General features: G+C 67.6%; 53 protein-coding genes and 2 tRNA genes (2 of these 55 only partly in view). 39 read left to right on the forward strand and 16 right to left on the reverse strand.

Annotated features, from left to right (window positions below):
- The 7 genes from HLH48_RS02495 to HLH48_RS02525 all read left to right on the forward strand — a co-directional run.
- A protein-coding gene (locus tag HLH48_RS02495; RefSeq protein WP_182995916.1) for a PrkA family serine protein kinase crosses the window boundary here: on the forward strand, positions 1-448 show its final stretch. 1,499 nt of this gene lie to the left of the window's left edge; only the last 448 of its 1,947 coding nucleotides appear in the window; the start codon falls outside the window, past its left edge; it ends in the stop codon at positions 446-448.
- Between the two features lie 19 nt (positions 449-467).
- Complete coding sequence (locus tag HLH48_RS02500) at positions 468-1,775, forward strand: YeaH/YhbH family protein (RefSeq protein ID WP_182995917.1); 1,308 nt, start codon at positions 468-470, stop codon at positions 1,773-1,775.
- Positions 1,775-3,334: a SpoVR family protein gene (locus HLH48_RS02505; protein ID WP_182995918.1), complete on the forward strand. Its 1,560-nt coding sequence runs from the start codon at positions 1,775-1,777 to the stop codon at positions 3,332-3,334. The genes HLH48_RS02500 and HLH48_RS02505 overlap by 1 nt, the downstream gene beginning before the upstream one ends.
- A 163-nt stretch (positions 3,335-3,497) precedes the next feature.
- Positions 3,498-4,697, forward strand: a complete 1,200-nt coding sequence (locus tag HLH48_RS02510; protein ID WP_182995919.1) for an amine dehydrogenase large subunit — start codon at positions 3,498-3,500, stop codon at positions 4,695-4,697.
- Positions 4,698-4,732: 35 nt separating this feature from the next.
- The gene (mauA, locus tag HLH48_RS02515) at positions 4,733-5,311 is read left to right on the forward strand and encodes a methylamine dehydrogenase (amicyanin) small subunit (RefSeq protein WP_182995920.1); all 579 of its coding nucleotides are present in this window, start codon (positions 4,733-4,735) and stop codon (positions 5,309-5,311) included.
- Complete coding sequence (locus HLH48_RS02520) at positions 5,308-5,763, forward strand: c-type cytochrome (RefSeq protein ID WP_182995921.1); 456 nt, start codon at positions 5,308-5,310, stop codon at positions 5,761-5,763. Before mauA ends, HLH48_RS02520 begins: the two co-directional genes overlap by 4 nt.
- Positions 5,741-6,229, forward strand: coding sequence for a cystathionine beta-lyase (locus HLH48_RS02525; protein WP_182995922.1), 489 nt, complete (start codon positions 5,741-5,743; stop codon positions 6,227-6,229). Before HLH48_RS02520 ends, HLH48_RS02525 begins: the two co-directional genes overlap by 23 nt.
- Positions 6,230-6,244: 15 nt before the next feature.
- On the opposite strand, the gene HLH48_RS02530 is transcribed toward HLH48_RS02525, so the two are convergent.
- Positions 6,245-6,841, reverse strand: a complete 597-nt coding sequence (locus HLH48_RS02530) for a nucleoside 2-deoxyribosyltransferase (protein WP_182995923.1) — start codon at positions 6,839-6,841, stop codon at positions 6,245-6,247.
- A gap of 117 nt (positions 6,842-6,958) precedes the next feature.
- Between HLH48_RS02530 and guaB the strand changes: the two genes are divergently transcribed.
- From guaB to HLH48_RS02545, 3 genes are all read left to right on the forward strand, one after another.
- On the forward strand, positions 6,959-8,461 hold the full coding sequence (gene guaB, locus HLH48_RS02535) for an IMP dehydrogenase (RefSeq protein ID WP_182995924.1): 1,503 nt from the start codon (positions 6,959-6,961) through the stop codon (positions 8,459-8,461).
- A 38-nt stretch (positions 8,462-8,499) separates the two neighbouring features.
- Entirely contained in the window at positions 8,500-9,792 is a 1,293-nt protein-coding gene (locus HLH48_RS02540; protein WP_182995925.1) for an RsmB/NOP family class I SAM-dependent RNA methyltransferase, read from the forward strand.
- Positions 9,793-9,892: 100 nt separating this feature from the next.
- Positions 9,893-11,731 (forward strand): cation:proton antiporter, encoded by a 1,839-nt coding sequence (locus HLH48_RS02545; protein WP_182995926.1) that lies wholly within the window; start codon positions 9,893-9,895, stop codon positions 11,729-11,731.
- A 12-nt stretch (positions 11,732-11,743) separates the two neighbouring features.
- Here the strand turns inward: HLH48_RS02545 and HLH48_RS02550 are convergent, their stop codons facing one another.
- Complete coding sequence (locus HLH48_RS02550) at positions 11,744-12,202, reverse strand: L,D-transpeptidase family protein (RefSeq protein ID WP_246386731.1); 459 nt, start codon at positions 12,200-12,202, stop codon at positions 11,744-11,746.
- Positions 12,203-12,459: 257 nt separating this feature from the next.
- Here HLH48_RS02550 and HLH48_RS02555 point away from each other — a divergent pair, with 257 nt between their 5' ends.
- Together HLH48_RS02555 and HLH48_RS02560 are read left to right on the forward strand one after the other, a co-directional pair.
- A complete protein-coding gene (locus HLH48_RS02555) occupies positions 12,460-13,176 on the forward strand; it encodes a response regulator transcription factor (protein ID WP_182995928.1) in 717 nt (238 codons plus the stop codon).
- 260 nt (positions 13,177-13,436) lie between these two features.
- On the forward strand, positions 13,437-14,633 hold the full coding sequence (locus HLH48_RS02560) for a glycosyltransferase family 4 protein (protein WP_264813372.1): 1,197 nt from the start codon (positions 13,437-13,439) through the stop codon (positions 14,631-14,633).
- 35 nt (positions 14,634-14,668) lie between these two features.
- On the opposite strand, the gene HLH48_RS02565 is transcribed toward HLH48_RS02560, so the two are convergent.
- The 4 genes from HLH48_RS02565 to HLH48_RS02580 all read right to left on the reverse strand — a co-directional run bounded on the left by HLH48_RS02565 (position 14,669) and on the right by HLH48_RS02580 (position 17,520).
- A tRNA-Thr gene (locus HLH48_RS02565) sits at positions 14,669-14,743 on the reverse strand.
- Positions 14,744-14,828: 85 nt separating this feature from the next.
- Positions 14,829-16,094, reverse strand: coding sequence for a phosphoglycerate dehydrogenase (gene serA / locus HLH48_RS02570; protein ID WP_182995930.1), 1,266 nt, complete (start codon positions 16,092-16,094; stop codon positions 14,829-14,831).
- A gap of 98 nt (positions 16,095-16,192) precedes the next feature.
- Positions 16,193-17,011, reverse strand: coding sequence for an inositol monophosphatase family protein (locus HLH48_RS02575; RefSeq protein WP_182995931.1), 819 nt, complete (start codon positions 17,009-17,011; stop codon positions 16,193-16,195).
- Positions 17,008-17,520, reverse strand: a complete 513-nt coding sequence (locus tag HLH48_RS02580; RefSeq protein ID WP_182995932.1) for a c-type cytochrome — start codon at positions 17,518-17,520, stop codon at positions 17,008-17,010. The genes HLH48_RS02575 and HLH48_RS02580 overlap by 4 nt, the downstream gene beginning before the upstream one ends.
- 181 nt (positions 17,521-17,701) lie before the next feature.
- Between HLH48_RS02580 and HLH48_RS02585 the strand changes: the two genes are divergently transcribed.
- The 4 genes from HLH48_RS02585 to smpB all read left to right on the forward strand — a co-directional run bounded on the left by HLH48_RS02585 (position 17,702) and on the right by smpB (position 20,782).
- A complete protein-coding gene (locus HLH48_RS02585) occupies positions 17,702-18,445 on the forward strand; it encodes a 3-deoxy-manno-octulosonate cytidylyltransferase (RefSeq protein WP_182995933.1) in 744 nt (247 codons plus the stop codon).
- A complete protein-coding gene (locus HLH48_RS02590) occupies positions 18,442-19,317 on the forward strand; it encodes a prephenate dehydratase (protein ID WP_182995934.1) in 876 nt (291 codons plus the stop codon). Before HLH48_RS02585 ends, HLH48_RS02590 begins: the two co-directional genes overlap by 4 nt.
- Positions 19,318-19,406: 89 nt before the next feature.
- Complete coding sequence (gene dapA, locus HLH48_RS02595; protein ID WP_220794979.1) at positions 19,407-20,288, forward strand: 4-hydroxy-tetrahydrodipicolinate synthase; 882 nt, start codon at positions 19,407-19,409, stop codon at positions 20,286-20,288.
- A 5-nt stretch (positions 20,289-20,293) separates the two neighbouring features.
- Positions 20,294-20,782 (forward strand): SsrA-binding protein SmpB, encoded by a 489-nt coding sequence (smpB, locus tag HLH48_RS02600; RefSeq protein WP_182995936.1) that lies wholly within the window; start codon positions 20,294-20,296, stop codon positions 20,780-20,782.
- Between the two features lie 86 nt (positions 20,783-20,868).
- Here the strand turns inward: smpB and HLH48_RS23500 are convergent, their stop codons facing one another.
- On the reverse strand, positions 20,869-21,564 hold the full coding sequence (locus HLH48_RS23500; RefSeq protein ID WP_182995937.1) for a cold-shock protein: 696 nt from the start codon (positions 21,562-21,564) through the stop codon (positions 20,869-20,871).
- 404 nt (positions 21,565-21,968) lie between these two features.
- Here HLH48_RS23500 and HLH48_RS02610 point away from each other — a divergent pair, with 404 nt between their 5' ends.
- Complete coding sequence (locus HLH48_RS02610) at positions 21,969-22,964, forward strand: lipid A deacylase LpxR family protein (RefSeq protein WP_246386733.1); 996 nt, start codon at positions 21,969-21,971, stop codon at positions 22,962-22,964.
- A 28-nt stretch (positions 22,965-22,992) separates the two neighbouring features.
- On the opposite strand, the gene recG is transcribed toward HLH48_RS02610, so the two are convergent.
- Entirely contained in the window at positions 22,993-25,086 is a 2,094-nt protein-coding gene (gene recG / locus HLH48_RS02615) for an ATP-dependent DNA helicase RecG (protein WP_246386735.1), read from the reverse strand.
- Between the two features lie 148 nt (positions 25,087-25,234).
- Between recG and HLH48_RS02620 the strand changes: the two genes are divergently transcribed.
- Together HLH48_RS02620 and mfd are read left to right on the forward strand one after the other, a co-directional pair.
- Positions 25,235-25,546, forward strand: coding sequence for an FAD assembly factor SdhE (locus tag HLH48_RS02620; protein WP_182995940.1), 312 nt, complete (start codon positions 25,235-25,237; stop codon positions 25,544-25,546).
- Positions 25,543-29,025: a transcription-repair coupling factor gene (gene mfd, locus HLH48_RS02625; protein ID WP_373320307.1), complete on the forward strand. Its 3,483-nt coding sequence runs from the start codon at positions 25,543-25,545 to the stop codon at positions 29,023-29,025. The genes HLH48_RS02620 and mfd overlap by 4 nt, the downstream gene beginning before the upstream one ends.
- A gap of 11 nt (positions 29,026-29,036) precedes the next feature.
- Here the strand turns inward: mfd and HLH48_RS02630 are convergent, their stop codons facing one another.
- Positions 29,037-29,969 carry a hypothetical protein gene (locus HLH48_RS02630; protein ID WP_182995941.1) on the reverse strand — a complete coding sequence of 311 codons (933 nt, stop codon included), beginning with the start codon at positions 29,967-29,969 and terminating at the stop codon, positions 29,037-29,039.
- A gap of 153 nt (positions 29,970-30,122) precedes the next feature.
- Between HLH48_RS02630 and HLH48_RS02635 the strand changes: the two genes are divergently transcribed.
- The gene (locus HLH48_RS02635) at positions 30,123-31,124 is read left to right on the forward strand and encodes a bile acid:sodium symporter family protein (RefSeq protein WP_182995942.1); all 1,002 of its coding nucleotides are present in this window, start codon (positions 30,123-30,125) and stop codon (positions 31,122-31,124) included.
- Here HLH48_RS02635 and HLH48_RS02640 read toward each other — a convergent pair.
- Complete coding sequence (locus tag HLH48_RS02640) at positions 31,061-31,858, reverse strand: alpha/beta fold hydrolase (RefSeq protein WP_182995943.1); 798 nt, start codon at positions 31,856-31,858, stop codon at positions 31,061-31,063. The two genes, HLH48_RS02635 and HLH48_RS02640, sit on opposite strands and share 64 nt — an antisense overlap.
- 123 nt (positions 31,859-31,981) lie before the next feature.
- On the opposite strand from HLH48_RS02640, the gene HLH48_RS02645 reads away from it, so the two are divergent.
- A complete protein-coding gene (locus HLH48_RS02645) occupies positions 31,982-33,421 on the forward strand; it encodes a pyridoxal phosphate-dependent decarboxylase family protein (protein ID WP_182995944.1) in 1,440 nt (479 codons plus the stop codon).
- Here HLH48_RS02645 and cobT read toward each other — a convergent pair.
- The 3 genes from cobT to HLH48_RS02660 form a co-directional block, all read right to left on the reverse strand.
- A complete protein-coding gene (cobT, locus tag HLH48_RS02650) occupies positions 33,418-35,316 on the reverse strand; it encodes a cobaltochelatase subunit CobT (protein ID WP_182995945.1) in 1,899 nt (632 codons plus the stop codon). The genes HLH48_RS02645 and cobT overlap by 4 nt on opposite strands.
- 12 nt (positions 35,317-35,328) lie before the next feature.
- Positions 35,329-36,363, reverse strand: coding sequence for a cobaltochelatase subunit CobS (gene cobS, locus HLH48_RS02655; RefSeq protein ID WP_182995946.1), 1,035 nt, complete (start codon positions 36,361-36,363; stop codon positions 35,329-35,331).
- Between the two features lie 115 nt (positions 36,364-36,478).
- Positions 36,479-37,081 carry a J domain-containing protein gene (locus HLH48_RS02660; protein WP_182995947.1) on the reverse strand — a complete coding sequence of 201 codons (603 nt, stop codon included), beginning with the start codon at positions 37,079-37,081 and terminating at the stop codon, positions 36,479-36,481.
- Between the two features lie 135 nt (positions 37,082-37,216).
- Here HLH48_RS02660 and HLH48_RS02665 point away from each other — a divergent pair, with 135 nt between their 5' ends.
- On the forward strand, positions 37,217-37,495 hold the full coding sequence (locus HLH48_RS02665) for a BolA family protein (RefSeq protein ID WP_264813381.1): 279 nt from the start codon (positions 37,217-37,219) through the stop codon (positions 37,493-37,495).
- Positions 37,492-38,100, forward strand: coding sequence for a LolA family protein (locus HLH48_RS02670; RefSeq protein WP_182995948.1), 609 nt, complete (start codon positions 37,492-37,494; stop codon positions 38,098-38,100). Before HLH48_RS02665 ends, HLH48_RS02670 begins: the two co-directional genes overlap by 4 nt.
- 18 nt (positions 38,101-38,118) lie before the next feature.
- Here HLH48_RS02670 and lipB read toward each other — a convergent pair whose 3' ends face one another.
- Positions 38,119-38,817 (reverse strand): lipoyl(octanoyl) transferase LipB, encoded by a 699-nt coding sequence (gene lipB / locus HLH48_RS02675; RefSeq protein ID WP_182995949.1) that lies wholly within the window; start codon positions 38,815-38,817, stop codon positions 38,119-38,121.
- Positions 38,818-38,872: 55 nt separating this feature from the next.
- Between lipB and HLH48_RS02680 the strand changes: the two genes are divergently transcribed.
- The 5 genes from HLH48_RS02680 (at position 38,873) to moaA (ending at position 42,812) form a co-directional block, all read left to right on the forward strand.
- Positions 38,873-38,958: transfer RNA gene (locus HLH48_RS02680), tRNA-Leu, on the forward strand.
- Positions 38,959-39,236: 278 nt separating this feature from the next.
- A complete protein-coding gene (gene galU / locus HLH48_RS02685) occupies positions 39,237-40,112 on the forward strand; it encodes a UTP--glucose-1-phosphate uridylyltransferase GalU (RefSeq protein ID WP_182995950.1) in 876 nt (291 codons plus the stop codon).
- Complete coding sequence (gene pgmG, locus HLH48_RS02690) at positions 40,112-41,518, forward strand: phosphoglucomutase/phosphomannomutase PgmG (RefSeq protein WP_182995951.1); 1,407 nt, start codon at positions 40,112-40,114, stop codon at positions 41,516-41,518. The genes galU and pgmG overlap by 1 nt, the downstream gene beginning before the upstream one ends.
- An 82-nt stretch (positions 41,519-41,600) precedes the next feature.
- Complete coding sequence (locus HLH48_RS02695) at positions 41,601-41,786, forward strand: DUF3553 domain-containing protein (protein ID WP_182995952.1); 186 nt, start codon at positions 41,601-41,603, stop codon at positions 41,784-41,786.
- A 9-nt stretch (positions 41,787-41,795) separates the two neighbouring features.
- A complete protein-coding gene (gene moaA, locus HLH48_RS02700) occupies positions 41,796-42,812 on the forward strand; it encodes a GTP 3',8-cyclase MoaA (RefSeq protein WP_182995953.1) in 1,017 nt (338 codons plus the stop codon).
- Between the two features lie 26 nt (positions 42,813-42,838).
- Here moaA and HLH48_RS02705 read toward each other — a convergent pair whose 3' ends face one another.
- Positions 42,839-43,711, reverse strand: coding sequence for a methyltransferase domain-containing protein (locus tag HLH48_RS02705; protein WP_182995954.1), 873 nt, complete (start codon positions 43,709-43,711; stop codon positions 42,839-42,841).
- A 125-nt stretch (positions 43,712-43,836) separates the two neighbouring features.
- Between HLH48_RS02705 and HLH48_RS02710 the strand changes: the two genes are divergently transcribed.
- The 5 genes from HLH48_RS02710 to HLH48_RS02730 all read left to right on the forward strand — a co-directional run bounded on the left by HLH48_RS02710 (position 43,837) and on the right by HLH48_RS02730 (position 47,216).
- Positions 43,837-44,583 carry a ComF family protein gene (locus HLH48_RS02710; RefSeq protein ID WP_182995955.1) on the forward strand — a complete coding sequence of 249 codons (747 nt, stop codon included), beginning with the start codon at positions 43,837-43,839 and terminating at the stop codon, positions 44,581-44,583.
- A 69-nt stretch (positions 44,584-44,652) separates the two neighbouring features.
- Positions 44,653-44,913 carry a glutaredoxin 3 gene (grxC, locus tag HLH48_RS02715; RefSeq protein WP_182995956.1) on the forward strand — a complete coding sequence of 87 codons (261 nt, stop codon included), beginning with the start codon at positions 44,653-44,655 and terminating at the stop codon, positions 44,911-44,913.
- A gap of 19 nt (positions 44,914-44,932) precedes the next feature.
- Positions 44,933-45,373, forward strand: a complete 441-nt coding sequence (locus HLH48_RS02720) for a DUF1178 family protein (RefSeq protein ID WP_182995957.1) — start codon at positions 44,933-44,935, stop codon at positions 45,371-45,373.
- A 49-nt stretch (positions 45,374-45,422) separates the two neighbouring features.
- Positions 45,423-45,947 (forward strand): DUF2147 domain-containing protein, encoded by a 525-nt coding sequence (locus HLH48_RS02725; RefSeq protein ID WP_182995958.1) that lies wholly within the window; start codon positions 45,423-45,425, stop codon positions 45,945-45,947.
- A 39-nt stretch (positions 45,948-45,986) separates the two neighbouring features.
- Entirely contained in the window at positions 45,987-47,216 is a 1,230-nt protein-coding gene (locus HLH48_RS02730; RefSeq protein WP_182995959.1) for a lactonase family protein, read from the forward strand.
- A 21-nt stretch (positions 47,217-47,237) separates the two neighbouring features.
- Here the strand turns inward: HLH48_RS02730 and ubiG are convergent, their stop codons facing one another.
- Positions 47,238-47,993 (reverse strand): bifunctional 2-polyprenyl-6-hydroxyphenol methylase/3-demethylubiquinol 3-O-methyltransferase UbiG, encoded by a 756-nt coding sequence (gene ubiG / locus HLH48_RS02735; protein WP_182995960.1) that lies wholly within the window; start codon positions 47,991-47,993, stop codon positions 47,238-47,240.
- Between the two features lie 157 nt (positions 47,994-48,150).
- Between ubiG and HLH48_RS02740 the strand changes: the two genes are divergently transcribed.
- The 6 genes from HLH48_RS02740 to prfA form a co-directional block, all read left to right on the forward strand.
- On the forward strand, positions 48,151-49,404 hold the full coding sequence (locus HLH48_RS02740) for an aspartate kinase (RefSeq protein ID WP_182995961.1): 1,254 nt from the start codon (positions 48,151-48,153) through the stop codon (positions 49,402-49,404).
- Between the two features lie 17 nt (positions 49,405-49,421).
- On the forward strand, positions 49,422-50,483 hold the full coding sequence (locus HLH48_RS02745) for an NAD(P)H-dependent flavin oxidoreductase (protein ID WP_246386738.1): 1,062 nt from the start codon (positions 49,422-49,424) through the stop codon (positions 50,481-50,483).
- A gap of 23 nt (positions 50,484-50,506) precedes the next feature.
- The gene (locus HLH48_RS02750) at positions 50,507-51,553 is read left to right on the forward strand and encodes a helix-turn-helix domain-containing protein (RefSeq protein ID WP_182995963.1); all 1,047 of its coding nucleotides are present in this window, start codon (positions 50,507-50,509) and stop codon (positions 51,551-51,553) included.
- Between the two features lie 133 nt (positions 51,554-51,686).
- The gene (gene ispG, locus HLH48_RS02755; protein WP_182995964.1) at positions 51,687-52,826 is read left to right on the forward strand and encodes a flavodoxin-dependent (E)-4-hydroxy-3-methylbut-2-enyl-diphosphate synthase; all 1,140 of its coding nucleotides are present in this window, start codon (positions 51,687-51,689) and stop codon (positions 52,824-52,826) included.
- Positions 52,827-52,905: 79 nt separating this feature from the next.
- Positions 52,906-54,156: a histidine--tRNA ligase gene (gene hisS, locus HLH48_RS02760; protein ID WP_182995965.1), complete on the forward strand. Its 1,251-nt coding sequence runs from the start codon at positions 52,906-52,908 to the stop codon at positions 54,154-54,156.
- Positions 54,157-54,159: 3 nt separating this feature from the next.
- Positions 54,160-55,079, forward strand: partial view of a peptide chain release factor 1 gene (gene prfA / locus HLH48_RS02765; protein ID WP_182995966.1) — the 5' portion only. Its footprint extends 139 nt past the window's final position; only the first 920 of its 1,059 coding nucleotides appear in the window; its start codon is at positions 54,160-54,162; its stop codon lies off the right edge, out of view.

Below are 55,079 nucleotides of genomic sequence, written 5' to 3' on the forward strand. Positions count from 1 at the left end.
CGATTACGGCCAGAACCTGTTCGACCGCTATCTGGACTATGCCGATGCGTGGATCGAGGACCAGGACTTCAAGGACCCCGATACCGGGCAGATGCTCAATCGCGAGTTGCTGAACGCCGAACTGACCAAGATCGAGAAGCCCGCGGGCATCGCCAACCCCAAGGATTTTCGCAACGAGGTGGTGAAGTTCTCGCTGCGCGCGCGGGCCGGCAATGGCGGGCGCAACCCGTCCTGGACCTCGTACGAGAAGATCCGCGACGTGATCGAGAAGCGGATGTTCAGCCAGGTCGAGGATCTGCTGCCGGTCATCAGCTTCGGGTCCAAGAAGGATGGCGAGACCGAGCGCAAGCATGACGAGTTCGTCGAGCGGATGGTGTCGCGCGGCTATACGGAACGGCAGGTTCGACGGCTCGTTGAATGGTACATGCGGGTGAAGCAATCCGCCTGAACGGGAATGGTGTCGCCCAGTGGATATCATTGACAGACGTCCCAATCCCCATGGGAAAAATATCGAAAACCGGCGGCGCGTGCTCCAGCGTGCCCGCTCGGCCGTGCAGACGGCCGTGCGGGACGCGGTCGCGCGCGGCAAGATCAGGGAGGTGGGGCAGGGCAATGCGATCTCGGTCCCGGCGGATGCGTTGCACGAGCCTTCGCTGCATCGTGTCTTCTCGGACGGGGTGCGTGAGATCGTCCTGACCGGAAACCGCGAGTTCTCGCGCGGCGACCGGCTGCAACGGCCGCCGGGTGGCGGCGGCGGGCAGGGCTCGGGGGCCGGGCAGGCCGGCGAGGCGGGCGGAGGAGAGGATTCCTTCCGTTTCGTGCTGAGCCGGGATGAGTTCCTGGATCTGTTCTTCGACGACCTGGAATTGCCCGACCTGATCAAGCGCGAGATCTCGACCACCGAAAACGGTGTGCCCGCGCGTTCCGGCCTGAGCAACGAGGGATCGCCCTCGCATCTCGATCTGGGACGGACGATGCGCCGGTCGATCGCGCGGCGCCTGGGGCTGGGCCGGCCCAAGCCGCAGGAATTACTGGATGTCGAGGAGCGTATCGCCGCGCTGGAAGCCCTGCGGCCCGCGTCGGCCGAGGAACTGGAGGAGTTGGAAGGGCTGCGCGAGCGGCGCGGGACCCTGCGCCAGCGCATGGCGCGGATCCCGTGGGTCGATCCGGTCGACCTGCGCTTTCGCCGCTATACGATCATGCCGCAGCCGGCGACGCGGGCGGTGATGTTCTGCGTCATGGATGTCTCGGGTTCGATGACCGAGCGGATGAAGGACCTGGCGAAGCAGTTCTTCCTGCTGCTGCATGTGTTTCTGGAACGGCGGTACAAGAAGGTCGAAATCGTCTTCATCCGCCATGCCGAAAGCGCCGAGGAGGTCGATGAGGAGACGTTCTTCCACGATCCGCGTACTGGCGGCACCATCGTCTCGTCTGCGCTGGAACTGATGCGAACCATCCAGCGGGAGCGCTTTCCCTCGGCCAACTGGAATATCTATGTCGCGCAGGCCTCGGATGGCGACAACGCGTCGTCCGACACCACCCGCACCGCCAGCCTGCTGCGGGACGATATCCTGCCGGCGGTGCAGTATTATGCCTATATCGAAATCACGGGATCGGGGGCGGTGATTCGCGGCGAGACCGATCTGTGGCGCAGCTATCGCGCCATCGCCGACGAGAACGAGCATCTGGCGATTCGCCAGGTGGGCGACCGCAAGGAGATCTTTCCGGTTTTCCGCGACCTGTTTTCCCGTCAGCGCGATAGCGCGGAGGCTTGATGGACCAGATCGTATCAGGGGGCGGGCCGCCGGCGCGGGCCGGCGGGCTGCTCTATTCCGGCAATGACTGGAATTTCCAGACCATCCGCGATTGCTACGACGCGATCGAGGAGATCGCGCGCGGCGAACTGGGGCTGGAGATCTATACCAACCGGGTGGAGATCATCACCTCCGAGCAGATGCTGGATGTCTATACCGCGCACGGCATGCCGGTGGGGTACAAGCACTGGTCGTTCGGCAAGCGCTTCATCGGGCATGAGAACGCCTATCGGCGCGGGCTGATGGGGCTGGCCTATGAGGTCGTCATCAATTCCGACCCCTGCATCAGCTACCTGATGGAGGAGAACTCGGCGACCATGCAGGCGCTGGTGATCGCGCACGCGGCGTTCGGGCATAACCATTTCTTTCGCAATAACAGGCTGTTCCGGGAATGGACGGACCCGTCCGACATTCTGGACTATCTGGAATTCGCCCGTGGCTACATCGCGCGGTGCGAGGAGCGGCATGGCCAGCGCGCGGTGGAGCGGGTGCTGGACGCGGCCCATGCCTTGCAGAACCAGGGGGTCAACCGCCATTCCGGCGCCCGCAAGCTGGACCTGAAGGCCGAGCAGCAGCGGGCGAAGGAGCGGCGGGCCTATGAGGACAGCGTCTTCAACGATCTGTGGCGGACGCTGCCGGCCGAGGCCGGCGAGGCCGGCGGGACGGCCGAGGGGAGCCACGCGCGCCGGCTGTTGGGACTACCCGAGGAAAATCTGCTCTATTTCCTGGAAAAGAACGCTCCGCGCCTGGCACCATGGGAGCGTGAGATCATCCGCATCGTCCGCATGATCGCGCAATATTTCTATCCGCAGCCCCAGGTGAAGATGATGAACGAGGGCTGCGCGACCTGGGTGCATGCCTACATCATGCGGCGCCTGCACGAGCTGGGGCGGATCGACGACGCGGCCTATCTCGAAGTCATCCATTCCACGTCGAACGTGATCAACCAGCCCGGCTTCGACACGGGAGGCGGGGCGTCGTTCAACCCCTATGCGCTCGGTTATGCGATGATGACGGATATCGCGCGCATCTGCACCGAGCCGACGAGCGAGGATCGGGAGTGGTTTCCCGACATCGCGGGCAATGGAGACGCGATCGGCACGCTGCGCCATGCCTGGGCGGAATATCGGGATGAGAGCTTCATCCAGCAATTTCTTTCCCCCAAGGTGATTCGCGATTTTCGCATGTTCCGCCTGTGCGACGATACCGCCCAGCCCTACCTGCTGGTCGATGCCATTCACGACGAGGTGGGATATCGCGATATCCGCCGCAGTCTGGCGCGGGTCTACGACCCCGGCACGTTCTATACCGAGATCGAGATCGTCGATGTCGATCTGCTGGGCGACCGCACCCTGAAGCTGGAACATCGGACAAAGGCCGGCGAGTTGCTCCAGGCCGGCGATGCGCGCCAGACGCTGGATTACCTTGCGACGCTATGGGGGTATGGCGTCGTGCTGAACGAGGTGGATTCGCAGACGGGTACCGTCCTGGCCAGTCATGCGGCGGGGCCATCGCAGTAGGGGACCGGGTGGAAAGGCTCTGGCGTTTGTTTCCGAAAATTTGTATCGGAAGGATATCGAACCGGATGGCGGGCGGCATCCGAGTCATGGTTCGGGTCCGATGGGGCGAGCGACAGGGTTGGCTGGATGAACATGGTATCTTCTGTGCGGGGTCGGCGGTCGCATGACGGCTGATCGACGGTCTCGCGTTCCGCGCGCTCTCGCGGCAGCCTGTATCCTGACGGCGATCGCGGCGCAGGGGCCGGCGCGGGCCGCCGAGCCGATCCTCCAGACCGAGGAAAGCGACATCGTGACCCTGCCGCCCGGCGGCCCGCACCGGGTGCTGGTCGAGGATGGCGTGTATCGCCACAGCAAGGACGGACGGGTCTATGTCGTGGACCTCGATACCGGGCGGCTGCTGGGCATGGTGCAGGCGGCCTATAACGCCAACGTGGTGGCCGATCCGGCGGGCAAGGCGTTCTATGTCGCCGAGACGACGTGGGAACGCGGCAATCGCGGCAAGCGTCACGACATGCTGGCGGCCTATGATCCGCGCACGCTGGAACCGACGGCGGATATCGACCTGCCGGGCCGGGCGCTGATCACGCCCAAGAAGCCCGACATGGCGATCAGCGCCGATGGCCATTACGTCTATGTCTATGATTCCAGCCCGACCAATGCGGTCCATGTCTATGATACAGGCCTGAAATCGGTGGTGCGGACGGTGGACGTGCCGGGCTGCGGGCTGATCTATCCATGGGGGAATGCCGGGTTTTCGTCGATCTGCGGCGACGGGTCGCTGGCGAACGTACGGATGGATGCCAAGGGCGTGCCGGCGCTGACGCGGACCCCGCCGTTTTTCGTGCCCGACCGCGACCCGGTCTTCGAGCATAGTCCGGACGTCGCGGCCAACGGCCATGTCTGGTTCATTTCCTATAGCGGCCTGGTCTATGAAGCGACGCTGGGATCGCAATCCAGCATCGCCAAGCCCTGGTCGATCCAGGAAGCGGCCGGCCTGAAGGCGGCGTCGGACGCCCGCGCCCCGTTCGAGGTGGCGTGGCGGCCGGGCGGATGGCAGCTCGCGGCGTTGCGGGCGCGGGATTCGCACCTGTTCGTACTGATGCACAAGGGCACCTTCTGGACGCACAAGGATGCCGGGTCGGAATTGTGGGAACTGGACCTGAAGACGCATCGGCTGGTGCGGCGCATCGCTCTGGCGGCCCGCAGCATGATGGTCGGCGTGACCCAGGACGCGCAGTCGCGCCTGATGCTGACGGATGATGCCGGCGACCTGATGGTGCTGGACGGGGCCGACGGCAAGCCGTTGCGCAAGATCGCGGCGCTGGGCGATGCGCTGATCTTTACGGCGGCCCCGGGAGAATGAGCCGCCGAATGATCCCGGCGTGACGGAGAAACGATATGCCCGATCCTGAAAACCGGGAGGCCGTCGGCGTGTCGCGGAACGGCCTCGACAGCATGGCCGAACGGCTTGCCCGCTATCTTGCCGGCCGGTCCTCCCGCCGCGGCGCGCTGGCGCGGCTGGGCGGGTGGGCGGCGGCGATCCCGGCCTTTCCGCTGCTGCCGGTCTGGCGGCGTGACGCGCGGGCGGCGACGGAGGCCGGCGCCGCGCCGTCGCCGTTCGCGGCCAAGGCGCAGGCCAGGGACGACACGAAGTGCGACTATTGGCGTTATTGCGCCATTGACGGCAATCTCTGCACCACCTGCGGCGGCGGCGTTCATAGCTGCCCGCCCGGGACGCATCCGTCGCCGACCTCGTGGATCGGCACCTGTTTCAACCCGCAGGATCGTCGCGCGTACCTGATCGCCTATCGCGACTGCTGCGGGCAGGATGCGTGCAACGAGCAGAACTGCCTGGGTACCGACGGCGACCTGCCGACCTATCGTCCGCAGGCCAACAACGACATCATCTGGTGTTTCGGGACCGGGTCGCTGCTTTATAATTGTTCGACCGCCGTGATTGTAGGAACCGCCGAATGAAGAAGATCCTTACCCTGGCCCTGTCTCTGGGTGCCGCCACCCCCGCCCTCGCCGCGCCGGATGGCCAGGCGCTCTATGGCGCGAATTGCGGTATCTGCCACCAGGGCGGTGGAGTCGGCGCGCCGGGCCAGTTTCCGCCGCTGGCGAATCGGATCGACAAGATCATCTCGACGCCCGACGGCAAGAAATATGTGACCGAGGTGCTGATGAACGGCCTGAGCGGTTCGATCGACGTTGCCGGGGCGACCTATGTCGGGTTCATGCCCAGCTTCAAGTCCCTGTCCGACGACGACGTGGCGGCGATTCTGTCCTATCTGTCGTCGTTGGGCGGCACCAAGCCGGCGCCGGTCGTGACGCCCGCGGACGTTGCGGCCGCGCGCGCGGCGCCGATGGCATCCTCGGCCGTCGCGGCCGCCCGGAAGGCGCTGAATGCGGCGCATCCGCTCCCCTGAGACTCGCGGACGCTTCGTCCGTCTGCCATGGCCGGTCCTGGCGATTGTCGCCGTGGCCGGCCTGATGATGCCTGGGCGGGGGGCCTGGGCGCTGGATCAGGTCCGTTCCACCTATCTGGAAAAATGCGGCGGCTGCCACGGGATCGAGGGACGGTCGGGGCAGACCTATATCCCGACCCTGCGCGACCGGGTCGGCACGCTGAGCTGCACGCCGGAGGGGCGGACCTATCTGCTGACGGTGCCCGGCGTGTCGATGTCGCTGATCCGCGATGACGCGCTGATGGCGCGCGTGATGAATTTCGTACTGTTCGACCTGGGGGGAGAGAGCACGCCGACGGGAACCCGCCCCTTTACCGCCGCGGAAATCCACGCCCAGCGGGGCCACGCCCTCAGCACCACGGACCTGCCGGCGCTGCGCGGGCAGGTGTGGGCGCGGGCGATCGCCTGCGCGGCGGGCCGTCGGTAGGGGGCGCCGGTTCCGTCAGGGGAGGCGGCGCGCCAGATCGGCGGCCGCGATGGCGAACGCCTGATAGAAATCGTCATGGACCGCGACCATGCCGCCGGACAGGTGGATGAAGCCTTCGGCCATGCCGTTCTGTACCATACCGTCGGAATGGGCCAGGATGCCGTCCGCATCTTCCAGCGCGCCCGATCCGACCGGGGCGTCAGGCGTGACGCGGGGGCGCAGCGCGTCGTTCCAGGCGGCGCGGCGATAGGCGGCGACTTTCTCGGGGTACGGGCGGCCATCGACCGTGTAGCCGGCGAGCGGCTTGCCCTGCGCCAGCATGTAGCCGATTTCGACCGCCGTGCCCGGGTCCATGTCCGCGGCCCTGCGGAAGGGATCGAGGCAGAAGATGCCGCCGGCGCAACGGTCCATCAGGGCGCGGTCGGCGGTCACGATCTTCAGGATCGTCTCACGCCCCGGCGGCAGGGATTCGATGCCGGCCTGGCCGTCGAAGGGGGCCAGGCCCTCCAGCCCGACCTGCCCGCACAGGGTCCGCAGCCGGTCGAAAATCGCGATCGCGCCGGGACGAAAGACCAGGTCGCCGGCCAGATAGACGGTTCGGTTCGTCGTCATGCCACTTCTGTGCTCCTTTTTCTTGCCACGATCCGATTCGCATCTTATGTGGAAGCGCCAACGGTCGGGTACCCGAGGCACTGGGACCCCTGCAACGGTAGATGAGGTTCCAGCACGATGTCTTCCCCCAGCCATCCGCTTTCCGTGTCCCGTGTCGAGGAGCGCATTCGCGAGGCCCTGGCATTCGACGACGTTCTGGTCGTTCCCGCCGAATCGCGGGTATTGCCCGGCCAGACCGCGACCAGTACCCGCCTGACCCGGCGGATCGGCCTGAACATTCCGCTGATCTCGGCGGCGATGGATACCGTGACCGAGGATTCGATGGCGATCGCCATGGCCCGGCAGGGCGGTATCGGCGTGATCCACAAGAACCTGACGATCGACGAGCAGGCCGAGCATGTCCGGCGCGTCAAGCGGTACGAATCGGGCATGGTCGTCAATCCGGTGACGGTATGGCCCGACCAGACCCTGGCCGATGTCAACGCCATCATGACCCGGCACGGCATCAGCGGCCTGCCGGTGATCGAGCGTGAGACCAAGCGGCTGGTGGGCGTGCTGACCAACCGCGACGTGCGCTTCGCCACCGATCCGAACCAGCGGGTCGACGACCTGATGACGCGCGACAACCTGGTGACCGTCCGCGCCGATGTCGGGCGTGACGAGGCTCGCCAGCTTCTGCATCGTCACCGGATCGAGAAGCTGCTGGTGGTCGATGACGCGCATCGCTGCATCGGGCTGATCACCGTCAAGGACATGGAAAAGGCGGTTCTCTATCCGTTGGCCAACAAGGACGAGATGGGGCGTCTGCGCTGCGCCGCCGCGACCGGCGTGGGCGAGGACGGCTTCAACCGTGCCCGCGCGCTGATCGAGGCCGGGGTGGATGTCGTGGTCGTGGATACCGCGCATGGCCATTCGGCGGGCGTGATGGAGGCCGTGGCGCGGGTCAAGGCGCTCGATGAGCGGATCCAGGTGATCGCCGGCAATGTCGCGACGCCAGAGGCGGCCGTTGCCCTGATCGAGGCCGGTGCCGATTGCGTGAAGGTCGGCATCGGTCCCGGGTCTATCTGCACCACGCGCGTGGTCGCCGGCGTGGGCGTGCCCCAGTTCACCGCGGTGCTGGAAACGGCGGCGGCCTGTCATGAACGCGATATTCCGGTGATCGCCGATGGCGGCATCCGCACCTCGGGCGATATCGTCAAGGCGATCGGGGCGGGGGCCGATGTGGTGATGGTCGGCTCGCTGCTGGCTGGCACCGCCGAGGCGCCGGGCGAGGTGTTTCTCTACGAGGGGCGCTCGTATAAATCCTATCGCGGCATGGGCAGCCTGGGCGCCATGGCGCGCGGCTCGGCCGACCGTTATTTCCAGCAGGAGATCAAGGAAACCCACAAGATGGTCCCCGAGGGGATCGAGGGGCGCGTCGCCTTCAAGGGCGGGATGGATGCCGTCGTGCATCAACTGGTCGGGGGGCTGCGCGCGGGGATGGGGTATACCGGGTCCGCCACGGTCGCCGACCTGCAAGTGCGCGCGCGCTTCCGCCGCATCACCGGGGCGGGTTTGCGCGAGAGCCATGTCCATGACGTGGCGATTACCCGTGAAGCGCCGAATTATCGGCGTGACTGACCCGACACCGATCGCCATCTCCGATTGACAGGACGACTATGACGCCCAGCGCGCGGCTTGCTGCCGCCATCGATCTGCTGTCGGAAATGGAAGCGGCGCCGCGTCGCCCCGCCGACGCGGTTGCCAATGCCTTCTTCCGCGAGCGCCGCTATATCGGTGGCGGGGACCGTCGCGCGGTTTCCGACCGGGTGTGGGCGGTGCTGCGGCACTGGCGCCATCTCGGCTGGTGGCTGGAGCGGGTCGGGGCGCCCGCCTCCCCCCGCGCCCGCCTGATTGCCGCGATGCAGGTGATGCCCCGGCCCGGCGAGGTGCCCGCGGCCCTGTTTTCGGGTGACCGGTATGGCGCGGCGCCGCTGACGGCGGCCGAGCAGGATCTCGCGGCGCGGCTGCGGGGGCAGTCGCTGGACAGCCCCGAAATGCCGCAGGCGGTTCGCCTGGAAGTGCCGGACTGGCTGCTGCCCAGGCTGGCCGACATGTTCGGCACCACGCTGGAAGCCGAGATCGCGGCGCTGGGAGGCGAGGCGCCGCTGGATCTGCGGGTCAACCTGCTGAAGACGACGCGCCGGGAGGCGGCGCGCCTGCTGGCGGAAGGGGGCATCGACGCCGAGGAGACGACCCTTTCGCCCTGGGGCCTGCGCGTGCCGGGGCGGCAGCCGGTGACGGCGACGGCAGCCTTCAAGGCCGGTCTGGTGGAAATTCAGGACGAAGGCAGCCAGATCGTGGTGGCGGCGGCCGATGCGCGCCCGGGCATGCGCGTGCTGGATTACTGCGCGGGTGCCGCCGGCAAGACTCTGGGCATGGCCATGACTATGCAGAATCGCGGCCATATCGTGGCCTGCGATGTCTCCGAACCCAGGCTGGACGGCGCGGTGCGCCGGCTGCGCCGGGCGGGGGTCCATAACGCGGAACGGCATCTTCTGGTCCCGGGCGATCGGTGGGCGCGGCGGCGGGCCGGCAGTTTCGACCGGGTGCTGGTCGATGCGCCCTGTACCGGAACCGGCACCTGGCGCCGCAACCCCGACGCGCGCCTGCGCCTGAGCGAGCGGGACCTGGAGGAACTGACGGCCAAGCAGGGCGAGATCCTGTCGACCGCCGCCACACTGGTGCGGCCGGGCGGGCGGCTGATCTATGCCACCTGCTCGGTCCTGCGCGAGGAGAACCAGGACCGGATCGCGACCTTCCTGGCGGCATCGCCGCACTATCGCCTGGCGCGGCCCGCGCCCGATTGTGGCCTGCCGCCCGATCTGGCGCGGGATGGCATGATCGCGCTGTCGCCGCTGCGCCATGGAACGGACGGGTTTTTCGCGGCCGTGCTGGAGCGGGTGGACTGAATCGGGGCGCCGCATCCGTGCGGCGTTCCATCCTGCTGACGCGGCACGACAAATTCTAGTACTGTCGGGAACTTTCGAACCACCAGTCCGGGATAGGTGCATGCAGGATAATCTGGCCATAGGGATCTTATGCGTACTGGGTGGTGGTATCGGGGCCCAGTGGGTTGCCTGGCGGTTTCGGCTGCCTGCCATCGTCCTGCTGTTCGCATTGGGGCTGATCTATGGCCCCGGGCTGAACCTGCTGCATCCGTCGGCGGCGATCGGGCGCTACTTTCATCCGATGGTCTCGCTGGCGGTCGCCTTCATCGTGTTCGAAGGCGGGCTTGGGCTGGATTTCCGCCAGTGGCGCGCGGCGGGCGAGGGGGTGTTGCGGCTGACGGTGGTGGCCCTGCCGATCAATCTGGTGCTCGGCACCCTGGCGGCCCATTTCGTCGGCCATCTGCATTGGGGAGCCTCGTGGCTGTTCGGGGCCATTATCGTGGTGACCGGGCCGACGGTGGTGCTGCCGCTGCTGCGCCATACCAAGCTGCGCCCCCGGGTGGCGGCCTTCCTGCGGTGGGAAGCGATCCTGAACGACCCGGTCGGCGCGATCCTGGCGACGCTGGTGCTGGAATTCCTGATGATCCAGGGCAATCGGCATTCGGGGATGTTCATCGCGGAAATCGTGCCGCATCTGCTGTTCGCCACCATGATGGGCATGGGCTGCGGCGTCTTTCCGGCGGTGCTGGTGCGGTTTCTGTCCCGGCGGGACCTGATTCCGGAAATCCTGCGGATCCCCATCATCCTGACCCTGGCGATGAGCGTCTTCGCCATCTGCAATTTCTTCATGGAAGGGGCGGGGCTGATGGCGGCCACCGTCTTCGGCATGGCGCTGGCGAACCTGCATGTGCTGGGCATGAGCGAACTGCGCCGCATCAAGGAATCGCTGGGGGTGCTGGTCGTGTCCTGCCTGTTCGTGATGCTGACGGCCGACCTGCATCGCGAGGTGTTGGCCCGCCTGTCGCTGCCGATCGTGGCAATGACGCTGACGGTGCTGTTCGTGGTGCGGCCGGTCGGTATCCTGCTGTCCACCGTGCGCTCGCGCCTGTCGTGGCAGGAGCGGCTGTTCGTCGGCTGGATCGCGCCGCGCGGCATCGTCGCCGCCGCCGTGGCGGGGGCGGCCGGCCTGCAACTGGGCGATGCCGGCTACCCCAGCGCCGACCTGGTGATGCCCGGCGTGTTCGCGCTGATCGCGACCACCATGATCCTGCATGGGTTTTCCCTGCGTCCGCTCGCCCGTGCCCTGCGCCTGACGCTGTCGGACGATCCTGCCCTGGCGATCGTCGGTGCCAGTGCGTGGTCCACCGACCTGGCGGGGGTGATGCATCGTCTGGGCTGCCCGGTCGTGCTGGTGGATACCTATGCCGGCGCGCTGGCGGCGGCGACGCGGGCGGGCATTCCGACGCTGCGGGCCGAATTGCTGTCGGACGAGGGAATAGAAAGCCTGGAGGAACGCCCCGCCGACTACCTGATCGCCGCCACGCCCGATGCGATCTATAACGGGCTGGTCTGTGCCCGGCTGGCCCCGGATTTCGGCCGCCAGCGCGTGTTCCAGGTCAGCCCCGGCGTGGCCCGGCTGGATCTGTATCGCGGATTGAGCCGCGACTCGCGCGGGCGGGTGCTGGGAGAGCCGGCGTGGAACTTCACGCTGTTCGAAACGCTGTTCGAGCGCGGGTGGCGCTTTCGTGCCATGCCGCCCGTATCGGCGCCGACAGCCGGCACGCCCGCTGCGTCGTCGGCGGGCGGAGACGGCAATCGCCTGGTGATTCTGACTGTGCGCAAAGGCACCGCGATCTGGATCTGTTCGGCCGAGGATGCGGCGCCGGTGGAGCCGATGCCTGGCGACATCGACGTGGTCATGGAACCGCCGACCCCCCCGGAGCAGACCGGACTGGCATGAGGGGCCGTTCCGTCAGACGGGCGGAGGGACCTCGATTTCCGACAGACCGGCGGCGAGCAGGCGGCGCAGGTCCGCCTCGTCCAGGGCGATGCAGCCTTCGGTCGGCCGGCGATCCGGCGATTGCAGGTGGAGGAAGATCGCCGATCCACGGTCGGGAACCGGGGGAGAATCGTTATAGGCCAGGACGATCACGATATTGTAAACGCCGTCGTCGCGCCACAGGCGTTCATGGCGGGCGGGGTGCGGCAGCGTGATGGGGCGATTGTAGTCGGCATGGGTGGGGTCGTCGCACCAGCCGTCATTCGGCGCCAGCGGCTCGACGGGCAGATGGCTGACGGGGGCTGCCACCCGATCGGCGCGATAGAGGACGCGCGTCAGCGGCAGCAGGCCGGCCGGGGTGGCGTGGTCGCCTTCCTGCTTGTGGAGACGGACACCGGCGGCACCGATGATGGCCGGGATGGAATCGCCCATGCAATGCAGGCGTGCGGTCGGCCCTGTATTTGTTTTTAGTAACGCGCGTATCATGAATCGCTCCAACTGGATCGCTTTTTTTCCTGAGTCGGTTTTAAACTATCGGGCCTGAAGGCTGGATACGGCGTTACGACCGTAAGAGTGGATGGGGCGTCATGTCGGTTGGGCCGGGTGCTGCCGTTTCCATCGCGGGGATGATATAGGATAAGAATGCCGACCCCGCGTAAATGGGGGCCGGTCAAAATAAAGAGGGTTCGATGGCAGGTGCGCGTCCCATTCTGATAGTGGATGACGATCAGACGTTACGTCATATGCTCGTCGAACAATTGCAGTTGGAAGGAGAGTTCCAGGCAGTCGAGGCCGAATCGGTGGCTGACGCCTGGGAGAAGCTGAATGCGGCGGGAGCCCGATTCGACGCCATTATCCTGGACGTGACGCTGCCCGATGGCGACGGGCGCGATTTCTGCGCGGAACTGCGGCGACAGGGAAAGCGGATTCCGATCATCATCCTGACCGGTTCGGACGAGGAGACGGATGTCGTGCGCGGGCTGGACGCCGGAGCGAACGATTATGTCGCCAAGCCGTTCCGCATCGCCGAGCTGCTGGCCCGCCTGCGTGCCCAGATGCGTATCTTCGAGAACAGCGAGGATGCGGTCTTTTCGATCGGGCCGTATGTCTTCCGTCCTTCGGCCAAGCTGTTGCAGGAGCCCGCCCGCAACCGCCGTATCCGCCTGACGGAGAAGGAAGCGGCGATTCTGAAATTCCTCTACCGGGCGGGGACCCGGCCGGTGCCGCGCCAGGTCCTGTTGAACGAGGTCTGGGGCTATAACGCCGCCGTCACCACCCATACGCTGGAAACCCATATCTATCGCCTGCGGCAGAAGATCGAGCCCGATCCCACCAATGCCTCGCTGCTGGTGACCGAGGGCGGCGGGTATCGCCTCGACCCGGAAGGGGGGGCGCGAGCCTCCTGATCGCGCGGCGTTCGACGTGACGCCGTGAACGCCCCCCCGTTTCATGGCGCGCGAGCCCGCGCCACCGTGATCCGTCATCGCCCGCGGATTTCCCCGGCGTCCCCCGGACAGGCACGGTTCTTTCCTGCGAGGCCATATTGACACGAGATTTTCCCCTCCATGTCGGGGTGGACGGCTATAATCTGGCGCTTCCGCGCGGAACGGGCATTGCGACCTATGCGCGCACCTTGACCCATTGTCTCAAGGCGATGGGGGGAACGGTGGATGTCGTCTACGGCATGGACATTTCCCCCCGCATGTCGGCCGACCTGCGGGAAATCATGTTCTTCGACATTCTCGGCGCGTCCGCCGGTGCGGGCGGTCCGAAAACCAGCACCGCGCGCTGGGTCCGGGAATATGTTGCCGAGACGGTCACGGGGCGGCGCAAGGCGGTCGAGGTGCCGATCAGCGGCCGGGTGGAGGTGCGTGATTTCGCCCAGCGCCTGCCGGCATTCGACCGTCTGCTGAACGTCCGGAGGCTCTTTCGCGCCGCGGGACGGCATTTTCGATCGACGGGCCGCTTCGTGACGGTCTCCGTTCCCAATCCGCCGGCGATCATGCATTGGACCTATCCTTTGCCCATCAGGGTCAAAGGGGCAAAAAATATCTACACTATTCATGATCTCGTGCCGCTGAGACTGCCGCAGACGACGCTTGGTAACAAAAAGGATCATTTCAAATTAATCAGTGCGCTGGCGGAAAGCGCGGATGCGATCTGTACCGTGTCGGAAGCCTCGAGAGAGGAGATTCTGTCGTTCTTCCCGGATGTGAACAAGCGACTGCACAATACATACCAGTCGTTCGAGCCCAGTACGGCGATCGACGCCGCGCGTGAGGCGGGAATCACCCAGGAAATCAGGGAATTGTTCGGTCTGCGCCCCGGGGGGTTTTTCTTGTTTTTCGGCTCGCTGGAGCCGAAGAAGAATATCGGGCGCCTGATCGAGGCGTTCCTCATGGCGCGGACGGACCGCCCGCTCGTCATCGTGGGGGCCATGAGCTGGAAGACCGAGGATGAGCTTCGTTTCCTGGAGCGCGGCATCGCCGCCGGGCGCATCCAGAAGCTGGACTATCTGCCGGCCCCGCTTCTGGCAGCGTTGATTCGCGCGGCGCGCGCGGTTCTGTTTCCCTCGCTCTCGGAAGGCTTCGGGCTGCCGGTGCTGGAAGCGCTGGCGTGGGGGACGCCGGTGCTGACCTCGCGTGAAGGCGCGCTGCCGGAAGTCGCGGGACAGGCGGCGTTATTCGTCGATGCGTATGACGGTGCGGCCATCAGCGCCGGTATCGAGGAACTCGACGGCAATGATGCGCTGTGTGCCGGCCTGAGCGAGCAGGGACCGCGACAGGCCGCGCGTTTCGATATGAAAAAATACGAAGAGCGACTGGGGGAAATGTACCGGTCCGTTCTGTCTTCCGGACACTGACGGCGTCGGCGGGGGTTGCCGATGCGGAAGGATTGTGGTGCCGGGTGAGGGATTTGAACCCCCGGCCTTCGGTTTACAAAACCGCTGCACTACCGCTGTGCTAACCCGGCGACGGCCGCGCCTGTTTTGCCGCTCTCTTTCCAACGGGTCAAGAGCGCAGGGGGCCGGGATCTCGATCCCGGCCCCCCTGTCCGATCACCGCTGCTGGTACAGCAGGCGAGCGCGGATCGTGCCCTTGAGGTCGCGCAGGCGGCGCAGGATCCGGTTGTCCTTGTCGAGGTCGCGTCCGGTTTCGGCCTCGACCACCACATAGCCCAGTTCGCCGTCCGTCTGGAGATACTGGGCCGTGATGTTGCTGTTCTCCGCCATGAAGATCTCGTTGATCTGCAACATGATGCCGGGGACATTGCTGTGGACGTGCATGAAGCGAGTGCCGCGCGGGCTTTCGGGCAACTGCACCGTCGGGAAATTGACGGCGCCCAGGGTGGAGCCCACGTCGGAATATTCGATCAGCTTGCGCGCGACCTCGACGCCGATCCGCTCCTGCGCCTCGGCGGTCGAGCCACCGATATGCGGGGTGAGGATGACGTTCTCCAGACCCTGGAGCGGGGAGACGAAGGAATCGCCGGCCCCCTTGGGTTCGGTCGGGAACACGTCGATCGCGGCCCCGAGCAGGTGGCCGTCGCGCAGGGCGTCGGCCAGGGCGTCCAGGTCGACGACATTGCCACGGGCGTTGTTGATCAGGAACGAGCCCGGCTTCATCGCGCGGATCTGCTCGGCGCCGATCAGGTTCGCGGTGCTGGGCAGTTGCGGCACATGCACGCTGACCACGTCGCTCTGCCCCAGCAGGTCGGCCAGCGTGTCGACCGGGGTGGCGTTGCCGTGGACCAGCTTGTCGATCACATCGTAATAGATCACCCGCATGCCGAAGGCCTCGGCCAGCACGGAGAGCTGCGAGCCGATCGAGCCGTAGCCGACGATGCCCAGGGTCTTGCCCCGGACTTCCCAGCTATTGGCGGCGGATTTGTTCCAGCCGCCCGCGTGGCACTGGACCGAGCGGGGAAAAATCCGCCGCATCAGCATCACGACCTCGCCCATCACCAGTTCGGCGACCGAGCGCGTATTGCTGAACGGAGCGTTGAAGACCGGAATGCCGTGGCCGCGCGCCGCCGTCAGGTTGACCTGGTTGGTGCCGATGCAGAAGCAGCCCACGGCGATCAGCCGGTCGGCATGGGCCAGGACCTCGTCGGTCAACTGGGTGCGGGAGCGGATACCCACGATATGCACGCCTTCCAGTGCCTCGCGGAGCGCCGCCCCTTCCAGGGCGGTCTTGAGGCGCGTGACATTCTCGTACCCGTTGGCCTTCAGCAGCGACACGGCGCTGTCATGGATGCCTTCGAGAAGCAGGATGCGGATCTTGTCCTTGGGGAGGGACAGGTGGGAGGTGGCTTCGCTGCTCATCTCGAATACTCGCGTTTATTCGGTGAAGATGGTGCTCCTATCCGATCGGCGGATAAATGGATAGGGGAAGGATGGCATCGGTGCCATGTCGCATGCGTTCAACCCGCCGGACGGCCCGTGTTCAGCAGCGACACGGCGTCGGCCAGTATCGCCGGGTCGCCCACGGCCAGCACCGTGCCGTCGCCATCGGCGCGCAGCGGGCGGCCGTGCCAGTCGGTCATCCGGCCGCCGGCCCCTTCCACGACCGGCACCAGGGCGGCCCAGTCCCAGATTTTCATCGTGCATTCCGCGACCAGATCCACCTGGCCCAGTGCCAGCAGGCCGTAGGCATAGCAATCGCCGCCCCAGGTGACGCGCCGGGCGGCGCGGCGCAGGGCGTCCCAATGCGGGGTAGGGGCGTCCGCGATCATCTCGGGCGAGGTGCAGGACAGTTCCGCCAGGTTGAGCGCGGCGCAGCGCCGGGTGCCGACCGTGCCGGGCAGGCCGGACTCGTAGCGTGTCGGCCGGCCGCGCACGCCGATCCAGCGTTCGCCGGTGATCGGCTGGTCGATGAGGCCCAGCACGGGTACCCCGTCATCGAGCAGCGCGATCAGGGTGCCGAAGGTCGGGCGGCCGGTGACGAAGGCCCGCGTGCCGTCGATCGGGTCGATCACCCAGCACCGGCGCGCATCGCCGCGTTCCAGCCCGAATTCCTCGCCCAGCACCGCGTGATCGGGCAGGCGTTCGGCCAGGATCGCCCGAATCGTGCGTTCGGCCGTGCGGTCGGCGACCGTGACCGGGCTGCTGTCGCTCTTGTCGTCCACCGAGATTCCGGCCCGGAAGAATGGGCGGATCACGCATGCGGCGGCATCGGCCGCCGCCGTCGCCGCTTCGAGCAGGCGGTCGGCGTCGGCCGGGGTGAGACCGGGTGGGGTCATGGCTGGCGTCCTCCATCGGACAAGGTGTGCAGATAGGCGATGATCGCCGCGCGATCGCGGATATCGGGCAGGCCGGGGAATGCCATGCGGGTGCCCGGCGCGAAGCGGGCTGGGCTTTCCAGCCACGTCGCGAGCGCGTCGTCGGTCCAGAACTCCGACCGGTGCGCCGACAGGGCTGGTGAAAATACATAGCCGGGAACGTCGGCGATCGGGGTGCCGGCGACACCGGACAGGTTCGGCCCGACCGTCGGCGGGGCGCCCCGTGTGAAGCTGTGGCAGATCGCGCAGGTTCGCGCCGCGAGGAGCTGTCCGGCCCTGGGGTCGGCATGGGCGAGCGCATCGGCCAGAGACGGGCCGGCGGCCCCGCCGGGGGGCTCGGGCAGGGCGAAGGCCGGGCGGGGCGGAATGATGGCGGGTACGGCCAGGCGCCCCATCCAGGCGCTGCCCGCCACCGCCAGCGCGGTCAGCAGGATCGCGGCGCCGATGCGGTTGGCGTCGTGGCTGTCCATCTTGGATCCGGGCTCCGTCCGTGTTTCGGTTGCATGGGGGGCGGTCCTTACCTAGACTGCCGCCCGCCTTGTGTGAAGCAGCGTGGGGCCGTGCCAACGGGACGGAGCGCATGTCCGCAGCGGCGTTTCCCCGGCCGGACGTTTCCGCCGCTTTCGAGTGTCAAGGCCCCTGCGTGTCCGCATGAATCCGATCGTCATCATTCCCGCCCGCATGGCCTCGACGCGCCTTCCGGGCAAGCCGCTGGCCATGATCGGCGGCCGGCCCATGATCCTGCATGTTCTGGAGCGCGCGCGCGCCGCCGATATCGGGCCGATCGTGGTCGCGGTGGCCGAGCCTGAGCTGGCGCGGGTGGTGGAGGATGCGGGGGGCAGGGCGGTGCTGACCGATCCGGCCCTGCCATCGGGCTCGGACCGGGTGTGGCATGCGCTGGCGACCGTGGACCCGGACGGGCGGCATGACGTCGTGCTGAACCTCCAGGGCGACCTGCCGGGTCTGGTGCCGGAGACGCTGGCCGCCGCCCTGCTGCCGCTGGCCGATCGGGCGGTCGATATCGGCACGCTGGTCGCCCCGATCGCCGAACCCGGCGAGGCCGAGGCGGCTTCGGTGGTCAAGGTGGCGTGCGCCTTTGCCGATGGGGCGCCGCGTGCCGTGGCGCGGGCGCTGTATTTTTCGCGCGCGGCGATTCCGTGGGGGGCTGGAGTGCTGTGGCATCATGTCGGGATCTACGCCTATCGCCGGGCGGCGCTGGCGCGGTTCGTGGCCCTGCCGGAGGCGCCGTTGGAAAAACGTGAGAAGCTGGAACAATTGAGGGCGCTGGAGGCGGGAATGACCATCGGGTGCGCCCGGATCGCGGTCGCGCCCTTCGGCGTGGATACCCCGGCGGACCTGGAGCGCGCGCGCCGCATCCTGGAGACCGTCGCATGAGCGGCGCGCCGTCGATCCCGCGGACGGGGATCATCGCCTTTCAGGGACGGCCGGGCGCTTATTCCGACCTGGCGTGCCGGCAGGCCTTTCCGGGATGGACGACGCTGCCGTGCGAGACCTTTGCCGATGCGATCGCCGCCGTTCATGACGGGCGGGCCGACCTGGGCATGCTGGCCTGCGAGAACAGCCTGGCGGGCCGGGTGCCCGATATCCACGCCCTGCTGCCGCAGGCGGGGCTGAACATCGTCGGTGAACATTTCCAGCGGGTCGAGCATTGCCTGCTGGGCGTGCCGGGCAGCACGATCGCGCAGGCGAGACGGGTCCATACCCATCCTGTCGCCATGAGCCAGATCCGCGGCATCATCCAGAGGCTGAACCTGACCCCGGTGGTGGAATTCGATACCGCCGGCGCCGCCGAACTGGTGGCCCGGTGGAACAATCCCGAAGAGGTCGCCGTGGCCTCGTCGCTGGCGGGGGAACTGAACGGGCTGGTGGTGCTGCGCCACAATGTCGAGGACGCGGCCCATAATACCACCCGCTTCTATATCGCCTCGCGCGATGCCGTCCGGCCCCCGCCGGGCCGGAAGGGCACGATGACGACCGTGCTGTTCCGCGTTCGCAACACGGCCGGCGCGCTGTACAAGGTGCTGGGCGGCTTCGCCACCAATGGCGTGAACATGACGCGGCTGGAGAGCTATATGCTCGATGGCTCGTTCGCCGCCACGCAGTTCCTGCTGGATGTCGAGGGGCACCCCGAGGATGCGTCGCTGGGACAGGCGCTGACGGAGCTGGCCTTCTTTTCGGAAAGCGCCGCCATCCTGGGTGTCTATCCGGGTTCGCCATTTCGTGGAAATGGCGAACCGGGCCCATGACGGTTGCCTCGTCACCCCGCGCGGCACTAACACGATAGAATGACAGAGCAGGCAGGATCATATCCTGCGGGATTCGAGTGGAAATGACTATGTTCAAGGGTTCGATCACGGCCCTGATTACGCCGATGAACGATGATGGCTCGCTGGATTTTCCGGCCCTGGGCCGGTTTCTCGATTGGCAGGTGACCGAAGGGTCGTCGGGTGTCGTGCCGGTGGGCACGACGGGTGAGAGCCCGACCCTGACGCATGACGAGCATGCGCGGGTGGTCGAATATACCGTCCAGGCCGTCGCCGGACGGGTGCCGGTCATCGCAGGGGCGGGCTCGAACAGCACGGCCGAGGCGGTCGCCATGGCCCGGCATGCCAGGGACGCGGGCGCCGACGCCGTGCTGGTGGTCGCGCCGTACTACAACAAGCCGACGCAGGAAGGGCTGTACCGGCATTTCATGGCGGTTGCCGATGCGACCGACCTGCCGCTGATCGTCTATAATATTCCAGGCCGTTCGGTGGTCGAGATCTCGGTCGAGACGATGGCGCGCCTGGCGCGCCATGCCAGGATCATCGGCGTCAAGGATGCCACCGCCAACCTGCTGCGGCCGATCCAGGTGCGCCGGGCGATCGGTCACAAGCCCTTCAATCAGCTTTCGGGCGAGGACGGCACCGTGGTCTCGTTCCTGGCGGCGGGGGGCGACGGGTGCATCAGCGTGACATCGAATGTCGCGCCGCGCCTGTGCGCCGAACTGCATCGCGCGTGGCAGGACGGGCGCGTGGCCGAGGCGATGGAAATCCAGGACCGGCTTTCGCCGCTGCATGACGCGCTGTTCTGCGAGAGCAACCCGGTGCCGGTGAAATATGCCGCCAGCCTGCTGGGCCTGGCGGGCGAGACCTGCCGCCTGCCGCTGGCGCCGCTGACCGAGGAGTCCCGCGCGCGGGTGCGTGAGGCGATGGCCGCCGTCGGCCTGCTGGACTGACGGTCATGGCGGCGAAAACCAAGAGCGGCATGATCTCGCACGGGATCGCGGCGCAGAACCGCAAGGGTCGTTTCGATTACACGATCCTGGAGACGCTTGAAGCGGGACTGGTGCTGAAGGGGCCGGAGGTCAAAAGCCTGCGCATGGGGCGGGCCACGATCAACGAAGCCTATGCGGGCGACCGCAACGGCGAGATCTGGCTGTTCAACAGCTATATCCCCGAATATCAGGGCGGGGTGCTGTCGCGTTTCGAGCCCCGGGCGCCGCGCAAGCTGCTGCTGCACGGCAAGCAGGTGAACAAGCTGCTGGGCGCCGTGGCGCGCGAGGGCGTGACGCTGGTGCCGCTGGATATCCATTTCAACGACCGTGGCCTGGCCAAGGTCACACTGGGCATCGGCGAAGGACGCAAGAAGGCCGACAAGCGCCACGCCATCGCCGAGCGCGACTGGCAGCGCGACAAGGCGCGACTGATGCGCAACAAGGGCAAGGAATAGGCGCTCCCGGCGCCCGGATCCCGGCGTCCAGACAAAAACAGGGCCGCCCGAGGGCGGCCCTGCTGATCGATGGGGCGGAAGCCCGATCAGTCGACGCTGATCGACGCCGCCTCGGGGCCCTTCTGGCCCTGGACGACCTGGACATTCGCCGTCTGGCCTTCCGTCAGGCCCGTCAGGCCCGAGCGCTCCAGCGCCGAGGCGTGGACGAAGATATCCTTGCCGCCGCTTTCCGGGGTGATGAAGCCGAAGCCCTTCGTGGCGTTGTACCACTTCACCACGCCGCGCATTTCCTGCGCCTGCGACAGGTCGGGGGCGGGGCGGGACGGGCGGGCGCCGCCGAAGCCACCGGGCGCGCGCGGGGCGCCGGCGCCGAAGCCACGCGGACGTTCCGGCTGGGCGGTGCTTTCGTCAACCGAGCTGACCGAGGCGACCTGACGGCCCTTCGGACCCTGGCCGATGCGGACCTCCAGCGTCGTGCCGGGGGAGACGGAGCTGTGCCCGCTCTGCGCCAGCGCATTGGCATGAAGGAAGACGTCGCCCGTGCCGTCCGCCAGTTCGACGAAGCCGAAGCCCTTCTCGCTGTTGAACCACTTTACGGTCGCGCTGATCTCCGGTCCCGAGGCGATCACCTGCGAGGGCGCGCCACCGCCACCCATGGGGCGACGCGGTGCGCCGCTGTTGCTGCTGCCACGATCACCAAATGTCGGCGGCGACATGAAATCGTCGTCAAATCCGCCGCGGCGCGGGGAACGGGAGCTGCGGTCGGTCCTGTTACTTCTCAACGGTCGTAATCCCGAGGTCTAGTTGGCGGGTCCTGTCCCAGGAGCCACCGGATGAAGAAATTTTGCTGGATCAAGGCATTACACAACCGTTCTCCGAACCGCATGAGCGGCCGTGGCGGACAGCATCCTTTCCCCGCGCGGAGCCTAGCACGAATGCGGCGGCATCCAATACAGATAAGCATATCTCCGGCCGACGGTTCCATCGGGCGTGTCATCTTTAATGTGAGCGGGGATGAATGCGCGCGCAGGGTCCGCCGCGCGTCCGGCGATCACGAAAGCCATCGGTGGGGTTTCTTGAAACGCCCGGACGTTTTAGACAGGCGAAGGGCGCGGTCGGATACGGCGTCGCGCATGGGAAAGGAAAGCTGATGGGCCGGACAAAGACAAACAGAACAGCCCTTTGGATGGCACGTGTCGGCACGCTGGCCGGACTCGGATGCTTCGCGGCGTCCTTCCATGCCCGCGCCACCCCGTTGCAGGACCCGTATGGAACCTGGACGCTCCAGGGCGAGAACGACGCGGTCAGCACGCTGAAGGGCACGTCGGACCAGTATTATACCAGCGGCCTGCGCCTGAACTGGACGTCGGCCACCGACAACCAGCCGGCGCCGATCGAGACCATCAACCATGCCATCATGGGGGCGGGCGTCACCCGCATCAGCATGGGGCTGCAACAGCTTATCTTTACCCCGCACGATACGCAGCTCAGCACGCCCTCGCCGCGCGACCGCCCCTATGCCAGCCTGCTGCTGGGCACCGTCAACCTGATCAACGATACCGATCTGTCCCGGTCGGTGTTCGGGATTCAGGTCGGCGTCATGGGGCCGGCCGGACTGGGCGAGAAATTGCAGAACGGCTTCCACGGCGCGATCGGCGACACCAAGAACCTGGGCTGGAAGCATCAGTTGCAGAACCAGCCGATCTTCCAGGTGCAGGCCGGGCGGACCTGGCGGCTGCCGCTGGCCGACGTCTTCGGCATTTCGATGGACATGCTGCCCGCCGCTTCGGCCGCGATCGGCGATTACCGGATCTATGGGTCGGTGGCCGATACGTTCCGCATCGGCCAGGGGCTGAACAGCGATTTCGGCACGCCGATCATCGGGCCGGGCACCGACGGCACCGATGCCTACCGGCTGACGCGACCGGTGGCATGGTATGCCTTTGGCAACGTAACCGGCTCGGCCGTCGGGTACGACGCCACCCTCCAGGGCAATACGATGCGCAGCAATTCGCCGCATGTGCCGGTGAAGTGGGATGTGGGCGAGATCCATGCCGGCGTCGCGATCATGTGGCACGGCATGCGCCTGTCCTACAGCCAGGTGTGGCAGACCCAGGAATTCCGGGGCGCGCGCAGCGGGCTGTTCAATTACGGGTCGCTCGCGCTCTCCGCGAAGTTCTGAGGCGCGGGACGCCTTTCCGGCTGGGCGCCTAGCCGGATCGCAGCGTTCGCGCGGCGTCGCGGCGGTCGAACAGGTCCACCGCCAGCGCGACCGCCTCGCGCCGTGCCTCGGCGCCGCCTTCGACGATCCGCTGCGCGTCCTGCGCCGCGATCGTCACCAGCAGGTCCAGCCTGGCGCCGGTCGCCAGCCGCAGGTCGGGGAGGCCGGACTGGCGGCGGCCCGCCAGGTCGCCGCCGCCGCGCAGGCGGAAATCCTCGTCCGCGATCAGGAAGCCGTCCTCGGTATCGCGCAGCAGCGATAGCCTGCGTCGCGCCGTGCCGCCCAGCGCGTCGTCATGCAGCAGCAGGCAGAACGATTCGGCGCCGCCGCGCCCGACGCGGCCGCGCAACTGATGCAACTGGGCCAGGCCGAACCGTTCGGCATGTTCGATCACCATCACCGTGGCGGCAGGGATGTCGACCCCGACCTCGATCACCGTCGTCGCGACCAGGATGCGCGTGCGCCCGGCGGCGAAATCGGCGATCGCGGCCTCGCGCACCGTGATGTCCTGCCGGCCGTGCGCCAGCCCCACCAGCGGCCCGAAACGCTCGGCCAGGACCGCGAAGCGCGCCTCGGCCGCCGCGATGTCCAGCGCCTCGCTCTCGCTGACCAGCGGGCAGACCCAGAAGACGCGGGCGCCGCCCGCGATGGCGCGGGCAACGCCTTCCAGCAGGTCGCCCAGCGACGCCATGGCGTGCAGCGAGGTGCGGATCGGCAGTCGTCCCGCCGGCTTTTCGTCCAGGCGGCTGACCTGCATCTCGCCCCACTGTGTCAGCAGAAGGGTGCGGGGGATCGGGGTGGCGGTCATGACCAGGATGTCGGTCAGGTGACCTTTTTCACCCAGCAGGAGCCGTTGTTCGACGCCGAAACGGTGCTGTTCGTCGATCACCGCCAGCGCCAGGTCGGCGAATGCCACCTTGTCCTGGAACAGCGCATGCGTGCCCACCACCAGCTTCGCGTGGCCGGTGGCGATGTCCTCCAGCACCGCGCGCCGGGCCCGGCCCTTGATGCTGCCGCTGAGAAAGGCGACCGGGACCGGAGCCAGCCGGGTGAAGGTGGCCAGATGCTGGCGGGCCAGGATTTCGGTCGGCGCCATCAGCACCGCCTGGTGGCCGGCCTCGACCGCGCCCAGCATCGCCAGCAGCGCGACCAGCGTCTTGCCCGCGCCGACATCGCCCTGCACCAGTCGCAGCATCGGGCGCGGCGAGGCCAGGTCGGCATCGATTTCGCGCAGGGCGCGGGCCTGGGCGCCGGTGGGGCGGTAGCCGAACCGCTCCAGCGCGATGGCGCGCAGCGTGCCGGTCGGCACGACCGCGCGGCCGGGACGGTTGCGGTTGCGCCGCCTGGCCTCGGCCATCGCCACCTGTTCCGCCAGCAATTCGTCGCAGGCCAGGCGCAGGCGCGCCCTTTCCGACGCGGCGGCGTAGGCGTCGTCCTTCAACAGGTCGGGAAAGTCGTCGGGGCAATGCAGTTGGCGCAATGCGGTTGCGAAATCCGGCCAGTGGCGCCGTGCGACCAGGGTGGGGTCCAGCCATTCCGGCAGTTCGGGAAGCAGCGGCATCGCCTGCCGCAGGGCGTTGCGGACCTGGCGGGGAAAAAGCCCCGCCGTCAGGGGCCAGACCGGGTCCAGCAGCGGGATCCGTCCGATCTCGCCGCCCGGCACGATATGGTCGGGGTTGGCGATCGACAGGCGGTCGCCGAACGCGTCCAGCATGCCGGAGACCGCGACATCGCTGCCGACGACCATCTGCCGCGCCTGATAGGGCGAGAAAAAGGCCAGTTCGATGGCGCCGCTGTCGTCCGACAGGCGAACCCGCCAAGGCTGGCGCGTGCCGCGCGCCGGCGCGTCGAGCCGCTGCACGCGGCCCGACAGCGTGCAGATCCGGCCCGGAATGGCGTCGCGCATCAGGGGACGATAGCGGCGGTCGATCACGGAATCGGGAAGATGGAACAGCAGGTCGGCCACGCGTGTCCCGCCTGTGGCGCGCGCCAGCAATTTGGCGGTGGCGGCGCCGACCCCGGGAAGCGTGGCGAGCGGGGCCAGCAGCGGGCCGAGAAGGGCCCGTGAGTTGTCCTGGATCATGGTGTCGGGCGCGCCTGGTTCGATCGTTCTCATTGCTCCGGGGGCGTTTCTCCGGGCGGGTGCGACTGCCGGGCTGACAGGGCCCCGCCGGAGGGCTATAGGACAGCAACGCGAAGGAACAAAACGAAACCATATCCGGGCAGGCAGCATGTCCCTCGATACACCCGACTTCTCGACCCTCGATCCGCGCCGGCGCCGGATTTATTTCCGCGCCACGCATCGCGGCACGCATGAAACGGACATCCTGATCGGCGGCTTCGTGACCTCGCGCCTGGCGGCGATGTCGGATGACGAGATGGATGCGCTGGAAGAGGTGATGGACCTGCCGGATGCCGACCTCGCGGACTGGCTGAGCGGCCGCAAGCCGGTGCCGGCCGATGTCGATTGCCCGATGTTGCGCGCCATCATCGCCGATGCCAACGATCCCGCCCGGCAAGCCGCGATCCGGGGAGAGCGATGACAGCGGAGGTGAGGGACCATGCCGCCGGACGGACCGGCTGGATGAATGTCTGGGGGGTGCCGGACGGGTTCGACGCCTTTCTCGTCGCCCGCCGCGCCCACGAGCATGACGGGCCGGTGCTGCATGTCGCCCGCGACGACGCGGGCATGGCCCGGATCGGCGACCTGCTGTCCTTCATCGCGCCGAATGCCGAAATCCTGCGCTTTCCCGCGTGGGACTGTCTGCCTTACGATCGGGTGTCGCCCAATCCGGCGATCGTCGCGGAGCGGGTCGCGACCCTGACGCGCCTGCTGGAGCCGGCGACGGGCCCGCGCATCGTGCTGACCACGGTCGGCGGGCTGGTCCAGCGGGTGACGCCGCGCGCCGCCTTTCGCGGCCAGTCGCTGACGGTGGCCGCCGGCGACGGTCTGGACCAGGATTTCCTGATCGAATTGCTGGTGGCCAACGGCTACAACCGCACCGACACGGTGATGGAACCGGGCGAATTCGCGACCCGGGGTGGTATCTTCGACATCTTCCCCTCCGGCGAGGCCGAACCGGTGCGGTTGGACCTGTTCGGCGACGAGGTGGAGAATATCCGCCGTTTCGACCCCGCTACCCAGCGTTCGTCGGAGCGGCTGGAGCGGTTCGTGATGCGTCCGGTGGCCGATTTCAGCCTTGATCCGGCCAGCATCTCGCGCTTCCGCACCGGGTGGCGCGACCTGTTCGGGCCCGCCGCCGCCGGCGACCCGCTCTATCAGCATGTCTCCGACGGGCGGCGCCATGCCGGGCTGGAACACTGGCTGCCGCTATTCTACGAGCATCTGGAAACGCTGGTCGATTACCTGCCGGGCCTCGCGGTGGTCATGGCTCATCAGGCGGACGAGGTTCTGTCGTCGCGGCTGGAGATGATCGCCGATCATTTCGAGGCGCGGCGCCAGCCGGTGCGCGAGGGCGAGGTTCCGTACCGTCCGCTGCCGCCGCACCTGATGTATCTGGACCGCAAGGGGTGGGAGGGCATGCTGTCCGGTCACCCGGTGGTGGTGTTCAATCCCTTTTCGCGCCCCGAGGGAGCCGAGGGCATCGATGCTCTCGGGCGGCCGGGGATCCTGTTTGCCCGTTCGGTGGCGGACGGGTCGCGCGAGAACGTGTTCGCCATGCTCGACGCGCAGGTCCGGCAATGGGCGGAGACCGGGCGCCGGGTCTATCTTTCGGCCTGGACCCGAGGATCGCGCGAGCGGATCGCGACGCTGCTGCGCGAGCATGGCATGCGGGTCGAGACGTTCGACACCTGGAACCAGGCGCGGAGCCTGCCGGCCGGCACTGTCGGGCTGCTGATCCTGGGGCTGGAGCGCGGCTTCATCGCGGACAACCTGGCCTTCGTGTCGGAGCAGGACCTGCTGGGCGAGCGGATTTCGCGCCCGCCGCGCCGCCGCAAGCGCGCCGACCAGTTCATCGCCGAGGCGTCGGAGATCGCCGAGGGCGATCTGGTGGTGCATCAGGATTACGGCATCGGCCGCTATGACGGGCTGGAGACGGTGGCGGTCGGCAGTGCGCCGCATGACTGCCTGCGGCTGGTCTATGACGGCAACGAAAAGCTGTTTCTGCCGGTCGAGAATATCGAATTGCTGAGCCGATTCGGCTCCGACCAGGCCGGGGTGGCGCTGGACAAGCTGGGCGGTGCCTCTTGGCAGAACCGCAAGTCGCGGATGAAGCAGCGCATCCGCGACATGGCGGGCGAACTGATCCGCACCGCCGCGCTGCGTGCCCTGCGCGAAGCGCCCAGCCTGACCCCGGCGGAAGGGCTGTGGGACGAATTTTGCAGCCGCTTCCCCTTCGCCGAGACCGAGGACCAGGCGCGCGCCATCGTCGACGTGCTGGAGGATATGGGCTCCGGCCGGCCCATGGACCGGCTGGTCTGCGGCGATGTGGGCTTCGGCAAGACCGAGGTGGCGCTGCGCGCGGCCTTCGTGGCCGCGATGTCGGGCGCGCAGGTGGCGGTGGTGGTGCCGACCACGCTGCTGGCGCGGCAGCATTTCCGCACCTTCTCGGCCCGGTTCGGCGGGCTGCCGGTCACGGTGGCGCAATTGTCGCGCATGGTGACCGCCAAGGAGGCGGCGGCGGTCCGCAAGGGGCTGACGGACGGCACGATCAACATCGTGATTGGCACCCATGCCCTGCTGGCCAAGGGGGTGCAGTTCGCCGACCTGGGATTGCTGATCATCGACGAGGAGCAGCATTTCGGCGTCGCCCACAAGGAAAAGCTGAAGGCGCTGCGCGAGGACGTGCATGTGCTGACCCTGTCGGCCACCCCGCTGCCGCGCACGCTGCAACTGGCGCTGACCGGCGTGCGGGAGATGAGCCTGATCGCCACGCCGCCGACCGACCGGCTGGCGGTGCGCACCTTTATCATGCCCTTCGACAGCGTGGTGATCCGCGAGGCGATCCAGCGCGAGCGTTTCCGGGGCGGACAGATCTTCTGCGTCGTGCCCCGGATCGAGGATCTGGACCGGATGGGCGCGCGGCTTCAGGAGATCGTGCCCGACGCGCGGCTGGTGCAGGCGCATGGCCGCCTGACGCCCACCGAGCTGGAGCGGGTGATGACCGAATTCAGCGACGGCAAATACGACATCCTGCTCTCGACCAACATCGTGGAGAGCGGGCTGGACATGCCGGCGGTGAACACGCTGATCATCCATCGGGCCGACATGTTCGGCCTGGGGCAACTCTATCAGTTGCGCGGACGCGTGGGGCGCGGCAAGCAGCGCGGCTATGCCTATCTGACCTGGCCGCAGACCCATGTCCTGTCGGCCGCCGCCGAGAAGCGGCTGGAGGTCATGCAGACCCTGGATACGCTGGGCGCGGGCTTTACCCTGGCGTCGCACGACCTGGACCTGCGCGGCGCGGGCAACCTGCTGGGCGACGAGCAGTCGGGCCATATCCGCGAGGTCGGGATCGAACTCTACCAGCAGATGCTGGAAGACGCGGTGGTGGAACTGCGCGCCGAAAAGGGGAGGCGCAAGGCCCAGGACCGGGACTGGACGCCGAACATCATCCTGGGCCTGCCGGTGCTGATCCCCGAGGACTACGTGCCCGACCTGCCGGTGCGACTGGGACTGTATCGCCGCATCGCCGGCCTGGCGAACGATGCCGAGATCGAGGCGATGGAGGCCGAACTGGTCGATCGGTTCGGCTCGCTCCCCGACCCGGTGCGCAACCTGCTGGACGTGGTCGCGATCAAGCGCCTGTGCCGCGAGGCCGGGGTCGAGCGGCTGGAGGCCGGACCCAAGGGGATGGTGATCCAGTTCCGCGGCAATCATTTCGCCAATCCCGCCGGGTTGGTCGCCTGGATGGCGGCGCAGAAGGACGGCAATGTCCGCCTGCGCCCCGACCACAAGCTGGCCCTGGTGCGGGAGATGACGAATGCGCTGCGCATTCGTCTGGCGAAGGACACGGTCCAGGCGCTGGGCCGCCTGGCGGAGCAGGAGAAGGCGGCCTGAAGCGACAGGCCTCAGCGCAGCGGTAGCGGGATGTGATTGACGGTCAGGATGCCGCCTGCCCACGCCACGTCCCACGACGTCTGGGTATCGGCGTGATGGCCGACCAGGTTGGCCAGGGCCAGCGCGCCGGCCGGCCGGATCTGCCCGGCGGCGCGCAGGGTTTCGATCAGTTCGGGCAGGTTGCGCATGCTCATATGCCCGGCGGCCGAGGCCGCGTCGGGGCTGCCGGTCAGTTCCGCCGTGCCGCTGCCCTCCAGTTGCATGTCGCCGCGCCGGGCGCGCAATGTCCGGATCGTGACCGGCACGGCGATGCTGCGGGCCGGGCGGCCGGCGGTCGCGGCCAGCAGGGGGCCGAGCGCCTGGGCCGGCACCGCGAAATCCGATCGCGCGTCCTGGGGCAGCAGAGCCGCCAGCACGCTGTCCCCGTTGATGCCGGCACCGCGCATTTCCAGTGAAACGGCGATCGGCCGCGCATCCCCACCGCCGGACAGATGCAGGTGCATGGCACTGAAACGGATCTGCCGCGCGCCGGTCGTCGCGACCGGTGACGACCACGCGATGTCGTACGACCTGCCCGACTCCAGCCCTGCCATCATCGGCTGGAGGGTCGCGAGGAAATAATCGGCCGTGCATCCGGCGCCATGATGATTGACCAGTGCGCCGAGCAGCACCACCGACGCGGCATCGAGAAGATCGCGCAGCGCGCGCGCGTCGCCGGCGGGACCGCTGATCGTGACCGATGCGGCATGGAGAGAGGGCGCGCCGGTGCCGGGCGCGGACCGCAGGACATAATTGAGAGCGGTCATGTCGGTCGCCGAGGCCGACAGGCTACCGGCTCCGGCGATGGCGCAGGCCGGCGGCAGCGGCGCGGCCTGGACGCCGGTCGTCGCCATGGCGAGGATTGTGCCGAGGAGAGCCGGCAGGACGGGAATGCGCGTGATCATCGACTTGCCCCGGGAATAACGATCTTGTACCGCCCTTCCTTGGCACGGGATCGTGACCGAGGCGAGGCACGCTGCGATATTTCGGTGGTTGGCGTGCCGGTTCATGGTGCGGGCCGCCGAGACGTCCTTTCCACCGCCAGCGGAATTTTTCCGATGCTCAAACCCGACCCGTTCCTGATCAGCCTCGTCTGCACCGTCATCCTCGCCACGCTCCTGCCGTGCCATGGCGCCGCCGTGCCGATCTTCCAGGATCTGGCGATCGCGGTCATTGCCGTGATGTTCTTCATGCAGGGCGCGCGCCTGTCGCGCGAGGCCGTGGTGGGCGGCATCGTGAACTGGCGGCTGCATCTGGCGATCCTGCTCTGTACCTTCGCGCTGTTTCCGCTGCTGGGCCTGGGGCTGCATGCCCTTTTTCCGCACATGCTGCATCCGGCGGTGTGGCTGGGCATCCTGTTTCTGTGCTGCCTGCCGTCCACGGTGCAGTCCTCGATCGCGTTCACCTCGATCGCGCGTGGCAATGTGCCGGCGGCGGTCTGCGCCGCGACCACATCCAATATCCTGGGCATCTTCATCACCCCGCTCCTGACCGGGCTGGTGCTGGAACGCCATGGCGCGGCGTCGGGGCACGGCGGCGTGGTGGCGATCATGCTGCAATTGCTGTTGCCTTTCGTGCTGGGACAGGTCCTGCAACCCTGGCTGGGTAAATGGGCGCATCGCAACAAGCGCCTGCTGTCGATGACCGACCGGGGATCGATCCTGATCGTGGTCTATACCGCCTTCAGCGAGGCCGTGGTCCAGGGGTTGTGGCACCAGATGCCGCTCTCGCAGATCGGGTTGATCATGCTGGCGGACAGCGTCCTGCTGGCCCTGGTGCTGCTGATCACCACGCTGGGCAGCCGGGTCCTGGGCTTTCCGCGCGAGGACGAGATCGCGATCGTGTTCTGCGGTTCGAAGAAGACCCTGGCCTCCGGCGTGCCGATGGCCAACGTGCTGTTCCCGGCCGCCACCGTCGGGCTGGTGGTGCTGCCGCTGATGATCTTCCACCAGATCCAGCTCTTTGTCTGCGCGGTGCTGGCCCGGCGCTATGCCCATCAGGCCGGCAGGAAGGCTGACAGCGCGTCCAGCAGGGCCCGAGGGGCTTCCTCGGGGATATAATAGCCGCAGGCGATTTCTGCCTCGCTGAGCGGGCCGGTCGCGTAGGGCTGCCACAGATGGGCGGGATTGTACCATCCCCCCAGTCGCCCGTCCCGCGACCAGGCGACCAGCAGCGGACAGGCGATGCGCAGATCCCCCGGATAGGGGGGAATGCGATTATGGCCGTTCGCACCGGGTGTCTCGCCCGCCGGCATGGTTTGCAGGTAATCGGCGACCGCCGGGCGGCTGAACGGCGCCACGGAATGCGGTGCCGGCCGGGTCCATTCCTCGGGCACCGCCATGGTCGCCGATTCGGGCTTGGGGTGAAGCTGGGCGAACCAGCACCCGCTGTAGCGCGACAGTTCGAAGGCCAGGTCGGCGCGGCCGTAATGGCCGGGCGAGGGGATGCATTCGATCTCCGCCACGTACGTCACGCGGTCCGGCGCCAGCCAGGCGGCATAGGCGGCGATATGGCCGCCGGTGCCGTGGCCGGCCACCGCCAGGCGTTCGTGCCCCAGACCCCGCGCCAGGCGCAGCAATTCCTCCGCCTGGCGGCGGAAATCCAGGTCGCGGGGCAGGTCGGGGCACAGGACCGTATGGGTCGCGGCCAGGTCCGGCGCGATGGCGTGCCAGGCGACGTGGCTCTGCATCTGACCGTGCAGCAGGACCAGCAACGTGCCTTGCCCGCCCAGCCTGGCCCGTCGTGGACCGTCGCTCCACGCCATTTCCGTCAATTCGAGTTCGCCGAAGAACATGCTGGTTCCATTAAAGACTTGATGCGCGCGATCGCACACATATAGGCACACAGCAAATTATTGGACAGAACGGGGCGACTGGCCAGCCTGCCGATCCCCCCATGGCAAGGAAGCGAACCGCCCATGACCGGTCTGGACCCCGACAATTGGGACGATCTGCGTCGCCTCGGCCACCGGATGATCGACGACATGGTCGACCGGCTGGCGACCCTGCGGGACGGGCCGGTCTGGCGCCCGATGCCCGATGCGGTGCGTGATGCGCTGCACGATGTGCTGCCCGCCGGACCGACATCGCCCGAGATCCTGTACGAGCGGTTTCGCGAACTGATCGCGCCCTATGCCACCGGCAACACCCATCCGGGCTTCATGGGCTGGGTCCATGGCGGCGGCACCGCGGTTGGCATGCTGGCCGAATTGCTGGCCGGCGGACTGAACGCCAATTGCGGCGGCCGCGACCATGCGCCGGTCGAGATCGAGCGGGCCGTGATCGGCTGGGCGGCCCGGATCATGGGTTTTCCCGACGAGGTCACCGGGTTGCTGGTCACCGGGTCGTCGATGGCGAACATGATCGCGGTCGTGACCGCCAGCCGGGCGGTGCCGGACGGGCTGGCGCTGCGCCGGCAGGGCGTCGGCGGACGCGGGCTGGTCGGCTATGCCGCCGCCACCGCCCATGGATGCGTCGCCCGCGCCTTCGACCTGACGGGGTTGGGCAGCGACGCGCTGCGCGTATTGCCGGTGGCGTCCGACCATCGCATGGATCTGGCGGCGTTGCGGGCGGCGATCGCGGCGGATCGCGCGGCGGGACTGGAGCCCTTCATCGTCATCGGCACCGCCGGCACGGTCGATAGCGGGGCGATCGACGATCTGGACGGTATCGCGGATATCGCGGCGGCCGAAGGGCTATGGTTCCATGTCGACGGGGCCTTCGGCGCGCTGGCGATGCTGTCGCCTCGCTATCGTCCAGCCCTGCGGGGGTTGGAGCGGGCCGACAGCCTGGCCTTCGATTTCCATAAATGGGCGCAGGTTCCCTATGATGCCGGCTGTATCCTGGTCCGCGCCCCCGGCCGGCAGGCGGCGGCGTTCGCACAGTCGCTCGCCTATCTGTCGCGCGAGGATCGGGGGCTGGCCGGCAATGCGCCGTGGTTCTGCGATCTGGGGCCCGACCTGTCGCGCGGTTTCCGTGCGCTGAAGGTGTGGATGACGCTGGGCACCTATGGCAGCGACCGCATGGGCCAGATGGTCGATGCATGCTGTGCCGTGGCCCGGCATCTGGCGGCCCGGGTGGACAGCGAGCCGCTGCTGGAGCGTCTGGCGCCGGTGGGGCTGAACATCGTCTGTTTCCGCGTGCGGGTGCCCGGCGTGGATCTGGACCGGCTGAACGGCGAACTGGTCAAGGACCTGCACGAATCGGGCGTCGCCGCGCCGTCCACGACCATGGTGAATGGTGTGCGGGCCATCCGTGCCGCCATCGTCAACCACCGCACCGTGGCGGCGGATGTCGACGACATGGTCGATGCGCTGTTGCGGCTGCTGGCGGTCCGGCTGGAAAACGCGGCGGACTAGGGCCGTCGCCGGGCCGGCGAGGCTGCGCGTTCGTCGAACAGGTCCGAGAGTTCCTGCATCATCGTCCCGCCCAGTTCCTCGGCGTCGGATATCGTCACCGCGCGCCGGTAATAGCGCGTCACGTCATGGCCGATGCCGATGGCCACCAGTTCGACCGCGCTGCGATTTTCGATCTGGGCGATGACCTGGCGCAGATGCGTCTCCAGATACGATCCGGGATTGACCGACAGCGTGCTGTCATCGACCGGCGCGCCGTCGGAAATCACCATCAGGATCTTGCGGCTTTCCGGCCGGCCTTGCAGGCGCTTCCATGCCCAGAGCAGGGCCTCGCCGTCGATATTTTCCTTCAGCAGGCCCTCGCGCAGCATCAGGCCAAGATTCTTGCGGGACCGGCGCCATGGCATGTCGGCCGATTTGTAGACGATGTGTCGCAGGTCGTTCAGCCGGCCCGGGTTGGGCGGCTTGCCCTGCGCCACCCAGCGCTCGCGGCTCTGCCCGCCTTTCCACGCGCGGGTGGTGAAACCCAGCACCTCGACCTTCACCGCGCAGCGTTCCAGCGTGCGGGCCAGGATGTCGCCGCACATCGCGGCCACCGAAATGGGGCGGCCGCGCATCGAACCCGAATTGTCGATCAGCAGCGTCACCACCGTATCGCGGAAATCGGTGTCGCGCTCATGCTTGTAGGACAGCGACAGGGTGGGATTGACCACGATCCGCGACAGGCGGCCGGCATCGAGAATGCCTTCCTCCAGGTCGAATTCCCACGCGCGGGTCTGCTGGGCGAGCAGGCGGCGCTGCATGCGGTTGGCCAGGCGCGAGACCACGCCCTGGAGGCTGAGCAATTGCTGGTCGAGCTGCTGGCGCAGGCGCGTCAGTTCCTCGGGATCGCACAGGTCCTCGGCCGCGATCTCTTCGTCGAAGGCGGTGGTGAAGGCGTGGTAGGCGTTCGCCGAATCCTCGGCCGGCGGATGGTCGGCATCGCGCGGGCCGCCGGCTTCCTCCGACCCGGCCGCTTCGCCCGGCTCGGCATCGTCGGACTCCTCGTCGCCCATGCCGCTTCCCTGCGCCAACTGGGGTTGCAGGCCGGTTTCGTCCTCTTCCAGCCCGGACGAATCGTCCTGCTTCTGCTGCTGGTCGTCGGGGGATTCGGACGGCTGGTCGTCGGTTTCGTCGGAGGGCGGGCTGTCGCTGCCATCCGCGTCTTCCTCGATTTCGGCTTCGCCCTCGATCAGTTCGCAGGCCACCAGCAGGCGGCGCGCCGCCCGGGAGAAAGCCTTCTGATCGTCCTGGACCGCCGCCATGTCGCTCAACGCGTGCCGGGCGGACGGCCCCAGATGGTCGCGCCACTGGTCGGCGATCGCGCGCATCGGCTCGGGCACCGGTTCGCCCGTCAGCGTCTCGCGGGCCAGCAGCGACAATGCGACGGGCAGCGGAACCTGCTCCCGCCGGTCGGCCCGGTCGTAGCCGCTGTCGCGGTAGTCGCGCTCGGCCTTGTGTTGCAGGTTGGCCGCGACGCCGGCCATATGGCGGGCGCCCACGCTTTCCACCCTTGCCTGCTCCAGCGCCTCGTATGCCGCGCGGGCCTCGGACGGCTCGGGGCGGGTCGAGGCATGCAGGGCGACATCATGGTGGCGCAGGCGCAGCGCCGCCGCGTCGGCGGCGCCCCGGACGCGATCGATGTCCGCTTCCTGCAAGGCCGCACCTGGCTGGGGCAGGCGCACATGTTCGCCGCTGACGGCGGCGGCGGCCGGAATCGGGCCGCTCTGAAAGATCACGTCGGCGTCGGCGCGGCCGCCCAGCGCGCGCAGCACGCCCACCGTCGCGCGCTTGAACGCGTCCGTCCGCTCGGCGGCGGCCTGGCGGGCGGACATGATGTCGTTCCTGCGGTCGCGCATGGCGCCGGCCGATCAGCGCGCGCGCGGCGTGGCGCCGGTGGGGTCGACGTTGAAGCAGCGCTGGTAATATTCCGCCACCGTCTGCCGCTCCGCCTCGTCGCACTTGTTGAGGAACGTGACCCGGAACGCGAATTCCAGGTTCTGGAAGATCCGGTAATTCTCCGCCCAGCTTATGACCGTGCGCGGCGACATGACGGTGGAGATATCGCCCGCGATGAACCCCGCGCGCGTCAGGTCGGCCAGCGCCACCATGCTCTCGATCCGCTTGCGGGCCGGCGCGTCCTTGGGATCGACCCCCATCTTGGCCATCACGATCGCCGTTTCCTGGGCGTGCGGCAGGTAGTTCAGGGTGGTCACGATGTTCCAGCGGTCCATCTGGCCCTGGTTGATCTGCTGGGTGCCGTGATACAGGCCCGTCGTGTCGCCCAGCCCGACCGTGTTGGCGGTGGCGAACAGGCGGAAATACGGGTGCGGGCGGATGACGCGATTCTGGTCCAGCAGCGTCAGGTGGCCCTCGATTTCCAGCACGCGCTGGATGACGAACATCACGTCGGGGCGGCCGGCATCATATTCGTCGAACACCAGGGCGCAGGGGCGTTGCAGGGCCCATGGCAGCAGGCCCTCGCGGAATTCGGTCACCTGCTTGCCGTCGCGCAGCACGATCGCGTCCTTGCCGATCAGGTCGATGCGCGAGATGTGGCTGTCGAGGTTGATGCGGATGCAGGGCCAGTTGAGGCGCGAGGCCACCTGCTCGATATGCGACGACTTGCCGGTGCCGTGATAGCCCTGGATCATCACCCGGCGGTTGAACGCGAAGCCGGCCAGGATCGCCAGCGTGGTGTCATGGTCGAAACGGTAGGTGGGGTCGGCGTCGGGCACATGGTCGGTGCGGGTCGAGAAGGCGGGAACCTGCAAGTCGCTGTCGATGCCGAAGACGTCGCGCGCCGAAACCATCAGATCAGGGGCGTCGGGCAGGGACGAGATGGGCGGCAGCGCCTCTCCGTTCTCGTCAACGGCTCCGGCTGTCAGGGTGGCGAGGTCATTCATAGAGTTGCATCCGTAACGGCTGTTGGGTCCGGAGGCGCCGTGATGCGGCGTCGTCCCGGTCGTTCTCTCGACGGTTCCGGCCTTACTATAGACGCTATCGCCGGCAAGGCCATGCCTAGGCGGTACGTTCCAGGTCGGCTTCCCGCGCCGAAACCAGGTGGGCGCGCACCGTGGTGTAGGCGACATTGATGCTTTTCAGCAGTTCTTCCGACTGGCGGTCGCCGCCATTGGCATCGGGGTGGTGCCGCCGCGCCAGATCCTTGTAGCGCACCTTCAGCTCGTCCATCGACAGCGGCCAGTCCAGCCCCAGCATGTCCAGCGGCTGGCGCAGCGCCTCGGGCATGTCGGAGCGGGCGGCGGCATCGGGCCGGGGCGCCGCGCGGCGCGCGCCGCCCATCAGATCCATCGGGTCGATGAAATCGTCCGGGCCCAGGCGGCCGGCGCGCTGGCCCAGCCGCCAGGAGGGACGGTTCCACGAGACGTCGTCGCGGATATGTGCCTCGATCTGACCGGGCGACATGCCTTTGTAATAGTCCCATCGTGCATTGTATTCGCGCACATGGGGCAGGCAGAACCAGAAATACTCGTTCAGGCTGTCGCGTGATTTCGGCGCGCGGTAGCCGGCGGCCTCGTCACAGCCGGCCATGTCGCAACACCGGGCCGGCGCATCCGGATCGGGGTCGAAAGCCCGGTGACGTGTGTTCTTTCGGGTCATCATCTGGCGTTATGTGCGTTCGAACCGTATTCGTGCAAGAGCCATGACAGTCAGTCGGCGAAGGGAGCGGGAACAGTGAGCAGCACGGACCATAGGCATGTGGCGACGGCCGCGACCGGGGAGAAAAGGACCGATCGGATCGCGCGCGCGATCCGCGAGCGGCTGGCCCCCACCCTGATCGAAATCGAGGATGACAGCGGGCGCCATGCCGGTCATGCGGGGATGCGCGGTGCCGCCGCGGGGGGCGAGACCCATTTCAACCTTCTGATAGTGAGCGCCGCGTTCGACGGCATGGCGCGCGTGCAGCGGTCGCGGCTGGTGCATGAGCTGCTGGCGCCCGAATTCGGGTCGGGACTGCACGCGCTGTCGCTGACATTGCGCACGCCCGCCGAACAGGACCGGATCGCGGGCGCATGAGCCGCCGCGCATGCCTGTCGCGCCGGATGGCGCTGGCGGCACCGCTGGCGCTGGTGGCCTGCCAGGCCGCGCCCGGGGCGGTCGACGGCCATGATGTCGCGCGGGTGGAACGCTACCTGAACACCACGCGCGGCCTGACCGCCCGGGTCGTGCAGACCTGGCCGGACGGCGGGGTGGGGGAAGGCACGCTGTCTTACGACCCGGGCAATCTGCGCCTGGATTACCGGACGCCGCATCCGATGCGGCTGGTCGCGACCGGCGGGCACCTGGTGTTTCGCGACGGACTGCGCCAGTCGGTGACGCGCATGAACCTGTCGCACCAGCCGCTGGGGCTGTTGCTGGCCGCGCCGGTTCATCTGGGCGGCGCGGTTGTGGTCACGGCGATCCGGCACGATGCCAATGTGCTCCAGATCTCCATGGCGCGCAGCGACAATCCGTCCCAGGGGCTGCTGACACTGGGATTTTCCGATTTCGCGGGGCAGTTGTCGCTGGTAGCGATCGACCTTGTGGACGCGCGGCGTGACAATACCCGCCTGCGCCTGACCGATGTGCGTACGGGTGCCGATTTCCCCCCCGGTTTCTTTTCGCTGAGCGCGCCGTTGTAGGCGGCGCCTCCCGGTCGGTCAGGCGGCTTCGATCGGCGTCGGGACGCTGCCGAACAGATCGTGCCAGTTGGCGCGCAGGGCCTCGTCCACCGTCGCCATGTCCACGTCGCGGCCCAGGGCGCGCAGGCTGGTCACGCCATGTTCGCGGATGCCGCAGGGTACGATGCCGTCGAAATGGTCCAACTCCGGGGCCACGTTCAGCGCCACGCCGTGCCAGCAGGTCCAGCGCGTGACCCTGACGCCCAGGGCCGCGATCTTGCTCTCGCGCCCACTTGCCGGATCGACCACCCAGACGCCGATCCTGTCGGCGCGCCGCTCGCCCCTGACATCGAACTGGCGCAGGGTCCGGATCAGCCATTCCTCCAGCGCGTGGACGTAGGCACGCAAGTCGCGCGGCGGGACGGTGCCCTGTCGACGGGTCAGGTCCAGCATCACATAGGCCACGCGCTGCCCCGGCCCGTGATAGGTCCACTGGCCGCCGCGGCCGGCCGCATGCGTGGGAAAGCCGGACGGGTTGAACAGATCTTCCGGCCGGGCCGACGTGCCGGCGGTGTAAGTGGGAGGATGGTCCAGCAGCCAGACCCGCTCGGGCAGGCTGCCATCGCGGATTCCCGCCACCTGTCGCTCCATCCCGGCGATCGCGTCGGGATAGGGAACCGGTACCCGGCTTGAATTCCACAGAATTGTCTTTTCGGTCATTGCCCGTCGAACCTGCATCGTCTATACGGCCTCGGTCACACGGTATCGCTCAGGCGATCGCCGATGTCACGGTGCGGTCGTGGCGGAATGGTAGACGCGCAAGCTTGAGGTGCTTGTGGGGGAAACCTCGTGGAAGTTCGAGTCTTCTCGACCGCACCAATCGATATGCCGGCGGCCCGGCATATCGGCTTCGCCATCAGGATGCGAGGGATCACGCTTTTTTTTGGTCCCCATATGCGCCATGATCGCGTTCCGATTGGGCGTGGCGCGCGCATCCGTTTGGTTCGGCGCCCTATTTTTTCCTGACATCTGTCATTTTTTTTTCCCAATTATCGGTTAAAACGAAAACCGCGCGCGGTCGTTATTTCATACGCCGCTCCGGTTCGCAGCCTAGTGCGGACGTTCCGATTTTCAACGATGGGTCGAAGGTGACGTTTGTGATCAAACCCTTGCGAAAAGCCGTACTGCCCGTTGCCGGCCTCGGCACCCGTTTCCTCCCGGCGACCAAGGCCATGCCGAAGGAAATGCTGACAGTCGTCGACAAGCCGCTGATCCAGTATGCCATCGATGAGGCCCGCGCCGCGGGCATCGAGGAGTTCTGCCTCATTACCGGCCGGGGCAAGGATTCGCTGATCGATTATTTCGACGTTGCCTTCGAACTGGAAACGACGCTGCGCGAGCGGAACAAGCAGGATGCGTTGGACGCCCTGGCGCCCAGCACGATCGAGGCCGGGGCGCTGATCGCCGTCCGTCAGCAGGAACCGATGGGCCTGGGTCATGCGATCTGGTGCGCCCGCAGTTTCATCGGCGACGACCCGTTCGCGATCCTGCTGCCCGACGATCTGGTCAAGAGCGAGGTCCCTTGCCTGAAGCAGCTTGTGAATACCTATAACCGGACCGGGGGCAATGTCGTCGCGGTGACCGAGGTGCCGCGCGAGCATACCAGCCGCTACGGTATCCTGAAGACCGGCGAGGATGACGGGCGGGTCGTCGAGGTGACCGGGCTGGTCGAGAAGCCCAAGCCCGAAGACGCGCCCTCCAACCTGTCGATCATCGGGCGCTATGTCCTGACGGCCGATGTCATGCCCCATCTGGCCAAGCTGGAACGTGGCGCGGGCGGCGAGGTGCAATTGACCGACGCGATGGCCAGGATGATCGGCCACGTTCCCTTCCATGGCCTGCGCTACGAGGGGCAGCGTTTCGACTGCGGCAACAAGCTGGGCTACCTGGAAGCGCAGATCGCGATGTCGATCGACCGGCCGGACCTGGGCGATTCGGTGCGGGCCTTCCTGAAGACCTATACCGGCGCGTAATGGCGGCGTTCGCGCACGGTTTCGATCCGACGAGCCTGCGCGAATACGACATCCGGGGGATCGTCGACAGGACGCTGCACCCCCGCGATGCCTATGCGATCGGGCGAACCTTCGGCAGCATGGTGGCGCGCGGGGGTGGCCGGACGGTCGCGGTTGGTTATGACGGCCGATTGTCCTCGCCCGGGCTGGAGGCTGCCCTGGTCGAGGGGGCCATGGCTTCGGGCATCGAGGTGCTGCGTATCGGGTGCGGCCCGACTCCGATGCTGTCTTTCGCGTCCGCCATGCTGAAGGCGGACGGCGCGGTCATGGTGACCGGTAGCCATAATCCGCCCGATCACAACGGGTTCAAGATGACGATGGCGGGCCAGCCGTTCTTCGGCCCGCGCATCGGCGAACTGGGCGCCCTCGCGGCGCGTGGCGACGTCGTGCCCGAGGCCGTCGGCGGCGTGCGCGATGTCGAGATCCGGCCGGCCTATGTCGCCCGCCTGGCGCGGGACTGGGACGGCGGCGCGCGCCGGCTGAAAATCGTCTGGGACAATGGCAATGGCGCGGCCGGCGAAGTCCTGGCCGAATTGGTCCGCCACATTCCCGGCGAGCACACGATCCTGAATCGCGCGATCGATGGCCGCTTTCCCGCTCATCATCCGGACCCGACCATCCCCCGCAACCTGGCGCAACTGATTGCCGCGGTGCGGGACGGTGGTGCGGATATCGGGCTGGCTTTCGACGGCGATGCCGACCGGATCGGGGTGGTGGACGATCGGGGCGCGATCCTGTGGAGCGACCAGGTGATGATCCTGCTGGCGCGCGACGTGCTGCGCGCCCTGCCGGGCAGTACGATCATCGCCGACGTCAAGGCGAGCCAGGTCCTGTTCGACGAGGTGGCCAGGGCGGGCGGGCAGCCGCTGATGTGGCGAAGCGGCCACTCGCCGATCAAGGCCATGATGACGGAAACCGGCGCACCGCTGGCCGGCGAGATGTCGGGCCATCTTTTCTTTGCCGACAGATGGTATGGATTCGACGATGCGTTGTATGCGGCGGTGCGCCTTCTGGGCGTGGTGGCGCGGATGCGGACCAGCCTGTCGGTGGCGCGCGAGGCCCTGCCGCGCATGATCGCTACGCCCGAACTGCGTTTCGACTGCCCCGACACCCGCAAATTCACGGTGATCGAGGAGGTCGCGGCGCGCCTCGCCGAGGAAGGTGCTGACATGGCGACCATCGACGGGGTTCGGGTGCGCAACGCGGACGGATGGTGGCTGCTCCGCGCCTCCAATACCCAGGCCATGCTGGTGGCGCGGGCGGAAAGCGCGAACCATGCCGGACTGGAGCGGCTGAAATCGGCGCTGACCGAGCAACTGGCGCGGAGCGGCGTGACCGCGCCCGATTTTTCGGCCGAGTCCTCTTAGCGCGGGCGGCCGGCGCGCTATCTTTGAATATTCTCACCCGGGCTGGTAGTCTGCCTGTCCGTTTTCCGGAGGCTCTTGCCGCATGTCCGATGCGCTGCCTTTTCGTTCGTTTCTGGAACCGGGGCAGTTCGTCCGCCATCCCGAGCATCCGGAGTGGGGACGGGGCCAGGTGCAGTCGGCCATTGCCCATCGGGTCACGGTCAATTTCGAGGATCAGGGCAAGGTGCTGATCGATGCGTCGGTCGTCATGCTGACGGTTATTTCCTGAAGGGTTGGCATGGGTACGCCATTCGTCGATTCTCTTGGCCGGGCCGTGACCTACCTGCGGGTTTCGGTGACCGACCGCTGCGATATGCGGTGTGTGTACTGCATGTCCGAAACCATGTCGTTTCTGCCCAAGGCGGAAATCCTGACCTATGTGGAACTGGAACGGCTATGTGCCGCCTTTATCCGTAACGGTGTCACGCGGTTGCGCGTCACCGGGGGCGAACCGCTGGTCCGGCGGGATATCGGCCGTTTTTTCCAGGCGATGGGGCAATGGCTTAACAGGCCGGGTGAGGATGGCCATCTGGACGAACTGACCGTGACGACCAATGGATCGCGGCTGGCGGAACATGCCGACATGCTGGCGCGGGCGGGCGTACGGCGTGTGAATATCAGCCTGGATTCGCTTGATTCTGAAAAATTTCATCGCATTACCCGGCGCGGTAACCTCGATCTGACGCTGGCGGGGGTTCGCGCGGCGCGGACGGCCGGACTGGCGATCCGGATCAATACGGTCGCCATGGCCGGTGTGAATGACGACGAATTCGATACGCTGCTGGCCTGGTGTGGCGAAATCGGCGCGGATCTGTGTCTGATCGAGACCATGCCCATGGGCGAGACGGGCGTGGACCGGTCCGATCGCTATCTTCCGCTCTCGGAAGTGCGGGCCGCCCTGTCGCGGCGCTGGACGCTGGAGCCGCTGGCCGAGCGCACCGGCGGCCCGGCCCGCTATCTGCGGGTGCATGAGACCGGGCGCAGGCTGGGGCTGATCACCCCGATGACCCATAATTTCTGCGAAAGCTGCAATCGCGTGCGCCTGTCCTGCACCGGGCAGCTCTATCCCTGCCTGGGGGATGACGGGGCGACGGATCTGCGCGGAGCCTTGCGGGACGGCGCCAGCGATGCCGACCTGCTGCGACTTGTCCAGTCGGCCATCCTGCGCAAGCCGAAGGGCCATGATTTCGTTATTGGGCGGCGCCTCGACGACCCGGCCGCGATCCGTCGCCATATGAGCGTTACTGGCGGATAGAAAATCTATCTTTTATAATCAAATTATTACTCGATATTCTTGATTGCTTCCTCAAGAGAGATCGTGAAGGCGCCCGGCTGGAGCGGTCTGGGCTGGCTGGCCGCCGGGGCCCAGCCGGTCATGATGGCCACCCGCAGCGGTACGGATAGCGGCGCGTCGTCCTCGTCCGGCGTCAGGCTGGCCAGGGCGGAGGGAAACAGGGCCGGCCATGGGATCTGCCGGCTGCGCAAGCGCAGGGCGTTGGTCTCGCCCGCCGCGCGCAGGTCGCGCAGCAGGCCCATGGCGGAGCGATAGGCCAGGGTCAGTATTTCCACATCCGCGACCGGCAGGGCGAAGCCCGCGCGCTGCAACAGGGACGCGCAGTCCCGCAGGTCGGGAAAGGGCGACACCCGGGGGGCAGCGCCGCCGGTCAGCGCGCATTCGGCCTCGGTCAGCGCGCGGCGCAGGTCCGCCAGGGTGGGCAGGACGGGCATGCTGGCCAGGAACAGCCCGTCGGGCTTCAGCGCGTGGCGGATCTGCGCCAGCGCGCCCGGCAGGTCGTTGACCCAGTGCAGCGACAGGTTGGCCACGACCAGATCGAATGTGCCGGGCCCGAAGGGCAGCCATTCCTCGTCCGCGCACAGGACCGTGCCGCCATTGATCCGTGCCATTCGTGGCGACAGGTCGCAGGACACGACGCTGTCGATGCCGCGCGCGCGCAATTGCCGGCCGATCACGCCGCGCCCGCCGATATCCAGTGCCGCGCTGAAGCGATAGGTCGTGTCGTCCAGCCGGTCCAGCAGCCGGTCCGCGATGTCCTCCAGGACGGGCGCGACCGCATGCACCAGCGGGGCCGCGCGATCGCGATGGCGGCGCACGGCGGTACGATCGAAAATCACAGGATCGTTCATGGGTCGCATGTGCCCTTCCCGATGGGCGATGCCAATGGCACCTTTGCGTGATGGATGGCACGATACCGGAAGCGGGGGAAACTCGATCGGGGCGGGGCGGCCCGGGCGATCTGCCCCGGCGGATGGCCGCGCGCATGCTCGATCTGCTTTTGCCACCTGATTGCCCCGTCTGTCATCAGCCGGTGGAGCGCGCGGGGCTGCTCTGCGCGGATTGCTTCCGCTCCATGCGCTTTATTGCCGACCCGTGCTGCGCGCAATGCGGCCAGTCCTTTGCCGCGTCGGCCCCAGGCGGCGGGGGCCGCGTCTGCGCGCCGTGCCTGGAGGTGCCTCCCCCCTGGCGGCACGGACGGGCCGCGCTGGTCTATGACGAGCGGTCGCGCGCCCTGGTCCTGCGCCTGAAATATGCCGACAGGACCGATCTGGCCCCGCTGCTGGCCCGCCATATGGCGCGGGCGGGTCGCGACATGCTGGAAAACGCCGATCTGCTGGTGCCGGTGCCGCTGCACCGGGGGCGCCTGTTCCATCGCCGCTATAATCAGGCCGGGCTGCTGGCGGCGGCGATCGGCCGGATCGTCCGTCTGCCGGTGCTGCCGGATGCGCTGGTCCGCCTGCGCGGGACGCCGCCGTTGGCACGCCTGGGCGCGCGGGCGCGCCAGGACGTTCTGCGGGAGGCGATCGCCGCCCGCCCGTCGCGCCGCGATGGGTTGGCGGGGCGACGGATCGTGCTGGTCGACGATGTGATGACGACCGGCGCGACCCTGGGCGCCTGCGCGCGGGCGGCGACGGCGGCCGGCGCGGCGTCGGTGGACGTGCTGGTTGCCGCGCGTGCTCCGGATCCGGGACGGGCAGTCGTGGAAGGTTGGAGATTGTCCGTCGGGTAGCGGTATAGTGCGCCGGCGCAAATGCGCTATGTCTTCAGAATCGGTTACTGTCCTTGTTCGGGGATCGGAATGCCCAGCATCGAAATCTATACCCAGCCCGGCTGCCCCTATTGCGTCCGCGCCGTGCGCCTTCTGCAACAGAAGGGCATGAAATTCACCGAAATCCGTGCCCTGCACGACACGGCCGAGCGGCTGGAGGCGAGAGAGCGCTCCGGCGGACGGACGACCGTGCCGCAGATCTTCATCAACGGGCGGCATATCGGCGGCTGCGACGACCTGATGGCGCTGGAACGGCGGGGCGAACTCGATCCGCTGCTGCGGGCGGCCTGACCGGGCAGCGGGGGCGGGCGTGATCTGTTATCAATTGCGATGCGGCATGGGCCACGAATTCGAAGGCTGGTTTCCCGGCAGCGCCGCGTTCGACGACCAGGCGCGCCGGTGCCTGCTCTCCTGCCCGCAATGCGGAACGCCGAATGTGTCCCGTGCCCTCATGACTCCGGCGGTGCGGACCGCGCCGGCTCGGGCGCCCGCGATCGCGCCGGCGCGCCCGGAGAGCGGGCCCGTCATGCCCGCCGCGATGCTGGCCGCCTTGCAGCGCCTGAGGCGCGATGTCGAGGAACGATGCGAGGATGTCGGCGATAAATTCGCCGACGAGGCGTTGAAGATCCATCGTGGTGACGGGGAACGGCGGGGCATCTACGGGCAGGCGTCGGAAGAGGAGTGCGACCGGCTGGCCGACGAGGGGGTCGAGATCATGGCCATACCATGGGTGCCACGCGCCGACGGCTGATCGCACGCAGGGAAGGGCGGGTCCCGGGACCGTAATCAAGGTGGAACGCATGCATGACAGAACGCACCGACGGGCCGGCATGACGTCGCCGCCGCGCGGGCAGCGCCGGGGCTGGCGGCCTCTGGCCGCTCTGGCGGCGCTGGGCCTTCTGGCGGGGACCCCGCATCCGGCGGCTGCCGCGCAGACCGTGGGGGGGCGAGACGCCTCGCCCGTCCTGGGACAGTGGGAAACCAGGCAGCATGACGGCGTTTTCGAGATCAAGCCCTGCGGCGGGGAACTCTGCGGCCGGCTGATCGGCATGCGCTATACCGGCGAGATTCCGAGGGCCAGGGACGGGGGATCGGAATGCGGCCTGCTGATGCTGACCGGGTTCGTGCCCGATGAGGACGATGCGGCGCGCTGGAACGGACATATCCTCGACCCCGACAGCGGCAAGGTCTATCAGGCCCAGATCTGGTCGCCGCGCGACGGGGTGCTGAAACTAAGGGGCTATGTGGGCATTCCACTCTTTGGCGAAACCCACACATGGACACGCTACGGCGGCACGATCGGCGCACGCTGCCAGATGCCCTGATGGTCGCTTTCTGTCTCTTTGGCCGGGAAAAGCAACAAAATGAAGCTACCCATTTCACGTCGCGGCCTGCTGGCGGGCCTGGCTGCCTCCGGCATTCCCCTTTCCAGCCTCGGGCCGGCCCGGGCCGCGATCCCGCCCCGGGAGCGGACCTTGTGCTATATCGGCGGCTACAACAAACACGCGCCGCCGGGTGGGGCCGGGAACGGGCAGGGGATCGCGCTCTTCGAGATGAACCGGACGAGCGGCGTGCTGGCCCCGATCTCGACCTTCATGGACATCGCCAGCCCGTCCTTCATCACGCTGTCCGCCGACAGCCGGTTCCTGTACGCGCTCAGCGAGATCGACGATTTCAACGGCAAGCCCGACGGCAGCGTCACGGCATTTTCGGTCGATCATCTTTCGGGCGAGCTGACCCGGCTGAATGTCGTCTCGTCGGGCGGGGCGGTTCCGGCGCATCTCAGCGTCCATCATTCCGGCCGCTATGTCCTGGTGGCCAATTATGTCGGCGGCAGCGTGGGCGTCCTACCCATCCGGCCGGACGGCAGCCTTGGGGAGCCGACGGATATCGTGCGGAATTCCGGCCCGCGCATGCCCGAACGGGCCGAGGACAACCCGCCCGGCAATTTCGCGGTCAGCGACCATTCCGGGCCGCATGTCCACATGGTGGCCAGCGACCAGTCGGGGCGCTTCGTCCTGGCCTGCGACGCCGGGCTGGACCGGGTCTATGTCTGGACGCTGGATCTGGCGACGGGCAAGCTCAAGCCCGCCGCGAAGCCCTTTTTGTCGGTGATGCCGGGATCGGCGCCGCGTCATTTCTCCTTCAGCCATGACGGGCGGATGCTCTACATCCTGTGCGAACAGGATTCCAAGATCATCGTGGCGAGCTTCGACCCCGCGACCGGTGCGATCACGCCGCAGCAGAAGGTCAGCACCGTCACGTCCTATTTCCAGGGCAGCACGCTGGCGGCGGGCATCCTGCTGTCGCCCAACGGGCGGTACATATATGCATCGAACCGGCTGGGCGATTCGCTGGCCGTCTTCCGCGTCGGCCCGGACGGATTGCTGACGCTGATCGACGAAGTGTGGATGCATGCGGATTATGGTCGGGCCATGATGTTCGACCCGTCCGGCACGTTTCTGTTCTGCGCCAACCAGCGCAGCGATTCCGTCACGTCGTTCCGTGTCGACCCCAAAACCGGCGCGCTGGATTTCACCTGGCATTTCACCGCGGTCGGCAGCCCGACGACCTTCGCGTTTCTCAAGCTTTGACAGGCGGACCGCCGTGCCGGGTTATCCCGGCACGGCAAGGCTGGCGATGTAATTGACACCCAAATCGCGGCTTTCGCGCCAGCCGCCCAGGCCCGGTGTCATGCCGGCGATATCCGATACCCGCACGCCGGCCTGGCCGGCAAAGGTGCCGAGTTCGGCCGGCGTGATGAATTTCCGCCATTCATGGGTGCCCACCGGCAGCAGACGCAGAATATATTCCGCGCCGATCTTCGCCATCGCCAGAGAACGCAACGTGCGGTTGAGGGTCGAGACGATGATGACGCCGCCGGGTTCGACCATCCCGGCCAGCAGGCGCAGGAAGGCAGCCGGGTCGGCAACATGTTCGATCACTTCCAGCGCGGTGATCGCGTCGAAGCGCGCACCTTCGGCATGCAGATCCTCGGCACTGCCGGCGCGATAGGCCAACTGACCCGCTTCCGGCGGCAGAGGATGGGCCTGCATATGCGCGCACGCGGCCGCGATCGCGGCGTCCGACGCGTCCAGGCCCAGCACGTCATAGCCCATGCGGGCCAGCCCCTCGCTGGCCAGGCCCGCGCCGCAGCCGACATCCAGCAGGCGCGTCACCGGCGCGCTTTCCCCCGCGCGCGGGGCGGGCAGGTGGCGGCGGGCCCAGTCCAGGCGCAGGCCGTTCATGGCATGCAGCGGCCGCATGGGACCGGACGGGTCCCACCAGCGATCGGCCAGGGCGCTGAAGCGGGCGATTTCGTCCGGAACGACGGACGGACCGTCCGAACGGACCGAATCGTTGACCTGCATGGCGTCAGCACCTCCGCATCTGGCTTCTGCCGCTGGACGGCGCAGCGGCGGAAGGGTATGTGACGCGCCTTGCAGATAACCGCAATGCCCCGTCCGATGCCCCAGCGGCCTGAGGCGGGCTGGAACGGCCCGTGCGCCGAACTGGAGAGCCCTTTCGATGTCCCGTCCCGCTCCGCGCATCGTCATGAAATTCGGCGGCACCTCCGTGGCCGACCTGGACCGAATTCGCGCGGTGGCGGAAAAAGTGCGCAAGCAGGTCGAGGCCGGGTGCGAGGTCGCGGTGGTCGTCTCGGCCATGTCGGGCGTCACCAACCAGTTGGTCGGCTATTGCCAGTCATTGTCGCCGCTGCACGATGCGCGGGAATATGACGCCGTCGTCGCGACCGGCGAGCAGGTCACCAGCGGCCTGCTGGCCATCGCGCTCCAGACCATCGGGATCGATGCGCGGTCATGGCTTGGCTGGCAGATTCCCCTGCGCACCGACGCGGCGCACGGCAAGGCGCGCATCGCCTCGATCGACGGCGAGACGCTGGCGGCGCGCATGCGGGCGGGCCAGGTGCCGGTGATCGCCGGATTTCAGGGCATCGCCGCCGACGGGCGAGTCACCACGCTGGGGCGCGGCGGATCCGATACCTCGGCAGTCGCCATCGCGGCCGCCATCGGGGCCGATCGGTGTGATATCTATACCGACGTCGACGGGATCTACACCACCGATCCGCGCATTGTTGCGAGGGCGCGGAAGCTGGATAAGATCACCTATGAGGAAATGCTGGAACTGGCGTCGGTCGGGGCCAAGGTGTTGCAGACCCGCAGCGTCGAACTGGCGATGAAGGAACGGGTGCGGGTGCAGGTGCTGTCGAGCTTCGTCGACGGCCCCGCCCCGTCGGAAGGCAACCTGCCAGGATCATTAGTGGTGGATGAGGACGAGATCGTGGAAAAGGAACTGGTCGCCGGCATTGCCTATTCGCGCGACGAAGCGAAGCTGTCGGTCAGGCGGATTCCGGACCGTCCCGGAATTGCGGCGGCGATCTTCGGCCCGCTGACGGCCGCCCACGTCAATGTCGACATGATCGTGCAGAGTACCGGCGCCGACGGGTTGACGAACATGACCTTCACCACGTCGAAGAGCGACCTGGCGCGTGCCATCCAGTCGCTGGAATCGTCGCGCGACGTCATCCAGTACGGCGAACTGGTGACGGATGACGACGTGGTGAAGATCAGCGTGGTCGGTATCGGCATGCGTTCGCACGCCGGGGTGGCGAACCTGATGTTCCGGACCCTGTCGGACCGCAACATCAATATCCAGGTCATCTCGACCAGCGAGATCAAGGTGTCGGTGCTGATCGCGGCGGAATATACCGAACTGGCCGTGCGCGCGCTGCACACGGCCTACGGCCTCGACGCGGCCTGACGCTGATGGAAATGCCGATGACGCACCCGTCGGGAGGTGCGACGCAACGGGCCGCCGCCCGCGCCCGCCTGGACCGCCTGTGGGCGGCCGGCACCGCCTTTCTGGGCAGCGAGGTCGCGATCATGGCGGGCGCCATGTCGTGGGTCAGCGAACGAAACCTGGTATCGGCCATTTCCAATGCCGGCGGCTTCGGCGTGCTGGCCTGCGGGGCGATGGAGCCCGACCGCCTGGCTGAGGAAATCGCCGCCACCCAGGCCCTGACCAGCCGGCCCTTCGGCGTCAACCTGATCACGATGCATCCGCGCCTGGACGACCTGGTGCGGGTGTGCCTGGCGGCCGAAGTCTCGCATGTCGTGCTGGCTGGCGGCATTCCGCCCGGCCCGGCGATCCGGGCACTGAAGGATGGCGGGGCGAGGGTCATCGCCTTCACCCCCGCGCTGGTCCTGGCCAAAAGGCTGGTCCGGCTGGGTGTCGACGCCTTGGTGATCGAGGGCGCCGAGGCCGGCGGGCATGTCGGGCCGGTCTCGCTGACCGTGCTGGCGCAGGAGGTGCTGCCGCATATTCGCTCGGTGCCGGTCTTCGTGGCGGGTGGATTGGGGCGGGGCGAGGCGATCCTGTCCTATCTGGAACAGGGGGCGGCCGGCGCGCAACTCGGCACCCGTTTCGCGGCCTCGGCGGAAAGCATCGCCCATGACCGCTTCAAGGCGGCCTTCGTCCGCGCCAGCGCGCGCGACGCGGTGACGTCGGTGCAGTTGGACGAGCGGTTTCCCGTCATTCCGGTGCGTGGCCTGTCCAATGAGGGCGGCCGCGCCTTCCTGCGCCATCAGGCGGAGACGATTCGCCGCTTCCTGGACGGCGAGCTGACGAAGGAGGCCGCACAGCTCGATATCGAGCATTTCTGGGCGGGTTCGCTGCGGCGGGCGGTGATCGAGGGCGACGTGGAAAACGGTTCCGTGATGGCCGGGCAGTCGGTCGGCATGATCACGTCCGTCCAGCCGGTCGCCGCCATCATCGCCGAACTGGTCGAACAGGCCGTTGACGCGCTGGTGCGGCGCGACCTCGCCACGGGTGAGTCGTGAGTGAGGAGGCCACCCGAGCGACGATGACCGACACCGCCGCCCGGGCGGCCGCGGGCGTCGGGCCGACCCTGCGGGCCCGGCGCGAGCAACTGGGCTGGGCGCTGCCCGACGTCGCGACCTGGCTGCGGATCCGCCTGTCCTATCTCCAGGCGATGGAAGATGACCGGGTCAAGGACCTGCCGGGCAACGTCTATACGCTCGGCTTCCTGCGCACCTATGCCCAGGCGCTGGGCCTGGATGCCGAGGCGCTGGTCGCGCGTTTCAAGGCCGAGGCGCGGGGCAGCATCGATTGCAGGCCCGAACTGTCCTTTCCCGCCCCGGCCTCCAGCGGTTCGATGCCGGTCGGCGTGATGGTGCTGCTGGGCGGGGTGATCATCGTCCTGGCCTATGTCGGCTGGTATCGCATGACGGACGGGCAATCGTCGGTGCCGCAGCCCGTGCCGTCGGTCTTTTCGGCCATTCCCGGTATGACGCATCCGGCACCGACCTCGCCGCAGGTCGCGTCCGTCCTGCCGCCGGAACGCGCGCCGGTTCCGCCGCGCCCCCTGTCGGGAGCGGAGAAATCCGCGATCACCGACGGGGACATGCCGCCCGCGCCCGTCCGGACGCCGGTGCCGACACCGGCGCCGGTGGTCGAAGGCGCCGCGGGACCGGCTGCTCCCGCGGTCGCGCCTGCGCCGGCGGACGCGGTTGCCGCGCCGACCGGCCAGATCGTCCTGACCGCCTCGGCCCAGACCTGGGTACAGGTCAGGGTTGCGGGCGGACCCGTGATTTATGACCATATCCTGCAAGCGGGCGAAAGCTGGACCGCGCCGCAGGACAAGGGGGACCTTCTGCTGACGGTCGGCAATGCCGGCGGGCTGGTGATCAGCGCCGACGGGGTGACGACGCAGCCTCTGGGCCGTAATGGCGCGGTGCGACGCAACCTGCCGCTGACGCGCGAGGCCGTTCGCAGTGGCGGGATCGTGGCACCGGCGGCACCGGCGGCCCGGGCCGCCGTGCCGTCCCATGGGGATGGCGGAGGGGAGTCCCTCACGCCGCCGCCGGCACCAGGGACGAGCGGCCGGTGAGCGGAGCATGGCCGGGCAGGCGCGGTCTGGCCAAACGGGACGGTTTTTGGCAGGAAGCATGCATGGAAAGGCGGTGCGCCGTCATGCCGGCGGAGAGAACAATGTTATCATCGCCTCATCCGGAGGGCAGACAATGAGCAGCTATCGTCCCTATCAGTATATCGAACGGCGCAAGTCGCGGCAGATCCATGTCGGCAAGGTGGCGGTGGGCGGCGACGCGCCGATTACCGTCCAGACCATGACCAACACGCTGACGACCGATGCCGAGGCGACGATCGCGCAGATCCGGCGGGCGGAACTGGCGGGTGTCGATATCGTGCGCGTCTCGTGCCCCGATGAGGAAAGCACCGCCGCGCTGGCCGAGATCGTGCGCGAGGTCAACGTGCCGATCGTGGCGGACATCCATTTCCACTACCGGCGCGCGATCGAAGCCGCGCAGGCCGGAGCGGCGTGCCTGCGCATCAATCCGGGCAATATCGGCAGCCCCGAGCGCGTGCGCGAGGTGGTTAAGGCGGCCAAGGACCATGGCTGCTCGATCCGCATCGGGGTGAATGCGGGCTCGCTGGAAAAGCATCTTCTGGAAAAATATGGCGAGCCCAACCCCGAGGCGCTGGTCGAAAGCGCGCTGGAGCATGCCAAGATCCTGGAAGATCACGATTTCCACGAATTCAAGATCAGCGTGAAGGCGTCGGACGTCTTCATGGCCGTCGCCGCCTACCAGCAACTGGCCGAGGTCTGCGACCATCCGCTGCATATCGGCATCACCGAGGCGGGCAGCAAGCGGGCCGGCACGGTCAAGTCCTCGATCGGGCTGGGCAACCTGCTGTGGGCCGGCGTGGGCGACACGATGCGCGTGTCGCTGTCGGCGGAACCCGAGGAGGAGGTGCTGGTCGGCTGGGATATCCTGAAATCGCTGGGCCTGCGCCATCGCGGCGTCAAGATCATTTCCTGCCCGTCCTGCGCGCGGCAGGGCTTCAACGTGATCCAGACCGTGCAGACGCTGGAAGAGCGTCTGGCGCATATCCAGACCCCGCTGACGCTGTCGATCATCGGCTGCGTGGTCAACGGGCCGGGCGAGGCGCTGATGACCGATATCGGCGTGACCGGCGGCGGTTCGGGCCGCCACATGGTCTATGCCGCCGGTCGGCAGGACCACACGATCGCGGCGGATTCGATGATCGACCATATCGTCGAGATGGTCGAGAAGAAGGCCGAGATCCTCCGGGCCGAGGAAGAGGCCGCGAAGGCCGAAGCGGCCGTCGCCGCGCAGTAGGGGCCACCCTCCTCGGCCAGCGCGTTCCGCCCTCTCGGGGCGGAACGCCATGACGATTCACAAACAGGAACATCGATCCGTGAGCAGCCTGCAACCCGTCCGTGGCACACATGACCTGATCGGCGAGGCGCAGCGGCGCCATGCCCATGTGGTGGACACCGCGCGGCGCATCGCGGGCCTGTACGGCTTCGATGAATGGTCCACCCCGATCTTCGAGGATACGCGCGTCTTCGCGCGGTCGCTGGGCGACACGTCGGACGTGGTGTCGAAGGAGATGTATTCCTTCGAGGATCGGGGTGGCGAATCGCTGACGCTGCGACCCGAGGGAACGGCGGGCGTGTGCCGCGCGCTGGTGACCAATGGCCTGACACAGTCCCTGCCGCAGAAAGTGTTCTATGCCGGGCCGATGTTCCGCTACGAACGCCCGCAGAAGGGACGGTACCGCCAGTTTCACCAGATCGGTGCCGAACTGATCGGCGCGGCCGAACCGCTGGCCGATGCCGAGGTGATCGCGATGGGCCGCGACATCCTGAAGGCGCTGGGTATTGCCGACGACGCGGTGGTGGAACTGAATACGCTGGGCGATATCGAAAGCCGCGCCGCATGGCGTGCCGCGCTGATCGCCTATTTCACCGAGTGCCGGGACCAGTTGTCGGAGGACAGCCGCGCCCGGCTGGAGCGCAATCCGCTGCGCATTCTCGACAGCAAGGCACCGCAGGACCGGGCGCTGGTGGCAGGCGCGCCGCTGATCGGCGCCTTTCTTACCACTGATGCCCGGATTTTCTGGGATGACCTGCGTTCGGCGCTGGATCTGCTGGGCGTGCCGTTTCGTGAAAATCCGGGCATCGTGCGTGGGCTGGATTATTACGGGCATACGACCTTCGAATTCGTGACCGGGAAGCTGGGCACCCAGGGCACGGTGCTGGCCGGCGGCCGGTATGACGGGCTGGTGGCCGAAATGGGCGGCCCGCGCACGCCGGCCATCGGCTGGGCCGGCGGGATCGAACGGCTGGCCCTGCTGCTGGACGACGCGCCGAAGGCTCCACGCCCGGTGGCCGTGGTGCCGATGGGCGAGGGCGCGACCGGTGCGGCGGTCACGTTGTTGCAGGCTTTGCGCGCGCATGGCGTGCGGGCGGAAATCGCCTATCGCGGCAATGCGAAGCGGCGGCTGGAACGGGCGAACCGCATCGGAGCCACCCATGCGGTGCTGATCGGCGATGATGAGGTGGCGCGTGGCGTGGCCCAGGTGAAGGCGCTGGATGATGGTGCGCAGGCCGAACTGGCGCTGGATGCTGTCGCGCCCTATCTGGCCGGGACGGCCGGCTGCTAAGCCATGAGTCTCGACGACAGGCTGGACCGGATCGTTGGCCGGTCGGAAGAATTGCAGGATGCCCTCGCCCGTGGACTGGTGGGCGAGGCGTTCAGCAAGGCATCGCGCGAATATGCCGAACTGGAGCCCGTCGTCAGCCGGATCGGCGCGCTACGCCAGGCGGAGCGTGAAGCGCTTCAATCCGAAGCCCTGCTGGCCGACCCGGAGATGCGCGAACTGGCCGAGGCGGAACTGGGCGAATTGCGCGGCCGGATCGCGGACCTGCGCCATGAGATCCGTATCGCCATGCTGCCGCGCGACGAAGCCGACGAGCGCAGCGCGATCCTGGAAATTCGCCCGGCTGCCGGGGGGGACGAGGCCGCCTTGTTCGCCGCCCAGCTGTTCGATGCCTATCGCCGTTACGCGGCCCTGCGCGGCTGGCGTTTCGAGGTGATGGAATTCGACGAATCGGAACTGGGCGGCCTGCGCGAGGGGATGGCCACCATCGCGGGGCGCGGGGTGTTCGCCCGCCTGAAATATGAATCGGGCGTGCATCGGGTGCAGCGCGTGCCCGCGACCGAGAGCCAGGGCCGCATCCATACCTCGACGGTGACCGTCGCCATGCTGCCCGAGGCGGGCGAGGTGGATGTCCAGATCAACGAGAGCGACCTGCGCATCGATGTCTACCGGGCCTCGGGTGCCGGCGGGCAGCACGTCAACAAGACCGAGAGCGCGGTGCGCATCACCCACCTGCCGACCGGCGTGGTGGTGGCGATGCAGGAAGAAAAGAGCCAGCACAAGAATCGTGCCAAGGCGATGAAGATTCTGATGGCGCGCCTGTACGAGCGCGAGCGCGCCACCGCCCATGCCAGCCGCGCCGCCGACCGCAAGTCGCAGGTGGGGACGGGCGATCGGTCGGAGCGGATTCGCACCTACAATTTCCC

The sequence above is a fragment of the Gluconacetobacter sacchari genome, assembly GCF_014174255.1.
GTDB classification, from domain to species: domain Bacteria; phylum Pseudomonadota; class Alphaproteobacteria; order Acetobacterales; family Acetobacteraceae; genus Gluconacetobacter; species Gluconacetobacter sacchari.

What these genes read in the sequence shown, in the direction of transcription:
- HLH48_RS02505 (WP_182995918.1), top strand. Translation starts at nt 1,775, where the DNA reads ATGGACCAGATCGTATCAGGGGGCGGGCCGCCGGCGCGGGCCGGCGGG.
- HLH48_RS02510 (WP_182995919.1), top strand. Translation starts at nt 3,498, where the DNA reads ATGACGGCTGATCGACGGTCTCGCGTTCCGCGCGCTCTCGCGGCAGCC.
- mauA (WP_182995920.1), top strand. Translation starts at nt 4,733, where the DNA reads ATGCCCGATCCTGAAAACCGGGAGGCCGTCGGCGTGTCGCGGAACGGC.
- HLH48_RS02520 (WP_182995921.1), top strand. Translation starts at nt 5,308, where the DNA reads ATGAAGAAGATCCTTACCCTGGCCCTGTCTCTGGGTGCCGCCACCCCC.
- HLH48_RS02525 (WP_182995922.1), top strand. Translation starts at nt 5,741, where the DNA reads ATGCGGCGCATCCGCTCCCCTGAGACTCGCGGACGCTTCGTCCGTCTG.
- HLH48_RS02530 (WP_182995923.1), bottom strand. Translation starts at nt 6,841, where the DNA reads ATGACGACGAACCGAACCGTCTATCTGGCCGGCGACCTGGTCTTTCGT.
- guaB (WP_182995924.1), top strand. Translation starts at nt 6,959, where the DNA reads ATGTCTTCCCCCAGCCATCCGCTTTCCGTGTCCCGTGTCGAGGAGCGC.
- HLH48_RS02540 (WP_182995925.1), top strand. Translation starts at nt 8,500, where the DNA reads ATGACGCCCAGCGCGCGGCTTGCTGCCGCCATCGATCTGCTGTCGGAA.
- HLH48_RS02545 (WP_182995926.1), top strand. Translation starts at nt 9,893, where the DNA reads ATGCAGGATAATCTGGCCATAGGGATCTTATGCGTACTGGGTGGTGGT.
- HLH48_RS02550 (WP_246386731.1), bottom strand. Translation starts at nt 12,202, where the DNA reads ATGGGCGATTCCATCCCGGCCATCATCGGTGCCGCCGGTGTCCGTCTC.
- HLH48_RS02555 (WP_182995928.1), top strand. Translation starts at nt 12,460, where the DNA reads ATGGCAGGTGCGCGTCCCATTCTGATAGTGGATGACGATCAGACGTTA.
- serA (WP_182995930.1), bottom strand. Translation starts at nt 16,094, where the DNA reads ATGAGCAGCGAAGCCACCTCCCACCTGTCCCTCCCCAAGGACAAGATC.
- HLH48_RS02575 (WP_182995931.1), bottom strand. Translation starts at nt 17,011, where the DNA reads ATGACCCCACCCGGTCTCACCCCGGCCGACGCCGACCGCCTGCTCGAA.
- HLH48_RS02580 (WP_182995932.1), bottom strand. Translation starts at nt 17,520, where the DNA reads ATGGACAGCCACGACGCCAACCGCATCGGCGCCGCGATCCTGCTGACC.
- HLH48_RS02585 (WP_182995933.1), top strand. Translation starts at nt 17,702, where the DNA reads ATGAATCCGATCGTCATCATTCCCGCCCGCATGGCCTCGACGCGCCTT.
- HLH48_RS02590 (WP_182995934.1), top strand. Translation starts at nt 18,442, where the DNA reads ATGAGCGGCGCGCCGTCGATCCCGCGGACGGGGATCATCGCCTTTCAG.
- dapA (WP_220794979.1), top strand. Translation starts at nt 19,407, where the DNA reads ATGTTCAAGGGTTCGATCACGGCCCTGATTACGCCGATGAACGATGAT.
- smpB (WP_182995936.1), top strand. Translation starts at nt 20,294, where the DNA reads ATGGCGGCGAAAACCAAGAGCGGCATGATCTCGCACGGGATCGCGGCG.
- HLH48_RS02610 (WP_246386733.1), top strand. Translation starts at nt 21,969, where the DNA reads ATGGCACGTGTCGGCACGCTGGCCGGACTCGGATGCTTCGCGGCGTCC.
- recG (WP_246386735.1), bottom strand. Translation starts at nt 25,086, where the DNA reads ATGATCCAGGACAACTCACGGGCCCTTCTCGGCCCGCTGCTGGCCCCG.
- HLH48_RS02620 (WP_182995940.1), top strand. Translation starts at nt 25,235, where the DNA reads ATGTCCCTCGATACACCCGACTTCTCGACCCTCGATCCGCGCCGGCGC.
- mfd (WP_373320307.1), top strand. Translation starts at nt 25,543, where the DNA reads ATGACAGCGGAGGTGAGGGACCATGCCGCCGGACGGACCGGCTGGATG.
- HLH48_RS02630 (WP_182995941.1), bottom strand. Translation starts at nt 29,969, where the DNA reads ATGATCACGCGCATTCCCGTCCTGCCGGCTCTCCTCGGCACAATCCTC.
- HLH48_RS02635 (WP_182995942.1), top strand. Translation starts at nt 30,123, where the DNA reads ATGCTCAAACCCGACCCGTTCCTGATCAGCCTCGTCTGCACCGTCATC.
- HLH48_RS02640 (WP_182995943.1), bottom strand. Translation starts at nt 31,858, where the DNA reads ATGTTCTTCGGCGAACTCGAATTGACGGAAATGGCGTGGAGCGACGGT.
- HLH48_RS02645 (WP_182995944.1), top strand. Translation starts at nt 31,982, where the DNA reads ATGACCGGTCTGGACCCCGACAATTGGGACGATCTGCGTCGCCTCGGC.
- cobT (WP_182995945.1), bottom strand. Translation starts at nt 35,316, where the DNA reads ATGCGCGACCGCAGGAACGACATCATGTCCGCCCGCCAGGCCGCCGCC.
- cobS (WP_182995946.1), bottom strand. Translation starts at nt 36,363, where the DNA reads ATGAATGACCTCGCCACCCTGACAGCCGGAGCCGTTGACGAGAACGGA.
- HLH48_RS02660 (WP_182995947.1), bottom strand. Translation starts at nt 37,081, where the DNA reads ATGATGACCCGAAAGAACACACGTCACCGGGCTTTCGACCCCGATCCG.
- HLH48_RS02670 (WP_182995948.1), top strand. Translation starts at nt 37,492, where the DNA reads ATGAGCCGCCGCGCATGCCTGTCGCGCCGGATGGCGCTGGCGGCACCG.
- lipB (WP_182995949.1), bottom strand. Translation starts at nt 38,817, where the DNA reads ATGCAGGTTCGACGGGCAATGACCGAAAAGACAATTCTGTGGAATTCA.
- pgmG (WP_182995951.1), top strand. Translation starts at nt 40,112, where the DNA reads ATGGCGGCGTTCGCGCACGGTTTCGATCCGACGAGCCTGCGCGAATAC.
- HLH48_RS02695 (WP_182995952.1), top strand. Translation starts at nt 41,601, where the DNA reads ATGTCCGATGCGCTGCCTTTTCGTTCGTTTCTGGAACCGGGGCAGTTC.
- moaA (WP_182995953.1), top strand. Translation starts at nt 41,796, where the DNA reads ATGGGTACGCCATTCGTCGATTCTCTTGGCCGGGCCGTGACCTACCTG.
- HLH48_RS02705 (WP_182995954.1), bottom strand. Translation starts at nt 43,711, where the DNA reads ATGCGACCCATGAACGATCCTGTGATTTTCGATCGTACCGCCGTGCGC.
- HLH48_RS02710 (WP_182995955.1), top strand. Translation starts at nt 43,837, where the DNA reads ATGCTCGATCTGCTTTTGCCACCTGATTGCCCCGTCTGTCATCAGCCG.
- grxC (WP_182995956.1), top strand. Translation starts at nt 44,653, where the DNA reads ATGCCCAGCATCGAAATCTATACCCAGCCCGGCTGCCCCTATTGCGTC.
- HLH48_RS02725 (WP_182995958.1), top strand. Translation starts at nt 45,423, where the DNA reads ATGCATGACAGAACGCACCGACGGGCCGGCATGACGTCGCCGCCGCGC.
- HLH48_RS02730 (WP_182995959.1), top strand. Translation starts at nt 45,987, where the DNA reads ATGAAGCTACCCATTTCACGTCGCGGCCTGCTGGCGGGCCTGGCTGCC.
- ubiG (WP_182995960.1), bottom strand. Translation starts at nt 47,993, where the DNA reads ATGCAGGTCAACGATTCGGTCCGTTCGGACGGTCCGTCCGTCGTTCCG.
- HLH48_RS02740 (WP_182995961.1), top strand. Translation starts at nt 48,151, where the DNA reads ATGTCCCGTCCCGCTCCGCGCATCGTCATGAAATTCGGCGGCACCTCC.
- HLH48_RS02745 (WP_246386738.1), top strand. Translation starts at nt 49,422, where the DNA reads ATGACGCACCCGTCGGGAGGTGCGACGCAACGGGCCGCCGCCCGCGCC.
- HLH48_RS02750 (WP_182995963.1), top strand. Translation starts at nt 50,507, where the DNA reads ATGACCGACACCGCCGCCCGGGCGGCCGCGGGCGTCGGGCCGACCCTG.
- ispG (WP_182995964.1), top strand. Translation starts at nt 51,687, where the DNA reads ATGAGCAGCTATCGTCCCTATCAGTATATCGAACGGCGCAAGTCGCGG.